Source organism: Adhaeribacter arboris (assembly GCF_003023845.1).
In the GTDB taxonomy this organism is placed as follows: Bacteria; Bacteroidota; Bacteroidia; order Cytophagales; family Hymenobacteraceae; genus Adhaeribacter; species Adhaeribacter arboris.
In genome coordinates, this window is the sequence record NZ_PYFT01000002.1 from 1 (window position 1) to 57,671 (window position 57,671).

57 protein-coding genes and 3 pseudogenes (1 of these 60 running past the window's edge) are annotated in these 57,671 nt (G+C 44.9%); 27 read left to right on the top strand and 33 right to left on the bottom strand.

The window, feature by feature from the left end; genetic code table 11:
• Positions 1-970 precede the first annotated feature (970 nt).
• The 4 genes from AHMF7605_RS30320 to AHMF7605_RS28460 form a co-directional block, all read right to left on the bottom strand.
• Positions 971-1,258, bottom strand: coding sequence for a hypothetical protein (locus tag AHMF7605_RS30320; protein WP_199200375.1), 288 nt, complete (start codon positions 1,256-1,258; stop codon positions 971-973).
• A gap of 79 nt (positions 1,259-1,337) precedes the next feature.
• The gene (locus AHMF7605_RS28455) at positions 1,338-1,841 is read right to left on the bottom strand and encodes a recombinase family protein (protein WP_317046585.1); all 504 of its coding nucleotides are present in this window, start codon (positions 1,839-1,841) and stop codon (positions 1,338-1,340) included.
• Positions 1,822-1,956, bottom strand: coding sequence for a hypothetical protein (locus AHMF7605_RS31025; RefSeq protein ID WP_317046586.1), 135 nt, complete (start codon positions 1,954-1,956; stop codon positions 1,822-1,824). The genes AHMF7605_RS28455 and AHMF7605_RS31025 overlap by 20 nt, the downstream gene beginning before the upstream one ends.
• Before the next feature lie 60 nt (positions 1,957-2,016).
• Positions 2,017-2,223: a hypothetical protein gene (locus tag AHMF7605_RS28460; RefSeq protein ID WP_106933663.1), complete on the bottom strand. Its 207-nt coding sequence runs from the start codon at positions 2,221-2,223 to the stop codon at positions 2,017-2,019.
• A 282-nt stretch (positions 2,224-2,505) separates the two neighbouring features.
• On the opposite strand from AHMF7605_RS28460, the gene AHMF7605_RS28465 reads away from it, so the two are divergent.
• The 9 genes and pseudogenes from AHMF7605_RS28465 (at position 2,506) to AHMF7605_RS31285 (ending at position 6,149) form a co-directional block, all read left to right on the top strand.
• Positions 2,506-3,144: a recombinase family protein gene (locus AHMF7605_RS28465; RefSeq protein WP_233219340.1), complete on the top strand. Its 639-nt coding sequence runs from the start codon at positions 2,506-2,508 to the stop codon at positions 3,142-3,144.
• A gap of 396 nt (positions 3,145-3,540) precedes the next feature.
• On the top strand, positions 3,541-3,759 hold the full coding sequence (locus tag AHMF7605_RS30325; protein ID WP_199200376.1) for a hypothetical protein: 219 nt from the start codon (positions 3,541-3,543) through the stop codon (positions 3,757-3,759).
• A gap of 39 nt (positions 3,760-3,798) precedes the next feature.
• Positions 3,799-3,897, top strand: a pseudogene (locus AHMF7605_RS31235) (type II toxin-antitoxin system HigB family toxin); the annotation flags it as partial.
• A gap of 170 nt (positions 3,898-4,067) precedes the next feature.
• Positions 4,068-4,325: a helix-turn-helix domain-containing protein gene (locus tag AHMF7605_RS28480; RefSeq protein WP_106933664.1), complete on the top strand. Its 258-nt coding sequence runs from the start codon at positions 4,068-4,070 to the stop codon at positions 4,323-4,325.
• A 258-nt stretch (positions 4,326-4,583) separates the two neighbouring features.
• Positions 4,584-4,778: a hypothetical protein gene (locus tag AHMF7605_RS29550; protein ID WP_146153697.1), complete on the top strand. Its 195-nt coding sequence runs from the start codon at positions 4,584-4,586 to the stop codon at positions 4,776-4,778.
• Positions 4,778-4,984, top strand: coding sequence for a transposase (locus AHMF7605_RS28485; RefSeq protein ID WP_106933665.1), 207 nt, complete (start codon positions 4,778-4,780; stop codon positions 4,982-4,984). The genes AHMF7605_RS29550 and AHMF7605_RS28485 overlap by 1 nt, the downstream gene beginning before the upstream one ends.
• Before the next feature lie 358 nt (positions 4,985-5,342).
• Positions 5,343-5,546: a hypothetical protein gene (locus AHMF7605_RS29555; RefSeq protein WP_146153698.1), complete on the top strand. Its 204-nt coding sequence runs from the start codon at positions 5,343-5,345 to the stop codon at positions 5,544-5,546.
• Positions 5,547-5,560: 14 nt separating this feature from the next.
• The gene (locus tag AHMF7605_RS28490; protein WP_158267655.1) at positions 5,561-5,845 is read left to right on the top strand and encodes a transposase; all 285 of its coding nucleotides are present in this window, start codon (positions 5,561-5,563) and stop codon (positions 5,843-5,845) included.
• The gene (locus AHMF7605_RS31285) at positions 5,745-6,149 is read left to right on the top strand and encodes a hypothetical protein (protein ID WP_449369334.1); all 405 of its coding nucleotides are present in this window, start codon (positions 5,745-5,747) and stop codon (positions 6,147-6,149) included. Before AHMF7605_RS28490 ends, AHMF7605_RS31285 begins: the two co-directional genes overlap by 101 nt.
• Positions 6,150-6,298: 149 nt before the next feature.
• Here AHMF7605_RS31285 and AHMF7605_RS28500 read toward each other — a convergent pair whose 3' ends face one another.
• The 5 genes and pseudogenes from AHMF7605_RS28500 to AHMF7605_RS28520 all read right to left on the bottom strand — a co-directional run bounded on the left by AHMF7605_RS28500 (position 6,299) and on the right by AHMF7605_RS28520 (position 12,146).
• The gene (locus tag AHMF7605_RS28500; RefSeq protein ID WP_106933667.1) at positions 6,299-6,580 is read right to left on the bottom strand and encodes a sensor histidine kinase; all 282 of its coding nucleotides are present in this window, start codon (positions 6,578-6,580) and stop codon (positions 6,299-6,301) included.
• Between the two features lie 101 nt (positions 6,581-6,681).
• Entirely contained in the window at positions 6,682-7,731 is a 1,050-nt protein-coding gene (locus tag AHMF7605_RS28505; RefSeq protein WP_146153699.1) for a PAS domain-containing protein, read from the bottom strand.
• Positions 7,668-7,889 (bottom strand): hypothetical protein, encoded by a 222-nt coding sequence (locus AHMF7605_RS28510; RefSeq protein ID WP_106933669.1) that lies wholly within the window; start codon positions 7,887-7,889, stop codon positions 7,668-7,670. Before AHMF7605_RS28510 ends, AHMF7605_RS28505 begins: the two co-directional genes overlap by 64 nt.
• A 102-nt stretch (positions 7,890-7,991) precedes the next feature.
• The gene (locus tag AHMF7605_RS28515; RefSeq protein ID WP_106933670.1) at positions 7,992-11,048 is read right to left on the bottom strand and encodes a CheR family methyltransferase; all 3,057 of its coding nucleotides are present in this window, start codon (positions 11,046-11,048) and stop codon (positions 7,992-7,994) included.
• Between the two features lie 73 nt (positions 11,049-11,121).
• A pseudogene (locus AHMF7605_RS28520) lies at positions 11,122-12,146 on the bottom strand (chemotaxis protein CheB).
• A gap of 296 nt (positions 12,147-12,442) precedes the next feature.
• On the opposite strand from AHMF7605_RS28520, the gene AHMF7605_RS28525 reads away from it, so the two are divergent.
• Complete coding sequence (locus AHMF7605_RS28525; RefSeq protein WP_146153700.1) at positions 12,443-12,652, top strand: hypothetical protein; 210 nt, start codon at positions 12,443-12,445, stop codon at positions 12,650-12,652.
• Positions 12,653-12,679: 27 nt separating this feature from the next.
• Here AHMF7605_RS28525 and AHMF7605_RS30030 read toward each other — a convergent pair whose 3' ends face one another.
• Entirely contained in the window at positions 12,680-12,841 is a 162-nt protein-coding gene (locus AHMF7605_RS30030) for a hypothetical protein (RefSeq protein ID WP_158267656.1), read from the bottom strand.
• A gap of 510 nt (positions 12,842-13,351) precedes the next feature.
• Between AHMF7605_RS30030 and AHMF7605_RS28535 the strand changes: the two genes are divergently transcribed.
• From AHMF7605_RS28535 to AHMF7605_RS28565, 6 genes are all read left to right on the top strand, one after another.
• On the top strand, positions 13,352-13,570 hold the full coding sequence (locus tag AHMF7605_RS28535; protein ID WP_106933673.1) for a hypothetical protein: 219 nt from the start codon (positions 13,352-13,354) through the stop codon (positions 13,568-13,570).
• A 60-nt stretch (positions 13,571-13,630) separates the two neighbouring features.
• A complete protein-coding gene (locus AHMF7605_RS28540) occupies positions 13,631-14,041 on the top strand; it encodes a BLUF domain-containing protein (protein WP_158267657.1) in 411 nt (136 codons plus the stop codon).
• A gap of 121 nt (positions 14,042-14,162) precedes the next feature.
• The gene (locus AHMF7605_RS28545) at positions 14,163-14,459 is read left to right on the top strand and encodes a hypothetical protein (RefSeq protein WP_106933675.1); all 297 of its coding nucleotides are present in this window, start codon (positions 14,163-14,165) and stop codon (positions 14,457-14,459) included.
• A gap of 20 nt (positions 14,460-14,479) precedes the next feature.
• Positions 14,480-14,965, top strand: coding sequence for a hypothetical protein (locus tag AHMF7605_RS28550; protein ID WP_106933676.1), 486 nt, complete (start codon positions 14,480-14,482; stop codon positions 14,963-14,965).
• 1,209 nt (positions 14,966-16,174) lie between these two features.
• On the top strand, positions 16,175-16,420 hold the full coding sequence (locus tag AHMF7605_RS28560; protein ID WP_106933678.1) for a hypothetical protein: 246 nt from the start codon (positions 16,175-16,177) through the stop codon (positions 16,418-16,420).
• A 24-nt stretch (positions 16,421-16,444) separates the two neighbouring features.
• Positions 16,445-16,711 carry a hypothetical protein gene (locus AHMF7605_RS28565; protein WP_106933679.1) on the top strand — a complete coding sequence of 89 codons (267 nt, stop codon included), beginning with the start codon at positions 16,445-16,447 and terminating at the stop codon, positions 16,709-16,711.
• A gap of 443 nt (positions 16,712-17,154) precedes the next feature.
• Here AHMF7605_RS28565 and AHMF7605_RS28570 read toward each other — a convergent pair whose 3' ends face one another.
• On the bottom strand, positions 17,155-17,508 hold the full coding sequence (locus AHMF7605_RS28570; protein WP_158267658.1) for an MliC family protein: 354 nt from the start codon (positions 17,506-17,508) through the stop codon (positions 17,155-17,157).
• 109 nt (positions 17,509-17,617) lie between these two features.
• Here AHMF7605_RS28570 and AHMF7605_RS28575 point away from each other — a divergent pair, with 109 nt between their 5' ends.
• The 7 genes from AHMF7605_RS28575 to AHMF7605_RS28605 all read left to right on the top strand — a co-directional run bounded on the left by AHMF7605_RS28575 (position 17,618) and on the right by AHMF7605_RS28605 (position 28,091).
• Positions 17,618-21,550 (top strand): hybrid sensor histidine kinase/response regulator transcription factor, encoded by a 3,933-nt coding sequence (locus AHMF7605_RS28575; protein WP_106933681.1) that lies wholly within the window; start codon positions 17,618-17,620, stop codon positions 21,548-21,550.
• 186 nt (positions 21,551-21,736) lie between these two features.
• Positions 21,737-24,385, top strand: a complete 2,649-nt coding sequence (locus AHMF7605_RS28580; RefSeq protein ID WP_158267659.1) for a T9SS type A sorting domain-containing protein — start codon at positions 21,737-21,739, stop codon at positions 24,383-24,385.
• A gap of 128 nt (positions 24,386-24,513) precedes the next feature.
• The gene (locus tag AHMF7605_RS28585; protein ID WP_106933683.1) at positions 24,514-25,770 is read left to right on the top strand and encodes a DUF418 domain-containing protein; all 1,257 of its coding nucleotides are present in this window, start codon (positions 24,514-24,516) and stop codon (positions 25,768-25,770) included.
• Between the two features lie 61 nt (positions 25,771-25,831).
• The gene (locus tag AHMF7605_RS28590; protein WP_106933684.1) at positions 25,832-26,029 is read left to right on the top strand and encodes a cupin domain-containing protein; all 198 of its coding nucleotides are present in this window, start codon (positions 25,832-25,834) and stop codon (positions 26,027-26,029) included.
• A gap of 110 nt (positions 26,030-26,139) precedes the next feature.
• A complete protein-coding gene (locus tag AHMF7605_RS28595; protein ID WP_146153701.1) occupies positions 26,140-26,607 on the top strand; it encodes a cupin domain-containing protein in 468 nt (155 codons plus the stop codon).
• Complete coding sequence (locus tag AHMF7605_RS28600) at positions 26,576-27,493, top strand: DUF2306 domain-containing protein (RefSeq protein ID WP_233219333.1); 918 nt, start codon at positions 26,576-26,578, stop codon at positions 27,491-27,493. The genes AHMF7605_RS28595 and AHMF7605_RS28600 overlap by 32 nt, the downstream gene beginning before the upstream one ends.
• 82 nt (positions 27,494-27,575) lie before the next feature.
• Positions 27,576-28,091, top strand: coding sequence for an SgcJ/EcaC family oxidoreductase (locus AHMF7605_RS28605; protein WP_106933686.1), 516 nt, complete (start codon positions 27,576-27,578; stop codon positions 28,089-28,091).
• An 86-nt stretch (positions 28,092-28,177) separates the two neighbouring features.
• Here AHMF7605_RS28605 and AHMF7605_RS28610 read toward each other — a convergent pair whose 3' ends face one another.
• The 6 genes and pseudogenes from AHMF7605_RS28610 to AHMF7605_RS28630 form a co-directional block, all read right to left on the bottom strand.
• Positions 28,178-29,011, bottom strand: coding sequence for an IS3 family transposase (locus AHMF7605_RS28610; RefSeq protein ID WP_106933687.1), 834 nt, complete (start codon positions 29,009-29,011; stop codon positions 28,178-28,180).
• 96 nt (positions 29,012-29,107) lie between these two features.
• Complete coding sequence (locus tag AHMF7605_RS30035; RefSeq protein WP_158267660.1) at positions 29,108-29,284, bottom strand: hypothetical protein; 177 nt, start codon at positions 29,282-29,284, stop codon at positions 29,108-29,110.
• On the bottom strand, positions 29,259-29,495 hold the full coding sequence (locus tag AHMF7605_RS28615; RefSeq protein ID WP_106933688.1) for a hypothetical protein: 237 nt from the start codon (positions 29,493-29,495) through the stop codon (positions 29,259-29,261). The genes AHMF7605_RS30035 and AHMF7605_RS28615 overlap by 26 nt, the downstream gene beginning before the upstream one ends.
• A 115-nt stretch (positions 29,496-29,610) precedes the next feature.
• Positions 29,611-30,723 carry a PDDEXK nuclease domain-containing protein gene (locus AHMF7605_RS28620; RefSeq protein ID WP_106933689.1) on the bottom strand — a complete coding sequence of 371 codons (1,113 nt, stop codon included), beginning with the start codon at positions 30,721-30,723 and terminating at the stop codon, positions 29,611-29,613.
• Positions 30,724-30,840: 117 nt separating this feature from the next.
• Positions 30,841-31,188: pseudogene (locus tag AHMF7605_RS28625) on the bottom strand (transposase); the annotation flags it as partial.
• Between the two features lie 93 nt (positions 31,189-31,281).
• Positions 31,282-31,461, bottom strand: coding sequence for a hypothetical protein (locus AHMF7605_RS28630; RefSeq protein WP_106933690.1), 180 nt, complete (start codon positions 31,459-31,461; stop codon positions 31,282-31,284).
• 282 nt (positions 31,462-31,743) lie between these two features.
• Between AHMF7605_RS28630 and AHMF7605_RS28635 the strand changes: the two genes are divergently transcribed.
• Positions 31,744-32,685 carry an IS3 family transposase gene (locus AHMF7605_RS28635; RefSeq protein ID WP_233219334.1) on the top strand — a complete coding sequence of 314 codons (942 nt, stop codon included), beginning with the start codon at positions 31,744-31,746 and terminating at the stop codon, positions 32,683-32,685.
• A 257-nt stretch (positions 32,686-32,942) separates the two neighbouring features.
• Here the strand turns inward: AHMF7605_RS28635 and AHMF7605_RS28640 are convergent, their stop codons facing one another.
• The 8 genes from AHMF7605_RS28640 to AHMF7605_RS28675 all read right to left on the bottom strand — a co-directional run bounded on the left by AHMF7605_RS28640 (position 32,943) and on the right by AHMF7605_RS28675 (position 49,690).
• On the bottom strand, positions 32,943-33,485 hold the full coding sequence (locus tag AHMF7605_RS28640; RefSeq protein WP_106933691.1) for a cupin domain-containing protein: 543 nt from the start codon (positions 33,483-33,485) through the stop codon (positions 32,943-32,945).
• A gap of 61 nt (positions 33,486-33,546) precedes the next feature.
• A complete protein-coding gene (locus AHMF7605_RS28645) occupies positions 33,547-34,803 on the bottom strand; it encodes a DUF418 domain-containing protein (protein WP_158267661.1) in 1,257 nt (418 codons plus the stop codon).
• Between the two features lie 143 nt (positions 34,804-34,946).
• Positions 34,947-38,189 (bottom strand): T9SS type A sorting domain-containing protein, encoded by a 3,243-nt coding sequence (locus AHMF7605_RS28650; RefSeq protein WP_158267662.1) that lies wholly within the window; start codon positions 38,187-38,189, stop codon positions 34,947-34,949.
• Positions 38,190-38,473: 284 nt separating this feature from the next.
• On the bottom strand, positions 38,474-39,349 hold the full coding sequence (locus AHMF7605_RS28655; protein WP_158267663.1) for a c-type cytochrome: 876 nt from the start codon (positions 39,347-39,349) through the stop codon (positions 38,474-38,476).
• A gap of 220 nt (positions 39,350-39,569) precedes the next feature.
• On the bottom strand, positions 39,570-40,451 hold the full coding sequence (locus AHMF7605_RS28660) for a hypothetical protein (protein ID WP_106933695.1): 882 nt from the start codon (positions 40,449-40,451) through the stop codon (positions 39,570-39,572).
• A 382-nt stretch (positions 40,452-40,833) separates the two neighbouring features.
• Positions 40,834-43,875, bottom strand: coding sequence for a T9SS type A sorting domain-containing protein (locus AHMF7605_RS28665; protein ID WP_106933696.1), 3,042 nt, complete (start codon positions 43,873-43,875; stop codon positions 40,834-40,836).
• Between the two features lie 132 nt (positions 43,876-44,007).
• A complete protein-coding gene (locus AHMF7605_RS28670; protein ID WP_106933697.1) occupies positions 44,008-47,940 on the bottom strand; it encodes a hybrid sensor histidine kinase/response regulator transcription factor in 3,933 nt (1,310 codons plus the stop codon).
• 217 nt (positions 47,941-48,157) lie between these two features.
• Complete coding sequence (locus AHMF7605_RS28675) at positions 48,158-49,690, bottom strand: IS1182 family transposase (RefSeq protein WP_106933698.1); 1,533 nt, start codon at positions 49,688-49,690, stop codon at positions 48,158-48,160.
• Between the two features lie 194 nt (positions 49,691-49,884).
• Between AHMF7605_RS28675 and AHMF7605_RS28680 the strand changes: the two genes are divergently transcribed.
• Positions 49,885-50,451, top strand: coding sequence for a recombinase family protein (locus AHMF7605_RS28680; protein ID WP_106933699.1), 567 nt, complete (start codon positions 49,885-49,887; stop codon positions 50,449-50,451).
• A 124-nt stretch (positions 50,452-50,575) separates the two neighbouring features.
• Positions 50,576-50,959, top strand: coding sequence for a hypothetical protein (locus AHMF7605_RS28685; protein ID WP_106933700.1), 384 nt, complete (start codon positions 50,576-50,578; stop codon positions 50,957-50,959).
• 83 nt (positions 50,960-51,042) lie between these two features.
• Here the strand turns inward: AHMF7605_RS28685 and AHMF7605_RS28690 are convergent, their stop codons facing one another.
• From AHMF7605_RS28690 to AHMF7605_RS28720, 8 genes are all read right to left on the bottom strand, one after another.
• Entirely contained in the window at positions 51,043-52,440 is a 1,398-nt protein-coding gene (locus tag AHMF7605_RS28690; RefSeq protein WP_106933701.1) for a hypothetical protein, read from the bottom strand.
• A 234-nt stretch (positions 52,441-52,674) separates the two neighbouring features.
• Positions 52,675-53,016 (bottom strand): hypothetical protein, encoded by a 342-nt coding sequence (locus tag AHMF7605_RS28695; protein WP_106933702.1) that lies wholly within the window; start codon positions 53,014-53,016, stop codon positions 52,675-52,677.
• Between the two features lie 105 nt (positions 53,017-53,121).
• Positions 53,122-53,334, bottom strand: a complete 213-nt coding sequence (locus tag AHMF7605_RS29560; protein ID WP_146153702.1) for a hypothetical protein — start codon at positions 53,332-53,334, stop codon at positions 53,122-53,124.
• A gap of 91 nt (positions 53,335-53,425) precedes the next feature.
• Complete coding sequence (locus tag AHMF7605_RS28700; RefSeq protein ID WP_106933703.1) at positions 53,426-54,115, bottom strand: hypothetical protein; 690 nt, start codon at positions 54,113-54,115, stop codon at positions 53,426-53,428.
• Between the two features lie 28 nt (positions 54,116-54,143).
• The gene (locus AHMF7605_RS28705) at positions 54,144-55,208 is read right to left on the bottom strand and encodes a ComEC/Rec2 family competence protein (protein ID WP_146153703.1); all 1,065 of its coding nucleotides are present in this window, start codon (positions 55,206-55,208) and stop codon (positions 54,144-54,146) included.
• A gap of 90 nt (positions 55,209-55,298) precedes the next feature.
• A complete protein-coding gene (locus AHMF7605_RS31240) occupies positions 55,299-55,511 on the bottom strand; it encodes a KTSC domain-containing protein (RefSeq protein ID WP_106933705.1) in 213 nt (70 codons plus the stop codon).
• Positions 55,512-55,585: 74 nt separating this feature from the next.
• The gene (locus AHMF7605_RS28715) at positions 55,586-56,692 is read right to left on the bottom strand and encodes a HigA family addiction module antitoxin (RefSeq protein WP_106933706.1); all 1,107 of its coding nucleotides are present in this window, start codon (positions 56,690-56,692) and stop codon (positions 55,586-55,588) included.
• 16 nt (positions 56,693-56,708) lie between these two features.
• On the bottom strand, positions 56,709-57,044 hold the full coding sequence (locus AHMF7605_RS28720) for a type II toxin-antitoxin system RelE/ParE family toxin (RefSeq protein WP_106933707.1): 336 nt from the start codon (positions 57,042-57,044) through the stop codon (positions 56,709-56,711).
• Between the two features lie 117 nt (positions 57,045-57,161).
• Between AHMF7605_RS28720 and AHMF7605_RS28725 the strand changes: the two genes are divergently transcribed.
• A protein-coding gene (locus tag AHMF7605_RS28725; protein ID WP_106933708.1) for a lysozyme inhibitor LprI family protein crosses the window boundary here: on the top strand, positions 57,162-57,671 show its 5' portion. Its footprint extends 465 nt past the window's final position; 510 of the gene's 975 nt are visible here — the first part of the coding sequence; its start codon is at positions 57,162-57,164; its stop codon lies off the right edge, out of view.

Below are 57,671 nucleotides of genomic sequence, written 5' to 3' on the forward strand. Positions count from 1 at the left end.
AGTGATTTTGTAGGAGTAGTATACCAATCGTATGACAAAGCTGGCAAATGGAAAGCTAAATTAGTCCGAGAATTGAAAACAGCAGGTTTCAAAATTCCCACTAAATTTTCTGATAGAATTTAAATACATATACCACTAGTTTAAGCTTCTAAGCACTGATAAGTATAAAGCTTTAAAGTATTTTACAAATCTACGACGTTCGTTATTGGTAGGTGAAATTGTTCTTGTCCCATAATCGCGAATGAATAAACGAGCTTTACAGAGGCAGGAAATTCTATGGTTTCTTTCAGCTAATAGACTGAGAGGCTTTAATATAAAGTAGTAGTAAAACTTGTATTTTTAATATACGTACACTACTTTTGTAATGCTCTGGTACCCGAACACCTAAGTTCCACTTAGGAAGCTGACGTAGGGATATCAGAGCTTATTTTTTTTATTCCCTTTAAACATAGTCTCATCTATTTCATAATCTCTACTTATAAATCTCCAATGCCTGTAGGGACCATTCCAGGTATCACTATCAGAATCTCTTCCTGTTGAAATCCCAATATTAAATCTGGGTTTAATTTGGCAGATGCGATGTAGATGTGTTTATATAATTTTTCCTTTGCAATAGTTCTTTTTCCTCTTCTATGTTTCCCGGAGGTATCTCTTTATGTTTATCATTTAAACGAAAAACCATTGCGCCCAATAAAATGTCCAGACATTGCATTATTACATTTCTTAGAATCAACTTCAGAGATATAATCTCTCTTAATTATGATATTTTTTTCTTTAAAAGAAGGCGTATCCTGAAGCTGATGTACATAATTCTTAAAAATATCACACTTCTCCTTAGTCTCTGGAAGAAGATCAAAATAAAGCCTTAAGTAGATTGGGCCATCTTTATCGTTGCAATATTGCAATCCAAAAGAATGTTTTATTAATTGATAATAGAGAATAAAGAATTCGTCTTCTTTGTGTTGATCTGTTAACCCAACTGGGAATAACCATTTTGGGTGAATAAGATCCGGATCTTGACTTTATTTTTTACAATAAGGTCAAAGAACTTATCCATTACGGCTAGGTATTTACTTAAATAATTTTCAGTGACTTTTTGCCATTTTAGCTCGTTGAAAAGATTATTCTCCTGGAACACCATCCTAAGAGTATGTTCAATATCTTCTTTATCTGGACCCTTAACTAAAGCAGCTCCATAAAAGTTTGAAAAATGCTTTCCTTTCTTATCTGATTCATCACAATAAATATGATACTCCATCTATAACTCTTGATTTCTACGCGCAGTTAAAACTATATAAAGATACTATTTCTTATTTATAGGCCAGTTATCTTATATATTAAAGCATGACTAATATTAAGATGGTTAAACTTTTTAAGCGTTCAAATATCCGTTGTACTTGAATTGCCTGAAATCTGCCACCACGACTAGCTCTGAAGCCAGCTTCATTAAGCTTTTCAGCAATAGCTACCCAATTTAGTCCCTGTGCCCGGTAGAGATTCACCATGGCAGCGGCCCGCTTGTTGTTTTCGTTAGTCACTGCTTTTTGTCGCATCACCTGAGCACCGGCTACCCGGTTCTGGTAGGTTAGGTTTTCCGGCTTACCTAATTTTACACCCTGAGCAATCTTAACTTGGAGAGCTGCTTTGGTCCGGCTACTGATGAGCTCCCGTTCGTGTTGGCTAACACCAAATATTCCAATAGTTAAAGTATTGGCATCCGGCATATCAGCACAGACAAAATCAACCCCGCTATCCTTCAAGGTAAAAATAAAAGAAGCGTTACGGCTAAGTCGATCCAGTTTGGCAATAACTAAAGTGTCTTTAATTTCCGGCCTGCTCAATGGCGGCGATCAGCTGAGGCCGGTTGTTCTTTTTCCCGCTCTCTACTTCGATGTATTCACTGGTAATCTTCTCTCCTTTCAGGAAAGCAGCAACAGCATACTGCTGAGCTTCCAAGCCCAATCCACTTGCCCTTGCTTAGCAGTACTAACCCGGTAATAGGCTATATATTTTTTATTACCCATAGTTTTCTGATTGCAAGTATTGAATTATCCCATCTAGCTTATAAAGCAGTTCCTGGGTAGTGATACTAATAACCCCTTGTTGCTTTTCTGCTTCCAACTTCCCGAGCAAACAATAATGAAGGTGTTTAATTTCTGCTAAATCCAGAGATGCATTAAATTTGATATCCTTGTCGCCTGGTTGGATGTAGTAGAAATTCATAAGATCCGGAATATATATAGGATAAAAGTACGCTATTTAACTCATTTTACAAATCATAAACGCTCGTTTATGATTTGTAAAACTAGTAATTTCTCCTTATTTTTAGTTCAAGATGGAGAAAAAGTATGTTGCTTATTACCGGGTAAGTACTGCCAAGCAAGGAGCCTCGGATTAGGCCTGGAGGCGCAACAATACGCCGTGGCTAGTTTTTGAAAGGACAAAAAGATTACCAGTGAATACGTCGAAGTAGAAAGTGGTAAGAAAAACAACCGGCCGCAACTGATCGCGGCCATTGAACAGGCCCGAAAAATTAAAGCTACTTTAGTTATTGCCAAACTGGATCGGCTCAGCCGGAACGCTTCTTTCATTTTTACTTTGAAGGATAGCGGGGTTGATTTCGTTTGTGCCGATATGCCCGATGCGAATACTTTAACGATTGGCATCTTCGCGGTACTGGCCCAGCACGAACGGGAGTTGATCAGCAGCCGAACCAAGGCCGCACTCCAAGCGAAGATTGCCCAGGGTGCCAAATTAGGGAAACCGGAAAACTTAACCTATCAGGATCGGGTTGCTGGCGCTCGGGCATTAAAAGAGAAAGCAAGTACGAACCATAATAATAAAAGAGCGGCCGCCATGATCGAGCTTTACCGTTCCAAAGGTTTGAGTTGGCTGGCCATTGCTGGTAAATTAAATGAAGCTGGCTTCCGAGCTAGCCGGGGTGGGAGTTTCAGGCGGTCCAGGTGCAAAGAATTTATCAACGTATATTACCATCTAGCCGGTCAAATAGCCGGTTGGTATATAAACAAGGAATCTAATGAAAAACCTAATTGTAATTATAAGTGCGCTTTTTATTGGCGCTACTACTTCTGGCCAAATACTAAAGCCGGTACATGGTCTTATGCCGGAAAAAACGGCAAATAAGGAAGGTATTATTTATATGAAAGCCATCATTGAGCCGGGATGGCATATCTATTCCCAACAGGTGGCAAAAGGAGGGCCGGTAAAAACTGGTTTTACTTTCAATCCTTCCAAAGCATATAAGTTGGTGGGTAGTCCCCAAGAACCAAAACCAGTCACTACGTTGAAAAAGTATTCAACATGCAAGTCAGCTATTTTTCTAACTCGGTTATATTCCAGCAAAAGGTTCAATTTACGAATTCTCCGGTAGTAGTTACAGGTAGTATCGAATACATGGCGTGCAACGACCAGAAATGTTTGACTCCGGAAGAGGTAGATTTAGTATCCCCCTTAAATAGGCTATTCTTCAAATTTTCACAACGCATGAAGTTATAAAGGATAAAGAATAGTGATATAAAGTTGTCAATTCGACAACTCGTTGTTATCTTTGTCGTATACGCCAGTAATACCATAGAAGCATCAATGAATGTTATTAGTTATCCAACCATTAAGGCCTACTTTGAACAACACGCTGCTGCTAAAGCTTATTTGTTAGATTGGTATTATACCACTAAAAAAGCCACTTGGAACAATGTAAATGAAATGCGGCAGATTTCCCTAGTGCAGAAATGGTGGTAGATAGCAAAGTTGTTTTCAATATAAAAGGCTAATGATTTTCGCCTAGTTGCTATTGTGTTTTTCCGAGTTAAAAGAGTTCAGGTAATATGGATTGGAACTCACGCGGAGTATGATAAAATAAAAATAAAAGACCTTTAAAAAAGGTTTTTAGAGTACTAAATTGACTTTACAACATCTTAACGCCCTTTTAGAGATGGAAACAAAATTAATTCACAACGAAGCGGAATATCAGGCAGCATTGAAAAGAATCCGGAACTGGAGAGCCGGAGAAAGGAAGCCCGGAAGATGAAGAAGCAGAAATTTTAACCATGCTGCTGGTTAAATTCGAAGAAGAAAATTATCCGGCAGAAGAACTTGATCCTATTGAGTACCTGAAAACCAGAATGGAAGTTTTAGGGTTAGCGCAAAACGACTTAGTGCCCTACTTTGGAAACAAAGGAAACGTTTCCAAGGTGTTAAACCGCAAACGCCCCTTAAGTCTGCAAAACATCAGAGCCTTAAAAAAAGGGCTAGGATTGTCTGCTGATGTTCTAATATCTGGTTCTGATTATGCGATGTCAGCCTAGTGTGACCTAAATTGATCTCCAAGCCTCTTAGAAATAAGGGGCTTTTTATTATTTATCTTTTTTAGATAAAGCCCCATTCTTCAAACTCATCTCATAAATAAAAAATTAACGATGATTTTTGAGATGGTCTTATGACACACAAATCCAACAAAAAAGACCTGGCAGAACCAAGCCTTTCTCTATATCATTTTTCCGTCGTGGCTGTTGCACAACTACCTGATTAATGGTAGCCGTTAAGAAGTTACCAATTAATCTTTGATGTTATGCAAGGCAGAAGGTATTTGCCGAGGAGAAGGGCTGCTCTTCTCCCTCTCGGCGCACGTGCCGGAACACACTTTACCGACGGTTGAAACAAGAGGTGGATCTGGATTTTCTCTACGAACTACCCAGCCCTATTTCGGGCGTTGTGGCCAACAGTCGATTGACCCGGTAGTTTCTTTAAGCTCTGCTTAGTGGTACCTGGAGAATATGTCTCGGACCGCCAGCTTATCGAACATTGCAGCCTGCGACTGGACCTGCTTTACTTTCTGGACTATCACTTAGACGAGCCCTTGCCCTGGCACTCCCCGGTGAGTCGTGCCCGTCAGCTCTATCCCGAGGCCCTGTTTGAATCGTTGTTTGATAAAGTTTTCGCTTGTGTGTCGAGAAAGGCATGGTAGTCGGTCGTAGGCAGGCCATCGACTCGCACCGGTCAAGGCTAATGCTTCCATGGACAGCCTGCTTCTAAAGCAACCGGCTGGGTCTGCGAAAATGTATGTGATCAGATAACATAGAGAATAGTTCAGCCGCCGAAGAGTCAAATAAAATAAAAACAGCAAACCAGAGCAATTTATTTCTGCTCCCGAGCATCAATTAAGAAAGCTGAAAAAGCACCAAGATCAGCTAAAAGAATCTCCTAAAGGTTTGGGAGGCAATTACGAGAAGGCCCGGCTGGTAAGTAATAAAACTCACTATAGTCCTACTGATGGGGATGCCGTATATCGGTCAAACAGGTAAGGCTAGAAAGCTCAATTATCATTGCAGTCTGGCGGTAGATACAGCCAAGGCGTCATCAGCCATGTGCAGGCCGACTTGGCGGATGGTAGAGATAGCCAGTATCTGCCCGCTATTACCTTAAATTGCACGGCGGTTATAGACAATGAGCTGCTTCTACAGGAGTTGTTGGCCGATAGTGGGTATTCTAATGGAAGCAACTACTCCTTTTTAGAGCAAAGAAGATAATCGGCTGGATACCCGTGTTTGGCCAGTACAAACCGGAAATTGAAGGCTTCCCTTACAATCAACAGCAGGACCAGTTCACCTGTCCGGCCGGTAAAATACTCTCCTTTAAAACCGTTGACACCAATGCGGAGGGAGGATTACTAAAAATCTACCGGGCTACCTACCAGGACTGCAAACAGTGTCCTTTGAAATCCTCTTGTGTTCCTAAAAGCCCATGCCGACAAATTACCCGCACCGCTTACGACCCAGAGTATCGGCGGGCACAGGCAAGGCAGCAAAGCAGAAAGGGAAGCGGATGAAGCGGCTTCGGCAAAGCACCGTGGAGCCCGTCTTCGGCAGCTTAATTCATTATTATGGGCTACGGCAAATAGGGGTGCGAGGCAAAGCCGGGCGCACAAGGTGATGTTACTGGCCGCTACTGCCTTCAACCTGAAAAAATATATGAAGTTCAAGCCAGTGAAAGTAGTAAGCCAAGCCCTTGCACTGGTTAAAGAGCAGCAAAATGTCTTTGCTAGCTATTTTATCGCTTTTACTACCCTCTTTACAACCAGGAAAGTACTCCCGGGTGCAATAAGTTCAGACCGTGAAATCAGTCAGGCTTAAAACAAAGTTGTGCAACAGCCACCGTCCTTTTACGAGACAAAGTTTGTCATGACTCATCCTGAAAAACGTCGACCTATGACCAAGATAGTCTGGACATACCCAAATAAATTCTATAAACTTAATTATACTGGTAATTGGAATTTGGACAGTTATCTGGGTACCTTTACCGCCGGCGGAGTGTTTATGGCAAAGGTACCATTCAATAGTTTTATCCGATCCTGAATAGTACGAAGCCCAATACCACTCTTTTTACCAGGTTCTGGGTTTATTCCTTTGCCATTATCGCGTACTTTCAGGATTAATTCGCCCTCTTCCTGCATTAGCAGAATATCAACACTAGTCGCCTCGGCGTGTTTGGTTACGTTGGTTAGCAATTCCTGGCAGATGCGGTACATAGCCAGTTCCAGGTAAGATTCCAGCGGGTATTCCATTTCCTCCGCATCGCAATTTACCTCGATTGAACTCTGTCTGTATTGTTTGCATAAATCCTCTACCGCTCTGGTCAAGCCGAAATCCTTTAGTACAATTGGCACTAACTCGTGCGATACCCTCCTGGTTTCCTGAATAGCTTCATCCAGTAGTTTTTGGTAATTTTTATTATATCGGATGACACGTGCGGAGCCACCTGGTCCAGATTCAGTTTCGTGGCGTACAACAGCTGACCTACCCCGTTGTGTAAAGATTCGGAAATCCGGCTACGCTCTTCTTCCTGAGCAGCCAGAATACCCAGCAACAAGGCTTTTTGCTGATTCAGCCGCATCTGCAGGTTTTCTTCTTCCAGGCGTTTTACTTCCGAAATATCCAGATCAATGCCTAATACTTTAAGGGGTTCTCCTTGTTCGTTGCGCAGCACCACGGCTTTAATCCGGAAGGTAAGTACCTGGCCGCTTACCCGCAGGCGCAGCGTTTCCTCTAAGGGTTCATGTTTTTCCCGCAAATGATTTACCACCCGCTGCGCAATAGGTTGATCTTCTTCTATTACGTATTCCAGGTAGGTTTCCGGGTTTACCGGGCTGCCTACTGGCAGATTAAACAAGCGGTACATGCCTTCACTCCAGCCAAAGGTGCCGGCCGCAACATCGTACTCCCAACTACCTATGCGCGCTACTTCTTCGGATTGCTGCAACAGCATTAAGCTTTGTAATCGTACCGCTTCGGCTTTCTTAAAGGGAGTAATATCCTTCGTAGTAAGGATGACCCCATTGTGATGCTTTACTAAGGTAAGATAAAACCAGTTATCCGGAAACGGCTCATAAGAATAGTATTGCTCCTGCTCATAAGCCACGCCGCTTTCCACCACTTGTACCATCCGGTCAAAAACACCGGATAAAACAATCCCGGGGCTTTGCTGGCGCACACTTTTGCCCACTACCTCGCCTAATTGCTCTATGGCCTGGCGATTGTTCATTCGCCAGGTAAAGTCTATGATGGTGCCGGTGACATCCCGAACAGCATCAAAGACCTGAATGACATCCAGCGAACTGTCCATGACGGATTGCAGGAATTGCCGGCCCTGAATTATCTCCAGCTCCGCTTTTCGTATCTGGGTAATATCCCGGGCAATAGCCAATACTGTTTCCACTTTACCAGCAGCATTTTTTCCGGCGAAATACGCGAATAAAAGTACCCCTCGCCGTCTGGGGTGGGTAAAGGATTAAAGTGTTCTACTGGTTTGCCGTCTTCAAATGCCTTCTGCAAGCTATCCATGTAAGGCAGGGCTATTTCCTCGGGCAGCCCCATGTCGCTAGGAGTTTTACCCAGTAAGTGCTCTATACTAAGGCCGGTTTTGCTCTCGTATTCGGGTTGGCAAATACCAGCTTGGAATCTTTATCCCATCGGTTATCACATCCGGGTATTTTCAACTAAAGTAAAATATTGGTCCCGGCTGGTTTTTAACTCTGCCGTGCGCTGCTGCACCTCGTCTTCCAGTTGGGTCCGGTACTTTTCTTCCGCCATGCGCAAGGCCTCTTCCACTTGCTTCTGCTCCGTCAGGTCCCGCATAATCTTTACGAAGCCAATGGTGTTATCCTGTTCATCCCGCAACGGCCGGGTAATACCCGAAGCCCAGAACCGGGAACCATCTTGGCGCCGGTGCCAGCGCTCATCCTCCGCCCGTCCTTCTTTCTCCGCCGTCTGTGTTTCCCATTCCGGCGCTTTGTTTTCGCGGTCTTCCGGTACAAAAATAAGGTCGCCTGATTTTCCTATAATCTCCGCTTCGGTATAACCCAGCAGTATTTGGGCCCCACTACTCCAACTAACTACCCGTCTCTGCGTATCGAGAGAAAGGATAGCGTAGTCCTTCGCACTCTCTATTATCAACCGTAAGCGTTGTTCCGACTGCAACAACGCTTTCTCGGCCTGTTTGCGGAGGGTTACATCAAAAAAGGTGATCACAATGCCGTTAATCCGGTCCTCAGTGGTACGGTAGGGTAATATCCGCATCATGAAAGCCCGTTGGTCCGTGGTGGTTACTTCCCGTTCCAGAAGGGTGAGCTTCTCCAGGACGGTTTCCACGTCCGCTAGTAAATGGTCATAATCCAGGCGGTGGGTAATATCCGAAATAGGTCGGCCGTAGTCCGAGGGGATTAAATTAAAAATTTGCCGCGCCGCTGGGGTGTATAACCTCGTGCAGAAAGCACGGTCCAGGAAAATGGTAGCGACTTCGGTCGAATTAATCAAATTTTGTAAATTGTTACTGGTAATAACGGTTTCCTCAATTTTTACCTTGAGTTCCTGGTTTACCGTGCGCAGCTCTTCGTTAATCGATTGCAATTCTTCCTTACTGGTTTCCAGCTCTTCCGCGGCCGAGCGCAACTCTTCGTTTATGGCCTGCAATTCCTCGTTCGAGGCTTTTAACTCCTCGGCCTGGTATTCGTACTGTTCCGCTGAAAGTCTTAACTGAGCTTTTATCTGGATCAGCTCTTCTTCCAGTTGCCGGGCGATGGGCTCCTCGACAGTTGTAATTACTTTTTCATTGCTTGTTTCCTGCTCCGGTTCATTTGATTCAAAAATTACCAGGACGAACCCTTTCGCCGGATCGCCTTCTTTGGTAACCGGTTTTACCTGAATGTTTACCGACTGGCGTTCCCCATGCTGACCCCAGACTATATTGCGAACTTCCAGGACGGTTTGGCGTTGTATGGCTTGGTAAAGGATCGAGCGAAGTTCCATGCGTAACTCGGGCCGGATTAGCTGGAGCAGGTTCTTAGTGGGCTCGCCGCCGGATAATTCCAGAAACCGGCCTACTTTCTCGGACATATGCAGGATCTCGTAATCTTCATTTACCACCAACGAGGGCGGTGCGTATTGCTCGAGCAGTTTCTGATGCAACTCCCCGAAAGAAATGCGGCCGGTTGGAGAGCTTTCCGGCTCCTTCGCCTTGCGGATCATTAATGGCGGGGGTATTAAGTTAGGAACCGATTCGGGCACGGGGTATTTGCGCAAGGCCACTTGCCGGGACCGGAAGATCCGATTCTCCCGGCTTACCGTAGCGTACAGATCGCTGGCGCCATCCACGGATTCGGCCGAACCCAGGAACAGGTAACCACCCGGTTTTAAAGCAAAATGAAACGTTTCCATGACCCGTTCCTGGGCCGTGCTATTCAAGTAAATCAGTACGTTGCGGCAGGTTACCAAGTCCAGGCGCGAAAAAGACGGATCTTTTAAAAAATTGTGCTGGGCAAAAAGAATCATTTCCCGGATCTCGCGGATGACGCGGTAGTGATCCCCTTCTTTGGTAAAAAAGCGCTTCAGCCGTTCGGCGGAAACATCGGCAGCATCGTTGAGCGTGTAAATACCTTCACGAGCGGTGCCAATAGCGGCCGCATCTAGGTCCGTGGCAAATATTTGTACTTTCGGCGCATCTACTACATCTAGGGTTCTTTCCGCCACCAGCATGGCCAACGAATAAGCTTCTTCCCCCGTGGCACAACCGGCTACCCATATTCTTATCTCGTCTTCCGATCTTTTATCTTGAAAGATGACCGGTAAAATATCTTGTTCCAGGGCGGCAAAAGGCTTTTTATCCCGGAAGAAATTAGTAACTGAAATTAAAAGGTCTTTTAGTAAAGCCTGGCTTTCCTCGATATTCTGCTGCAAAAAAGCGGCGTAACTCGGCAGGTCGGGCAGGTCTCGCACGTTAATGCGGCGTTCAATCCGGCGCAGCAAGGTTGCCCGCTTGTAATTAGAAAAGTCATGACCGGTGCGCAAGCGCAATTGGGCAAATATTTCGCGCAAAGCCTGTTGGTGTTGCTCCGGCCGCTGCTCCGCGACTAGGGCAATTTCCACGGTGCCCAGACTATCCCGGTAGGCCACGATGCGAGCCGGGATTTCGGCCACCGGCAGCACGTCATCAATCAGCTCAGTAGCAATGGCGTTGCGGGGCATTTCGTTAAATTCGGCCTCGCGGGGGTTTTGTACATAAGCCGCCCCGCCCCTTTCTTTTACCCGTTTTAAGCCCATGGAGCCGTTGGCTCCGGTGCCGGATAAAATAACACTCACCGCTCGGGGGCCGTGCGAATCAGCCAGGTTCCGGAAAAATATATCCACCGGCGCCCGCCTTTCTTCCAGGTGCAGGTTAACCGATGGCGCAATGAAGCCCTCTTCTATAATCAGGTGCTGATTGGGAGGCACCACGTAAATGTGATCCGGCTTAATTTCTACTTTTTCCCGAACCTGTGCCACCGGGATGGTGGTTACCGCCTGAAGTACCTCCGCCAGTTGGCTATCATGATCGGGGGAAAGGTGCAGAATAACCACATACGCCATCCGGGAATCTTCGGGCACGTGCGCAAAGAACTCTCGTAACGCTTGAACACCGCCCGCCGAAGCGCCTAAACCCACAATTAGAAAGTCGTGCGGCTTTTCGGTGAGAAAATCATAAAATTTATTTGATCCCATGATACCCTTTTTTTACTCCCACCCGGAAGGGAGGACTTAATCTTTTAAAATTAAATCTCTTGTTCTCTCAATATTATTCGCCACTCGTTTCTGCCGCTGCTTGTTGGCGGATACTATTGGTGGTTAATTGCTCGTGGTTAAAAACCGATTGCCGGACAATTTCGGCCCGGCTTTCGGCTTCTTTGGCTTTTTTAAAATACATGGCGGCCAGTTTTGGTTGGTTTTTTTCCGCATAGTGGTCGCCCAGGTTGTTGAGCAAAATGATACTTTCCTCTACTCCCCGGATAGCACTCCATAAAGTGTCTTCAATTTTTTCGGTAATAGTGGTTAAAAGGCTATCGGCCGAATACGCGTGCCCGGTGTGGCACCGATAGCGGGCTATATCCCCATCTTTAATGGTAAATAGTACTCCATGACATTCCGGACAGGCATAAGGCGAGGGCTGGCCTACATCCAAAATACCCTTTTCCAGGGCATGGTCCTGAGAGGCGATGCGCACTTCCATCGCCGTCTTTTTTTGCTCTTCCATCCTAATTTCTTTATCTCCTTCGGTTGTTTGGGCGATTAGTTTCACCAGCAGGGCAGCCATTTCGGCAATGGGCAAACAATAATCTACTTCCACAGCCGCTAAAGCATGTTTGGGCATAGAGGACACTTGTGCCTCGGCCGGTTCCTGCACGATAGCAATACCACCCCGGCTTTTTATCGTCCATAACCCAGCCGTACCATCATCTAAGGCGCCGGACAGAATAATACCAATCACCCGAGACCCGTAGATATAGGCGGCTGAACGAAATAAAGGGTCTACCGCCGGCCGAAAACGGTTTTCTTTCGGCCCTCGCGTTATCCGGACCACGCCCTTCTCCAGCAGCAGGTGCCGGTCGGGGGCGCTACATAAATCCGGTTATTAGCGATAGGTTCGTTATCAATGGCGTTGGTGGCCAACAACGTTTTTTGGCGGTTTATTACTTGTGGTAATATGCCCGTTACATCCGGCGACATATGCCAGACGATGAAGATAGCGGCCTCCAGATCGGCGGGCAACGCGGCCGTCAGTTGCTTAATGGCCTCAAAACCGCCCGCCGAGGCACCAATCACAATAATATTTCTTTTACCCAAAATCAGAATTTTATAACCAAGCGCTAAACAAAGTCATTATTTAGTTCTCCTTAGTTCTTGTTGGTAGTCCAGCAGATGGCCTATTAGTTTTACTAAGATAAATAAAAAAAGCTATTTAGGTCAAAAAGGACTATTTAAAAGTGAAAAGGTAGCTAAGCTAAACATTTTCAGAACGATAAGAAATTAAAAATACTGGTTTATACGTTCACTTTTAGGTGTTTATCGGGATAAGATTCAATGCAATTACTATTAAATTGCTAATAAAAATTTGGGTTATGGCGAGACTATTAGATTTTAATGCGGATAACCTGGTGGTTGAAAAATTAGATAAGCAGCAAGCTCAAGAGGCCCTTTTCTATCTGGATGTTTTGTTGGAACAGAGCGGAGAGCCTGAAAGCTCGATGAAGCTTTTAAACTTACAAACAAATATCTTACAGCGTCTCACAATTTTAGGCTCCGGGCAGGAAGACAGCAAACAGTTTTAAGAAGTAATGTCAAATAGAATAATTGATTTAACCCCGGGAGCTTTGACGGTCTATTTTATTTAAAGCCATTAACTTATTAATTAGATCTACTTTTAAGACGCAGTCTTGAATGACTTGATTAGTATCCGTTACGGCTGCCCGATGGTAGTCCAGGTAGAGTAGGGCGGCTTCTACCTGGATTCTGGTCATATTCTCGATGCTAATTCCTTGAAAATAACCTGGTTTGAATAGATCCATCACTCTCTAGCGTTCCTGTCCGCGTCTACAAGAATTAAAGTTACCAAGTTCCGCTTTCTCGTATTTTACCGTATTACTCGCTTACATTTACGTATTTACCTCTTTACTATAGTATTAATTCAGGAAATATAAGGCCTTTTTCTAGCTGGCTAATAGAAATAAAATAAGGGCAACCTATTCGCTAACAATTGTTTGTAAAACCAGTACTTATATTTAACCAGAATAAATACCGAGGCAAAAATAATAAAGAAGGAGATTAGTCTGAGGCAAGTGGAATCAAAAAACGCGATGTGGGAGTACTTAAATCTTTTCCCATCTTTCCGTATTTACCGCAATCACTTGATAGATATCGGGTTAACACGTAAAAACACGCGAATAACACGGAAATAACCGCTGTCCAAGAACTCTGCTTTTCGTTTACTTGTATGGCAAGGGTATGACTCCTGCTGAAAGAATAATCGGATGCTTTTTAAGCTAAACTTTGACCAGTACGTTCCGGTACAACACCAACGGACCGAGGCCTATTTCGCTTTCCTAGTCACGGAAAATCAGGACTTTGATGCGGCCGGCGACACGGAAATGTACCGCTGTTATCCGGTATTTGAGGATGGAAGAATAAATACCCAGCTTAGCTATAACTATCCGAAGAATGAACTACAAACGATTCTTTTGGTGCTCTAATAGCTTGCTGTTATCAGGTTTTATCGTGTTTCGTGTTTATTAATGCTAAGATCTCAGGTTATGCACCATATCATGTACATCAGTACGGCCCTGGTAATCGTCCAGGAAGCAGAACTCCAAGAAATGTTAATCCAATATCGCCGTAATAACCTAAGAGATGCCATCACGGGCCTGCTCTTGTACAGTGGGGAGCATTATGTCCAATTGATTGAAGGCGCCGAAGAAGATTTAAGAAGATTATTTGCCAAGATCAGTAAAGACTATCATCATACCAATCTCATCAAATTAGCCGACGGGGCTATTCGCCAGCGTTCGTTTGAGAACTGGAGTATGGGTTTCAGGAGCGTTAACGAACAGGGGCTCGCCAGCCTGCCGGGCTATCTAAATCCTACCCGCACCACCTTGCCCCACCAGCCGGAAGAATCACCGGTCCATGTGCTTCAACAATTCTTGCAGCAGGATTTGGCTTAGGGCCGCTATTAAGGGGACGGCCCGAGCCCATTTCCTACCATTTTAGAAAAGCTAACTTTGAGAGTAGCGGTTCCGGCGTTTAGTTCCCCGGGATGAGATAAAATAATAGATAGTCACTTATATGAAAGAAGTTCTGCAATATTATAACATCCGCTGGTATTGGATCCCGCTTGTTTTTACCCTATTTCTCTTAAATAGGCTAGCTCTGGCGAACTGGCCTATTCTTTCCTTGTCCCCGGTAAGTAACCAGTATCTAAGTAAGGGCGAGCTCGTTCTGGAAATCCTGCTCAAAGGTTCTTTGATGGGATGGCTGCTCTTCTTGCTGCCCAACCACTCTCCTATCTTGGTAAAAGAAAAATTAAGACGCGCTTGGCTGGCGGGTCTGGCCATTTGGTACATTTTGTTTGCGGATATTTAAACGAGGCTGATTCGGGGAAAATGAAAAAATTACGCTTGATTTATAAGCTGTTGACCGGCTTAGAGCAAGAACTACTAGGGGCCGCTCAGCAGTACAACCGGGTTAATCACCGCCTTTTTGCCGAAGCCTGTCACTTGTTAATATATCCCCGCTTTATATCCCAGGAAACAATTATCGCTAGTTACAAGGCCTCGTCTCCAGTAATACCCCAATTTACCATCCAGCTGACCGTTAATAGTTTAGAAGTAACCAGTTGTTTGATTGTGGATCCTTTATTGACGGCAGTTGTCCCGGCTATTATTGAAAGCTGGCCCCCCTTGGTCTTAACGCTGAATGTAACCCAAGATCTGGACGAGTACCAACAGCTCAATAGCCTTTACCAAAGAGTAAAGTATCATATCTGTCTCCATCACTTTACCAGGGAGACAGACCGCTTGGTAATTTTAAGTTTATCTCAGTTTCAGATTTTTACCTTATTACTTCGTAATGCTTTATTTACTGCTTGATAAACCCAAGCTTAGGTTACTATTCCCTACCGAATAGCTTTTACCAACCATCACCTTTTATCAGGCCGTCGTTTAGCAAGTTTGATAATCTATTTACCTGGTAGAGGTACCAGAACAAGGCGAAAATCAGCCAGCGGACCTGCTCCTGCGGCTAGTTCGTCCAAGTAAAACACTTACTATGTAGAAAGTGTTTGGGTACTTTTAAAGGAAAATCAAAATGACTGACACGGGTACCAGACCCTAGAATTCAACCAAGGGAACTAGCATTTTAATGGTCTTATCAGTACCCTCTTTTAACTTGGGACTTTAAGGCTTTGAGCTCCGTTTTAGCGGCTTTTAGTCGTTGCATGGCGGCTTTTTCTCGCTGCCTAGTCTCTTTAAGTTCAGATTCCCGTAAATCTACTATTTCGGCCTGAGACGAAATCCGTGGATCATTATATCCCTTCCCTCTAAAAAGGGATGAGCAGCTAATCATTAGCGGAAATATTAAAATAAATATCCCGGAGGTAAGTTTTACATAATTCAAATTTGTCATCTGTATTCTCAGTAAGGAGTAAAGTCACCAAACACCTAAATGCTTGGTTTCGGTATTACACTCAGTAAAGACTAGAAAAGTAAAGTATCTTTACTGATATAAGTTTACTCCTTTAAGGATGATTGCGTTGCGAAAGCCTCTGCTACCTATTAGTACTTTTCTATATACTTAATCTGAACTCGCGCGCTTTTTACCTTAATTATAACCCCTGTTATGATTTAGCGGACAATACCAGATAAAAACAAATTCCTTCTACCAGCATCCCTCCTATATTTACATCTAATCGGCCTATTCTGATAAGTTGTTTTATGATAAATGGCTTGGTACAATCTTAAAAAAACAGTCGTTTTTGAGGTACGTTGGTCAACGTATTGCCGGATTAGACAGGTCCCACCAGACGTTTTAACCAGTGATTCGCCCACCTATTTAATTCAGAACTTCACTAATCCCGAGCAAGCACTTACCTGGTTAACGGGGCAGCCCTTCCGTGCAGTAGGAAAACCTCTTGACTAAAGCAGAGGGGAGAAGAATTAAAAGCACCCGTTTTCTGAAAACTCATGGTATTAAGTTACTATATTTTTGCAAGAAATACGGATTTTAGGAGAATATAGACAACCAAATACCAATAGGGAGTAAGTATATAACAAGCACTTCAAGCTAGAAGGTAAATAGTTATGAGAACGCTCTTGCATTCGGTGGAACCCTTAACCTGGAATTTATTCCAGCCGCTGGAAACCTTAACCCAAAAGGAGTGTATTCATAACATCTTATTCCTCAAGTACCTGCTCCACAAAGAACCTAATGCCCGGGTCCGGCAGCGAATCCACTACGATCTGGATCAATTAACGGATCACCTGTTACACTTACTCGATCAAGCCGAGATGCCATTCGAGGGAGAAATCCGTCGGCCACTTTTTTGATTCTTTCCATTTGAACTGCTCGCCATGAACTTGGTTACTTTCCATCAAAAAAACATAGAGCAACGAGCTGATTTGGTAAGTCAGAAAGGAATTTACTTAGCTTCCCGGCAGGATGCTCTTTATAGCTATCATTTATTTTATGTCCAAAAATTATTTGTGGAAGTAACTCAAGAAATTCCGGGCAATGACTTAGTCCTGATCCGGGGCTTTATTAATGTTTTTAGCTTATCAGCTTACCTGGACTCAATCGATATTAGCGCTCTGTACCAGGATGGAGACGGACTTTTTTAGCGGCGCTTCGTTTCCGTAGGTGCGAGAAGGAAGGTCTTTTTAGAAATTTAATTTGCTTTCCAAAATGACTTCTTAATACTTGTTGAATGATCACAAAAGAGGCCACTGTACTGAGCAAAACTACTAACACCACCACCGATAAAGGGACTACTTGAAACAAGACCATACTCTAGCGTACGGGGTCCTATTATAAAAGTCACTGATAGTCAATAATTTATTTTTACGTTTTATTATCTAACGTGCCAAACCAAACACTATAAGATCAGGGAGAAAGAACAAGTATTGGCTTATAAGTTAATTTATGTAAAATGACTTAAATACAATCTCAGAAAAATGGTCGTTTCGCGAGATGTATTTTCAATTTAACCTACCTCAAACAACGTTAACCGTATTGTGTCGTCCTGAAAAATTTGATCATTTAATTACATTACATAGAAGGCGATCTACTTTTGCTTACCTGAATTTGCTGAGACTTTAAATATAGTTACTCCGTCTTTTTGCAGCGTAGAATTACCCTGCCAGTCGGTATAAGTGTACTGGTCATTGGTATATTTTATTCCCGAACCGGTGGGCTGTCCTACTAAGGTAATGGTTTCCCCTTGGTAGAGAATGACCATGGTATTAACGGCATTGTTAAAGGTATAAGGTAGCTCCTCCCCAGTAGCAGATTTTAGTACTCCTTTTATAACTTGCGATGGAGCGGCCTTCCCAGCTTGTTGTGGGGAAGGAGTCGTACAACCAGATAAATAGGTTAAAAATATAGCCAGGAAACTCACTTGACTTATTATCTTTTTCATATACAACTCATTTCCCAAACATCTAACAAAGTTAATCATATTTGCTTTTTTATTATTTCGGGTATAACTTATTCGCGCAATTATTAGTCTTAGAGTAAGCTATTAAGTTATGCGTCCGGAATTAAAATGGTTGCTGCTTTTACTGGGGCTAAACTTATGGGGACTATCCACTTGGGCGCAGTTGAGTAGTCTACCTCCGCCCGAATTAATTACCGACCGGCAAGGCTTACCCCAAGGCTTTGTGCCCGGCATCGTGCAAGACCCGCAAGGATTTATCTGGATGGCTACCCGCGATGGCCTGTGTCGCTATGATGGCAACCGGTTTAAAGTTTTCCGCCCAAAGTTGGACACAAGACCTTCCTCCTGGTTTTCTGATTTAAGATTCTTGCAACTGGATCCGCAAGGAAACATTTGGATTATTTCGGAGCAAGGTGGTATTGCCTTCTTTGATCCCCGCACCGAAGCCTTTACTGATTACTCTCCGCAAATTTTTGGTCAGCAACCCTTCGATGAATTAATAGTGCAACATGCGTACCCAGACCGGCAGAACCGGTTATGGCTGGCCTTTTACGGAAAGGGGTTAATTTGCTTTCATATCCGTACTAGGCAAGTGCAATGGTTTCGGCATCAACCGGAAAACCCAAACTCCCTGGCAAGCAACTGGGTACGCAATATACTGCAAGATACGCAGGGCACTATCTGGATAGCCACCAGTGCAGGGTTAGACCAATTTCAGGAGCAATCCGGGCGTTTTATTCATTATAAGCCGGAATCAGCTACGCCGCTAACGCTTCCGGAAACTGATCTTTATACCCTCTATCAGCGACCAACGGGCGAAATCCTGATCGGTTCGGCAAGTTTTATAACCAAATTTAATCCCAGTAGTGGCCAGGTACGGTCCTACCGCTTGCCTGCTGCTGGGGAGACTCAGTTTGGAATGCGCTTTGCGACCGATAGCAAAAGCGTAATATATTTTAGTCAGCATGACCGGTTATTTCGCTTTACCGACGATGCTGGTCCCCAGTTATTGACCCGATTGACCTTACAAACTGGGAATTGCGCGAGCCTGTTGATTGACCGTTCCGATGTTTTATGGCTAGGTACTGATGGATCGGGCGTACGAAAGTATGACCTGCGGGCAGATGGCTTCCAAACAGCCCGCTACCAGGTTAATTTTCAGACGGATTTATTGACCCAGTGGTTGGGCGTTCCCAGCTCGCTGGTAGTACCGAACGTGCAACATAATAATCCCTATCAATTCCGGTACACCTATGATAAGATGGGATCTCTCTGGATAAACGTTGGCAGTTCTGATTTCTATCATATTAATCTAAACACCCGACAAACCGAAAAAATAAATTTTCCAGTTTCCTTTAAGGAAGCCATCAGTCCAATGGCCACCGATGGCAAAGGGGAGGTCTGGTTGCTACATGAGTACCAACTCTGGAACTATGATCCTGGACAGCAGCAGTGGGTTCTCTCACCCTATCGTCTAGATAAGAAGAGCACCTACGAGATTCTCCAGATGGTGGTGGATGAACAGGCCTTCTGGTTAGCCAGCAGATCCCGCGGGTTATTCCGGCTCGATCGCCAAACGGGACAATTGCATCAGTATGCCTACGAGCCGGATAACCTCACCAGCTTGAGTAATAATGCTTTGTTTTGTTTATCCCAAGATCCTACCGATGCTAATCGCTTATGGATCGGCACCTTTGGCAGTGGCTTATGTGCTTTTGATAAACGCTCTGGTCAGTGCCGACGGATTACCGAGCAGGATGGCTTACCCAATAACGTCATTTATTCGGCTTTGCCCGATGAGCAGGGATATCTATGGCTGGGAACCAATAAAGGGCTTTGCCGCCTGAACCGGAAAACTTTTCAAATGCAGGTCTATACCACCGAAGATGGACTACTGACCAATGAATTTAACCGGTTTCACTACCTGCAGTTGCCTGCTACCGGCCAGATTATCATGGCCGGAGTAGAAGGATTCACGGTTTTCCAACCCTCCCAGTTGCAAGATGATAGCTTTAAACCCAAAGTAGAGCTAACCGAATTACAAATAAACAACCGGGTGGTGGAACCAAGAAAAGATTCCCTCCTGAATCGTCCTATTCATGCGTTGAAGGAGCTTATCTTACCCTATAATCAGAATTTTATCACGGCTAGTTTTGCGGCTTTGCAATATAACCGTCCCGGTAAAAACCAATATCGTTACCAACTAATAGGAATTGATAATGGGTGGGTGAAAAGCCGTGAGCCACAGGCCGTTTATACCGCTTTGCCACCGGGTGAATATTCATTACGGGTAAATGCTTCCAACACTTCCGGACATTGGAGCCCCTACGTACGCCAACTGGCTGTTATCATCAACCCGCCCTGGTGGCGCACCTGGTGGGCCTATCTCTTATACGGATTTTTGGTTAGTGGCATGATCTGGTACGGCTTTCGATTGTACATTAACCGCTTGCGCTTGCAGCAGGCCATTACCTTGCGGCAACAGGAAGCCCGGCAATTACGCGCCCTGGATGAGCTGAAGTCCCGCTTTTTCACCAATATCACCCACGATTTCCGGACCCCTTTAACGCTGATTCTCTCGCCCATACCGGGCTTATTGCAGTACCTGGCCGGAACGCCGTACCAAAAAACACTGGCAACGATGGAGCGGAATGCCGGGCAGTTACTGGGGTTAATCAACCAGGTGCTGGACTTTTCTAAACTGGATGCCCAAATGCTCACGGTGCAGGAGTCACGGGGTAACCTGACCGAATTTGTAGCGCAAACGGTGCAGATATTCCAAGAAGAAGCCAACGCTAAATCTATTGGATTAATCTACCAAAGCGAGGCCACGGGAGATTACTGGTTTGATGCCGGCAAATTAGAGCGCATTCTCTCCAATTTAGTGGCCAATGCTTTAAAGTTTACTCCCACTGATGGACAAATAACGGTTTCCCTCCAAGTGACCGATAGGGTACTTTTAACGGTGGCGGATACGGGTAGGGGGATACCAGCAGAAAAGCTCCCGTCTATATTTGAGCGGTTTTTCCAGGTAAACGGCGATCAAGCGGATAATTCCTCTAAAGGCACGGGAATTGGACTATCCTTAGTGAAAGAACTAGTGGAGCTCCAGCGCGGGCAGATTACCGTGGAAAGTGAGCCCGGAAAAGGAACGGAGTTCCGGGTTTGGCTGCCGCTCCAACCGGCAGCGGAATCAGTACCCGAAAAGGAGGGCGTACTCTTGCCCTCCGACAATGGGCTTACCGCTGTCGTCCAAGCTAGTAACGAGGAACCGCCGCTCATTTTACTGGTAGAAGACAATCCGGAGCTAGCCGATTTTATCCAAGACAGCCTGCCCCAACAGTACCGCATTAGTCGGACTACGAACGGAGCGGAAGGACTCGAGCAAGCCTTCGCCGAGTTACCCGATGTGGTAATCAGTGACGTGATGATGCCGGTGATGGATGGCTATACTTTCTGTCACCAACTCAAGACCGATGAACGCACCAGTCATATTCCGGTTATTCTGCTGACGGCGAAAGCGGCTTTAGACAGCCGCCTGGAAGGACTAACCCATGGGGCCGACGATTACCTGACCAAGCCCTTCCACGTGCCGGAGCTAAACTTACGCATTCATAACCTGCTCGAACGGCAGCGCCGCTACCGGCAATACCTGCAGCAAGAATTAATTCTTCCCACCAATACATCAGATAGCTCCCCTGCTCCTCTGGATCCTTTTCTGGCGAAACTCTACCGGGTAATAGAAGCCAGGCTGGACGATACTTCTTTGGGGGTAGAACAATTGGCCGAGCAACTCCACCTGAGTCGGTCACACCTACACCGCAAGCTCAAAGTGCTGGTGGGATTGCCCCCGGGGGATGTTATCCGCAACTACCGCCTTCAGCGGGCTACCCATTATTTGCGGGAAGGACTGAACAGTTCCGAAACGGCTTATCGGGTAGGATTCGACAGCCCACCTTATTTTGCTAAATGCTTCCGGGAAGTTTACCAAATGAGCCCCGGTGAATTTGCCCGCCGAAGCTAAAAATCCACTCAAAAAAGCACTAAAATCTACTCCGTGCAACCTCCGTTACCACATTGGTGACGTGGGTTACTGCCTTTTTATGCCCCAGCTGCAACCTTTGTAGCGTTCCTTTTTTCATCTTTAAAACCAATTTGTATGTGCCTTTTTTTACAACCGAATGCTTCCTGTGTAATAAAAGCGACAGGAATGAAGCCTCAATCTTTCCGACAACCAATGCTTCCCTCCGGCCCTACTTGGCCGCGCCTGGCTCAGCCCAGGCTATTGTTGCTGCTCTTATTCCTCTGCCTACCGCTCACCAGTCTATGGGCCCAGCCCGCGATTGCCTGGGATAAAACCTTCGGCGGCAGTAGTAGTGATAATCTTCGATCCCTGCAGCATACCCGTGATGGGGGATATATTCTGGGTGGCAGGTCCAGGTCCGAAATGGGTGGCGATAAAACCGAAGCGGGCATAGGCGACATGGATTACTGGGTGGTGAAGTTAAAGGCCGATGGCACTAAAGAATGGGATAAAACCATTGGCAGCAGTGGATTTGATGATCTTCGATCCCTGCAGCAGACGAGTGACGGCGGCTATATTCTGGGCGGTATTTCCTTTTCCGGGCCTAGCGGCGATAAAACCGAAGTTTCGAAAGGTAACTATGATTACTGGGTGGTGAAGCTAAAGGCCGATGGCACCATTGCCTGGGATAAAACCATTGGCGGCAGTGGATTTGATGATTTTCGATCCCTGCAACAGACGAGTGACGGCGGCTATATTCTGGGCGGCAGTTCCGATTCCGAGCCTAGCGGCGATAAAACCCAAGCTTCGAAAGGCTCCGCAGATTACTGGGTGGTGAAGTTAAAGGCCGATGGCACTAAAGAATGGGATAAAACCATTGGCAGCAGTGGATTTGATGATTTTCGATCCCTGCAGCAGACGAGTGACGGCGGCTATATTCTGGGCGGTATTTCCTTTTCCAGGCCTAGCGGCGATAAAACCGAAGTTTCGAAAGGTAACTATGATTACTGGGTGGTGAAGCTAAAGGCCGATGGCACCATTGCCTGGGATAAAACCATCGGCGGCAGTGGATTTGATGGATTAGAATCTCTACAACAGACGAGTGATGGCGGCTATATTCTGGGCGGCAGGTCCTCTTCCGAGGCTAGTGGCGATAAAACCGAAGTTTCGAAAGGTAACTATGATTACTGGGTGGTGAAGCTAAAAGCCGATGGCACTAAAGAATGGGATAAAACCATTGGCAGCAGTGGATTTGATGATTTTCGATCCCTGCAACAGACGAGTGACGGCGGCTATATTCTGGGCGGCAGTTCCGATTCCGAGCCTAGCGGCGATAAAACCCAAGCTTCGAAAGGTAACTATGATTACTGGGTAGTGAAGCTAAAAGCCGATGGCACCAAAGAATGGGATAAAACCATCGGCGGCAGTGATGAAGATATTTTATTTGACCTGCAGCAGACGAGTGACGGCGGCTATATTCTGGGCGGCAGTTCCTCTTCCGAGGCTAGTGGCGATAAAACCCAAGCTTCGAAAGGCAGCGAGGATTACTGGGTAGTAAAGCTGACGAGCAAAACTCCGGCCCTTACCAGCATCAGTGCGGTTTCTACCATTGGCGGCCAAGTCACGCTCACCGGCCAGAATCTGAGCGCTGTTACTGCTGTAAAGGTAGGTAACAGCACTTACTCCAATTTAGAAATTAATAGCGCCGGTACCCAAATCCGCTTTAACTTACCCACCGGCTGTGGCCAAAACCTGAAAGTAGTGGCCCTGGCCGGCACCGTGGAAAGCAACGCGCTTTCTTTCTCGTACACCAACCAAACCCCAGAACTAAGTGCCATCATCGTCTCCGCCAATCCACTGGCCACCAACTCAACCCTCACGGCCAACACCACGGTAAAAGACGAGAATCTAAGCTCGGCCGTTTGGAACTGGGGCGATGGAAGTACTTCTCCGGCTACTCTTAAAAGTAGCACCATCAGCGGCAGCCATAAATATACCAAAGCCGGCACCTATTCGCCTGTTCTTACCGTCACCGATGCCTGTGGTCAAATTACTTCGGCTACGTACGAGTACGTAGTGGTTTACGAGTCGGGGGCAATCACCGGTGCCGGGGGCTTTACCTCACCCAAACAGGCTTATAAAGCGGATACTAAGCTCACCGGAGCCGCCGTATTTGGCTTGTTTGCCCGCTTTAAGAAAGGCACTAGTACGCCGGAAGGCAGTACCTTGTTTGCCTTTAAAGCCGGTAAAGTAAAACTAGCTTTTTGCAGTACTGTTTACGAAACCCTCACCATTTCGGGTACCAAAGCGCGCTACACGGGTAAAGGTAAAATCAATGGCCAAGGCAATTACGGCTTCTTAGTTTCATTGATTGATGGCCGTCCGGATAAGTTCCGCATCAAAATCTGGAATAAAGACAAAAAGAACCAGGTAGTCTACGATAACAACCTGAGCAACACGGCGGATGCGGCGGACCCAGTTACAACCATTGTAGGCTTTATTATGATTCAAACCAGCAAAGCTGCCGTGGCCCGGATGAGCTTGCCCGGCGTAGAAGTAACCCCAGAAGAGAAAACCGCACCTACTTTCCGCAACTACCCCAATCCGTTCTCGGAGAAGACTACCCTGGAGTTTACGTTTGATGAAGATGAGGAATATACTTTAGCAATCTATGATCTAGCGGGCAAGTTGGTAAGCCAACTGCCAAATGGCAAGGCTGAGGCGGGTAAGTTAAACCAGGTAGAATGGCCAGCCGCTCAGCACCCCACCGGCGTGTACCTGGCCCGGCTGAGTACGGGTAAAGCGGTGCAACATCTGAAGTTAGTGATTCAGTAAAGAATACCAGGCCGTAGGCAAAACCGCGCTACGGCCCGCTTTATTTTTTCAGTTGCTATTTACCTCTCATAAACAGAATGGAAGGATGCTGTTCGGTACAGTATCCTTCTTCATAAATACTAAAAAGCATGACACCCTCTATTTTGCAGACGACATCCCGTATCCAAGTACTGGATTTTATCCGCGGCTTTGCTCTCTTGGGAATTCTGGCCATCAATATTCAAACCTACTCCTTGTTTGCCTTTCTGCGGCCCGAACAGGTGTATGCATTTGGCTTAGACCAACCCGAAACCTATGCCCCCACCCAGTTTTTCATTCACCTTTTTTTTAAAGGGCAATTCTATACCCTCTACAGTTTCTTGTTTGGCCTGGGGTTTTACCTGATGGGGCAAAAGAATCAGCAGGCGGGCCGGGATGCCAACCGCTTATTTAAACGCCGCTTGTGGGGGCTGCTCTTACTGGGAGTGATACACGCTTTTATCTTTTGGTTTGGCGATATTCTGCATAAGTACGCTTTGCTGGGTTTTACCCTAATCTACTTTAACCAGAAATCGGTATTTACCCTTCTAAAATGGGTGATGGGACTAGCCCTTTTGGTTATTCTTTGCCAAACGGTAAATACATTGTTTTTTCCTGCTACTCCCCAGCAACTAGCCCGAAATCAACAAGAATTTGACGCCGTGATTAGCCAGGTAATTACAACTTGGCAACATGGTTCTCTGTTGCAAGTAATGAGCCTGCAAAAGTTAGGCGTACTGATGCTGCATTTAAAAGCCGTCCAGCAGGGCCTGGCCTCTTATGCCCACTACCTGATCATGTTCTTGCTTGGGCTCATGGCGGGTAAACTACACCTGTTTCAGCACCTGGCTCGCTTTAAGCTTTCTTTACTGCGAATAGCTTTACTAGTGTTTCCTTTGGCCGTAGTGCTTAAAGCTCTTTCCGGCTTGCCTCTCTTCGGGATCCATTTACTCCCGTCCCACCAGCTCGCTGCTGAAAAGCTACTTTTCTCCCTGGCCGAATTTATTGGTACGCCTTTGCTGACCCTCGTCCTTTTAATGGAACTCACGCTTTGCTGGCCGCACCTACCTGCCCGGTTCGTGGGCTGGATAGCGAATACGGGGCGGATGGGACTGACCAATTACCTGCTGCAAACCCTGCTTTGTATGGTTCTTTTTTACGGGTACGCGGGGGGGCTTGCCGGGAAGGTAACGTTACTTGAAACTTTAGGCATTGTGCTGCTGCTTTATGGGTTTCAGGTGGGGTATAGTAACGTGTGGTTGCGATACCATTCCATGGGACCAATGGAAAAGCTTTGGCGGCGCTGGACCTACGGTCAGCTACAAGCGACCAAAATCAAACGGGTTAAAGCTCCGGCGGCTAGATAGTAGCATTCCGCAACACTTTTCAGTAATTTTATTTTCCTATAATAAATTTTCCTATAATAAGATGAGACGAATCATTGTCAACCCCTGCCTGAAAGAATCCATCATTTTTGTGCAAACCGCCGCGGAAACCAATGGGGCGGTTACGGAACTCATTATTACTTTACAACCGGGTGGCGGCAATCCTTTACATTATCATACCTCCTATACCGAGACCTTTACGGCTTTAGAAGGAGAGTTAGGGTTAGAGTTCAAAAACTAGTGGCGGCCCGGGCTAAAAAGAAAAGCATAGAACAACAATTTAATTACCCAATATTGCTCCTAATACATAAAGCTTCTTTTAACCCGGTAGTTAAATCAAAGTCAGATTTCATGATAGATAATAATCAACCCATACTAGTAAACGCCGGAGAAGGGAAGGAAATAAGAGTAGGTCGTTCTAAACTCTTTCTTAAGTTATTTAGTCAGGATACGGCTAATAAATTCTCTATAACCGAGTATGAATTACCCTCTGGCTTTCCGGGTCCGCCAGCGCATAAGCACCGAGTATTTGAACATGCCTGGTACGTATTAGAAGGAGAGTTAACCGTTCAGGTAGGGGATAAATTATTGGTTTTAACCACCGGCAGCTTTATTTTTATTCCTAAGAGACTCGTGCATGCTTTTGCCAATTCCAGTGAGGCACTGGTAAAAATATTGGTGATTGATACGCCAGGAGGCTTTGAAAACTATTACGATGATTTGCAAGCCGCTTTTGGGCAGGGACAAGCCATGGATCACGAAAAGATGAGAAAAATTCAGCTTCAGTATGATACCTATCCGCCGGATTATGTATTTTAAAGAAAGAATGATTAATGAAGCTGTTATGAGCAATGTAATAAGTAAACCCCACCTGCCCTCCGCTAATCAGCAACCGTTAACTAAGCTCAGCATAGTGACTTTGCGTTGGTCGGCCTTCTTGCTGGTGACTACGGTCTGGATCAGTGCCGCTCTGTTTGGTTTATATATTCTGGCTTTTTACGCGGCGGCGCTCTACGAAGGCGACACCAACCGGTGGAACGAAGTTTTGCCGGGCTTGTATGAGCAAGGTTCCGTCACCACAACTTCCGGGATTGGCCTGCATTTCGCTACCGGAGGTATTATTCTCTTGCTGGGCAGTATTCAGCTAGTAGACAATATCCGGCTTCGTTTTCCCACCTGGCACCGGTGGATTGGCCGGATATATGTCATTTCTTCTTTGCTGGCTGCCCTAGGTGGGTTGCTATTTATTCTCCTGAAAGGCACTATTGGTGGCTTGGTAATGGACCTGGGCTTTGGCTTGTACGGCGTATTGATGTTGGTAGCAGCCATAGAAACCTACCGGCATGCCGTAGCCCTACGCTTCGAAAAACATCGGGCCTGGGCTTTACGCTTGTATGCGCTGGCGATTGGTTCGTGGTTATACCGCATGGACTATGGTTTCTGGCTACTGTTGACCGACGGCTTGGGGCATACCCAGCAGTTCACCGGCGTCTTTGACCAGATCATGTTCTTCTTTTTCTACTTGCCCAATCTCCTGGTGGTGGAAGCTTTTATCCGCGCCCGTGATTACCAAGCTTCTTCGACGGTGAAGTTGGCGGCTTCTTTTGTTTTGCTGTTGGCCACTACTTTTCTACTAGTGGGTACCTATTATTTTACCTTGTATTATTGGGGTCCAGCAATCGTAAAGTGGCTACCCCTCTCTTAATAGAAAGCATGTCCCATTTACCAAAAAGATCCCGCACCTTCTTAGCGTATTTTCCTGGAAAATAAATCATCTACCTTCTCTTATGAAAGTAAATTACGTTCTAATTGCTCTGATTTTGGCCCTAACGCTGCCCGCCGCCATCACCGAAGCCCAAGTTAATTCTTCAGATAAGGATACTATTCAAAGTATTATCCAGCAAGAAACAGAAGACTGGAACAAGGGCGATGCGAAAGGCTATTCCCGGTGTTTTGCCTCGGATGGCACTTTTACCAATATTCTGGGCATGTTCTTTACCGGGAAAGAAGAATTTGAGAAAAGGCACCAGCAAATATTTGCCGGTATCTTTCGGGGAACAGCGATGAAACAAAATATTATTTCGCTCAAGTTTGTTCGTCCGGATGTAGCCCTAGTAGAAACGCTTACCTGGACTTCCGGATTCTCCAAAGCTGGTCTTCCACCCGGCATGCATCCGGATACAAAAGGACGTCTACGGACTCGTTTATTACAGGTGATGGTAAAAGAGAAAGGCCGGTGGAAAGTTGTTAGCTATCACAATGTGGAGGTAAACCCGGAAGTACTTCTACCAGAGCCGCAATGAATCGGATAAAATCTTTAGAAAGTAGCTGTTTCAGTTTAGCCTTTATACCAATTAGAGCAGGTCGGTTCCTGAAATAGCTTTACAGGTTAGATGGTTAAAGTTCTATTTACATTATTGCTTAACTGGTTTGTATTGATAAGGTTTCTCCTTTCCTGTTTTCGCCAACGTTTTTTAAGTGGACCTTCCTGCTGGTGTGCCTGAGCAGGAGTTAAGTAATCACAGGAAGCAGGAGGGCGCAGCTGGTTATAAGCCAGGATAGACTTAGTGATTGCTGCCTTGGCTAAGTCAAAGGAGATAAAAGCCCGGCAGTTAAATTCATCTTTAAGGATGCCGTTTATTCTTTCGGCTATAGCATTTTCCCCGGGGTCTCCTTGATTGGTCATACTGATGCGGATCTCCTTGGAACAAAGTAACTCAATATATTCTTGGCAGCAGTACTGGATACCCCGGTCCGAATGATGAATCAAGCTTTCTTTTCCCTTGGGTAAAGTCTTAACTGCCATTTGTAGAGCCGCCAATGGTCCTTTCGTCTGTAAGGTGGTATCCAGGGCCCAACCCATGATTTTATGAGAATAAGCATCCGTGATCAAACTTAAATAGCTAAAATCACGCCCCGTTCTGATGTAGGTGATATCACTTACCCATAGCTGATTAGGTTGGGTCGCCGTGAATTCTTTCACTAGGTTCACATACTTGTAAAATGGATGCTGCGAGTTAGTTGTTTTTGCCCGTTTGCGTCGCTTAGAACGCAGTAAATGATGCTCCCGCAGCAAGTCATACAGCTTGTCCCGCCCCAGTTTTATTTGATGCTCGGCCAAGAAGTCACTTAGCAAATGATGCAGTTTTCCCGTGCCTACGCCGGGTAATTGCTCCCGCATCTTTATTACTTCTTTGACAATAGCCAGCTGATTTATTTCCACTTTTTCTTGCTGCCACCGCTGCTCATAGTAGGCTTGCCGGGATTTTCTCTCGCAGTCCGCACAGTTTCCCTAAACCTATTAAGGGATGCTGGGTGTTTAACTCCTGGACCGCTTGGAACCATACTTTTTTCTAATGTCTATCTTTAGCTGCTTTTCAGCCACCGAAATCATACTCTGTAAGGCGGTATTCTGCAGCTTTAATTGCGTTACTTGAGCTTCGGCTTCTTGTAATTGTCGCTTTAACTGTTCAACGGTTGTTTGGGATGGTGCCATCAGAAATGCTGATTTTGGTCGATAATACTCCGGGCAGCCGCGTTTTAAAGTACCAGCGATTCCATTTTTGTAAAACGGAACCTGAAACCTGATGCTTTTGAATGGATTGTCGAAGGGAAAGCATGCCCGAACGAATTTCTTCGACCATGATTCTTTTCTCTTTAGACGAGTAAGCTTCTTTTACGTTTCCTTTTAATTCACTTTTATTCATAGCTTTATACTCTTGGTGTAAAGCTATTTCAGGAGTTTACCGCAAGGCCTCATAACCAAGAATATGTAAAATAGAAATTTTGGTTTAGGTTATTTTCAGTTTTAAATTTAAAAAATTAATTATTGTTATCTTTGCTATTAAGTCTTCTTTCCAACTCTTCTTCTATCTCCTCAATAGTAGGTAGTTCACCTTTTAATTCCTCTGGAACAGCATGAGTCAGCTGATATTCCGCAACTCCTAGTGGCGCTGTTATATTCTTTAATGAGTATTCTACGACCACCTTATTAGGAGTTTTGCAGAGTAATATACCTATACTTGGATTATCGCTTGGATGCCTCATTTGCGCATCCACAGCGTTTAAATAGAAATTCAGTTTTCCGGCAAATTCCGGCTGAAAGTCTTTCATTTTTAATTCTACCACTACATGGCAACGTAGCTTAGTATGGTAGAGCAGGATGTCTAAATAATATGTATCCCCATTGACATGGACCTGGTACTGCCTGCCCATGTACGCAAAGCCTTGGCCTAACTCTAGCAGAAAGTTGGTAACTTGGTCAGCCAGCGCGTTTTCCAGATCCCTTTCCCTTGCCTGTGGTCCTAAAGTAAGAAAATCAAAATTATATGGATTTTTTAGCGTTTCTATAGCAAGGTCAGCTTGAGGCTTCGGAAGCGTTAAAGCAAAATTATTTTGCGCTTTACCCTGTCGTTGATAGAGCTTACTATCCATTTGGTGCAACAGTACGACACGGGACCAATTATAGCGAATTGTCTCACTCACGTAAAAAAGCGCTTCTTTCACATCGGCGCACTTTGTAATAATCTCGCGGTTATGTCCCCATGGAATTAGTCCCACAAGCTGTGGCACTAATTCTTGCTCATCGTCCAAATTTACAACAGAAGGTAATTGTCCCACAAGCTGTGGGACTAATTCTTGCTCTTGACTATAAAACAGGTACCACTTGCGGATATAAAATAAGTTAGTTCTAGAAAAGCCCTTCATTTTGGGAAACGCTATACTCAAGTCTTTGGATAACTGCTCAATTAAGTTATCGCCCCAATTAGCCTCCTGTTGCTTCTCTACTATCTCCTTTCCCAATTGCCAATATACTAGGATTAGCTCTGTATTTACTCTAACTGCTGCTTTCAGTTGAGAAACTTGTATTCGTTTCTCCAGTTGTGCTATCCAAGAGTGGTAAGCTTCTCTTTGGTTTAACTCAATTTCGTTCATGCCTAATATTACATCATTACTCTTGAAATTTACCGGAAGAAATCTTTTTACTAAAACTTTACTCTCTATTTATTTAAAAATTTAAGATTTTCAGATTGTCAAGCTTTATAAACGCAGGCCATAAAGATGGATGATCTTCTCTTCCAGTTCGGCCGTGACAATGAGCTGGCGCTTAGGCAGAACTACTGGTTCAAAACTGCCTGAGCGGCCCCGGCTGCTCTCCAACTCAAACTCGCCCGACAAGCTTTTGACCTTCTTGCTGGTTTTGCCATTTTTGCGGTTGGACTTGCCGGCGGCTTTTTCCTCCTGCAGGTGGGCTTCCAACTCGCCGGCCATAGCAGCCTCTAAAAAATGCTTAAGCAACGGAGCAAAGATACCCTGGTCTCCATTCAGCGGCTTACCCGCATATAATCCTTGGATGGCTTCCTGTTTGAAGCGCTCAAAGTCAAATTCTTCTTGTTCCATTGTAGACTGTGAAGTTAAAGTAGTTATTTTTTCCCCTTTTCTTTAACTTGACACAGTTCGTTTTACAGTCTCTTCCAGTCTGATTCAGCTTTTTTAGAAAGGAGTATTATTCAAGCTCTTTTCAAAATCATCACATAATTGGTTAACAATGTCTTGAGTTTCTCTTATGAAAAACTCACCTAAATCTTTATTTCTTCGGATAAATTTTCGGTAAATTTTTGCGAAATCTTCGAATATTTCATCATCATCAAAGGCTGAACCATCATCCTGCATTTTAGCTATTACCCTAATACCGGCTTCATCGGTTTTAACATAGGCAAAGAACTTTTTAATTTTAGCCTCAAAATCCTTAATAAGTTCTTCAATAGCTTCTTCTTCCTGATTTCGCTTTTCGATTACTTTAAGAATATCAAACTTATATTTTTTATCTCCTAAACCATTTGAGCCAGCATTTACGCCTGGTTTACTTTTTACTTTTTCTTTGTATTCGGTTGGAGCAATAATACCTATTTTATTATCGGTTATTAATAGCTTTCTACTCTTGGTGTAAAGCTATTGCAGGAGTTAAACACGCAGCATCCCTTACTAGGTTTAGGGAAACTGTGCGGATTGTTTGGCAAATCCCGGCAAGCCTACTATGAGCAGCTTTGGCAGCAAGATAAAAAGCAGGTAAAGCAAATGGCTCTTGTGAAAGAAGTAATAAAGTTGCGGGCGCAATTACCCGGTGTGGGTACCGAGAAACTACATCATCTATTGACTAACTTCTTAGCTGAGCATGAGATAAAACTGGGGCGAGATAAGCTGTATGACCTGCTGCGAGAGCATCATTTACTGCGTTCTAAACGGCGCAAACGAGCCAAGACCACGAACTCCCAGCACTCTTTTTATAAATACGTCAATCTGGTGAAAGAATTCACGGCGACCCAACCGAATCAGGTATGGGTAAGTGATATCACCTACATTAGAACAGGTCGTGATTTTAGTTATTTAAGTTTAATCACGGATGCTTATTCGCATAAAATCATGGGTTGGGCCTTGGATACCACCTTACAGACGAAAGGACCATTGGCGGCTCTACAAATGGCGATTAAGACTTTACCTAAGGGAAAAGAAAGCTTGATTCATCATTCGGACCGGGGTATCCAGTACTGCTGCAAAGAATATATTGAGTTACTTTGTTCCAAGGAGATCCGCATCAGTATGACCAATCAAGGAGACCCCGGGGAAAATGCTATAGCCGAAAGAATAAACGGCATCCTTAAAGATGAATTTAACTGCCGGGCTTTTATCTCCTTTGACTTAGCCAAGGCAGCAATCACTAAGTCCATCCTGGCTTATAACCAACTGCGTCCTCCTGCTTCTTGTGATTACTTAACCCCTAACCAAGCCCACCGAAAGGAAGGAACACTGAAAAAGCGCTGGCGAAAATACAAAAGAAAAAATCCCATTAACCAGGAGTTGCTAATCGAGAAATTAAATAGAATTTTTACCGTTTAACCTGTAAAGCTATTTCAGAAATCTACCTTCGACGAAGTGGTTTTTTATAGCTTTACTCATTAGGCTTGCTCCAATGGGTACAATGGCTAGACGAAAGTAACAGCCTTTTCCCTCCAGAGTTTATCTGCTTCATTGAAGTACGGGTACAGGTAATCCCGAATTTATCTCCACCTTATGCTAGGGAATAAATTCCACTCACCAGTTTGTTTTACCAGCACCAGTAATAAACGGGTTCTCAAACGTTCTTAGGCCTTGCCTTAGGAGCAATACTTGTCTAGTAGTTGTTGTTCTACTCCTTTCTTCTTCGCCCAAACCGCGATCAGCTTTAAAAGAGGAGTAGTGAAGGACATTATACCCGGTAGCCGCATATCGCTCAGGATACCGCAAATAGCTAAATGGGTAAAATTTTTAGGAACATTTCTGGTAGAGTACAAGCCATCTGAAGCTAGTCCGGCTAAAATTCTCAAGGTATTTTCAAAGCCGGTATGGCCGGGATACACTTCGTTGCGGAAACGGATTTCGGTGTTACCCGGATTAAAGAACCGATGCACTTGCCCAATTTTAACTACATAAGCTTCCCCGGGTTTTAAGATGAAGCGTTGGTGATTTTTGAACTCTAAGCCTAGCTCTCCTTCTAAAGCCGTAAAGGTCTCGGTATAGGAAGTATGATAATGTAAAGGATTGCCGCCACCCGGCTGTAAAGTAATAATGAGTTCCGTAACTGCCCCATTGGTTTCCGCGGCGGTTTGCACAAAAATGATGGATTCTTTCAGGCAGGGGTTGACAATGATTCGTCTCATCTTATTATAGGAAAATTTATTATAGGAAAATAAAATTACTTATAAGTGTTGCGAAATGCTACTATCTAGCCGCCGGAGCTTTAACCCGTTTGATTTTGGCCGCTTCTTCCTGACCGTAGGTCCAGCGCCGCCAAAGCTTTTCCATTGGTCCCATGGAATGGTATCGCAACCACACGTTGCTATACACTACCTGAAGCCCATAAATCAGCAGCACGAGGCCCAAAGCTTCTAGCAGCGTTACCTTCCCGGCAAGTCCCCCCGCGTACCCGTAGAAAAGAGCCATGCAAAGCAGGGTTTGCAGCAGGTAATTGGTCAGCCCCATCCGCCCCGTACTCGCTATCCAGCCCACGAACCGGGCAGGTAGGTGCGGCCAGCAAAGCGTGAGTTCCATTAAAAGGACGAGGGTCAGCAGGGGAGTACCAATAAATTCGGCCAGGGAGAAAAGCAGCTTTTCAGCAGCGAGCTGGTGGGGCGGGAGCAAATGGATCCCGAAGAGCGGTAAGCCGGAAAGAGCTTTAAGCACTACGGCCAAAGGAAACACTAGTAAGGCGATGCGCAAGAAAGAAAGCTTAAAGCGATCTATATGTTGAAACAGGTGCAATTTACCCGCTATAAGCCCGAGCAGAAACATAATCAAATAATGAGCATAAGAGGCCAAGCCCTGCTGGACGGCTTTTAAATGCAGCATCACCACGCCTAAGGCTTGCATACTCATCACTTGCAGCAATGAACCCTGCTGCCAGATCTGCAACACTTGTCTAATCACGGCGTCAAACTCTTGTTGATTTTGGGCTAGTTGCTGGGGAGTAGCAGGAAAGAATACTGTATTTACCGTTTGGCAAAGAATAACCAAAAGGACTAGACCAATGATCCATCTTAGAAGGGTTGCTACCGATTGGCGGTTAAAGTAGATTAAAGTAAAGCCCAGCAAGGCGTACTTATGCAGCACATCGCCAAACCAGAAAATAAAAGCGTGGATGAGCCCTAGCAAAAGCAGTCCCCACAAGCGGCGTTTAAACAGCCGGTTGGCATCCCATCCCGCCTGCTGATTCTTTTGCTCCATGAGGTAAAATCCCAAGCCGAAGAGAAAACTGTAAAGGGTGTAGAATTGCCCTTTAAAGAAAAGATGCAGGAAAAACTGCGTGGGAGCATAGGTGGTGGGTTGGTCTAAACTAAGCGCATACACCTGCTCGGGCCGCAGAAAGGCAAACAAGGCATAGGTTTGGATATTAATAACTAGAATGCCAAAAAGCGCAAAGCCGCGGATAAAATCCAGTACTTGGATACGGGTGGTTGTCGGCAAGATAGAAGAGGCCATGAGTTTAGTTTTTTTAAAGAAGGTTACAGACCGGCATTCCAGAAAAGTCCGCTGATCGGTCCGGTAACCTCCCCTATGGTAGATAAATGGTAACGACAAAGGATAAAGTTGGCCGGAGGCAACTTGCCTTCGGCCAAGCTTCCTTACTGGATAACCAGCTTGAGATAACGGATACCTTGGCGCGAACTTAATCGAGCCAGGTAGACGCCCGTGGGGTATGGACCAGCTTTCCATTCAACCTGCACTGGTTCACCGGCTTTAGCTTTGCCACCAGGTAACTGGCTCACCAATTTTCCGGCTAGATCGTAGATGGCTACAGTATATTCTTCATCTTGCTCAAAAGTAAACTCTAAGGTAGTCTGGTTAGAAAAAGGATTGGGATAATTGCGGAAAGCAGGAGAGAATTCCTTTTCAAGCGCTGCTTCTACGCCCGGTAAACTCATCCGGGCGACAGCGGCCTTACTGGTTTGAACCAGAATAAAACCGGTAATAACGGTAGTAGGGTCCGCGGCATCGGCGGTACTATTTAGATTGTTATCGTACACCACGGTATTGCTTTTCTCCTTGTTCCAGATCTTGATGCGGAACTTATCGGGTCGGCCATCCAGGAGGGAAACTAAGAAGCCGTAGTTCCCCTGACCGTTTATCTTACCTTTACCCGTGTAGCGGGCTTTGCCCGAGGAAATGGTTAAGCTTTCGTAAAGAGTGCTGGCGAAAGCCATTTTCACTTTCCCGGCTTTAAAGGCGAACAAGGTGCTGCCTTCCGGCGTGTTAGTCCCTTTTTTGTAGCGGGCGTACAAGCCAAATACGGCAGGGCCCATCAACTTAGAATCAGCTTTATAAGCCTGTTTGGGCGAAGTAAAGCCCCCAGCCCCGGTGATACAACCCGTACTGGCTTCATAAACTACCACGTATTCGTACGTTGCTTGGGTGGTTTGCCCACAAGCATCGGTAACGGTGAGTACGGGCGAATAGGTACCGGGCTTGGTATACTTATGGCTGCCTTGCAGGGTATTACCGCTGGTAGTAGCTGGCGAAGTAGAGCCGTCGCCCCAGTTCCAGGTGGCGCTATTAACGGTGCTGCCCGAGAAAGGAACACTTAAGCTAAAACTGGTATTCAAGGGGACCGGAGCCGTAGGGGCCGAAAACGTACCTAAAACTAAAGCCGGTTTCACCGTTAGATTGGTTTTCTGAGAAGTAACCGAGCCACACGTATTAGTTACCTTTACCAAATAGTCTGCGGCATCTGTGGTGCTAACCGAAGCTATAGTATAGGTGGCCGAAGTAGCATCCGGAATATTAGTACCGTTCTTCTGCCACTGGTAACTTAACTGGTCGCCGGTGGCTTCTACGGTAAAGCTAACAAATTCCCCGGAGCAGGTAAGCGCGGCTACCGGTTGGGTGGTAATAATAGGCCTAACACTAACGGTTAAGCTTACCACCTCAGAAGTTACCTGGCCACATTCCCCCGTTATCGCCACGCGGTAGTTACCCGCCTGCGCCGCGCTAACCGAGCTAAGGTGGTAGCTGGCCTGGGTGGCGTCAGCAATATCTTCCCCGTTCTTTTGCCATTGGTACCGCAGGTTACTGCCAGTAGCCGTAACACTAAAACTAGCCGCATCCTCTGTACATTTGGTTACGGGCACGGGTTGAGAAGTAATGATAAGAGCAGGAGTAACGGTGAGCGTAGCTACATTCGAGGTAACAGGGTTACATTCATTCAGAACCAACGCTCTAAACTGATAATTGCCACTCATGGCTACTGTAGTGTTAGAAATGGATACACTACTAGCCCCACTCTTAACCTCTCTCCAGGAAGCTCCCCGGTCGGTACTCATCTGCCACTTTATATTGGATTCCGACGTACCGGTTACAACTACGGAAAAAATGGCCGTGGTACCGGCGCAAACTGTGGCACTGACTGGTTGATCGATAATAACCGGAACCGCGTTAATCATTAATGTAGCCGCCTCGGAACTAGTAGTACCACAATCGCCGGTGATTTTTACGCGATAGCTGCCCGCCTGCGCCGCACTGACGGAGCTAAGCTGATAACTAGCATTGGTAGCATTGGGAATGTCAGCCTCGTCTTTTTGCCACTGGTACCGTAGGTTGCTACCCGTAGCCGTAACGCTGAACACAGCCGCTTGGCCAACGCATTTTGTTATAGCGACAGGTTGCGCCGAAATAGCGGGAACGGTATTCACCGTTAAATTAGCGGCAGTAGAAGAAACGGAGGAGGTGCCTCGGGTGACTACTACCGAATAAGTACCGGCATGGGCTGGGCTTACCGCCTCTAGGGAGTAAGTATTACTGGTAGCGTTGGGAATGGGAGTTTCCCCTTTTTTCCATTGATAAGAAAGGCCAGTGCCGCTAGCCTCCACCCGGAAAGTAGCCTTTTCTCCGGTACAAACAGCTACGTCTTTGGGCTGAGTTGTAATGGTAACCGGCGCGCAGGCCGCCTCTATCTCGGCTTTGCTGTTGCAGTTCGTGGCGTTGCGCTGGATAACCGTCTTTCCTTTCGTCGCCCGAATAATGGATAAAAGCTGGCAGCATTGCGTAAGTTTGCTATTGTCTTCGATGAAGGTACTTTGGCCGATAGAGGTAAGATTTTTTAGTGCTTCTACGCTGCTTAACTCTTCGTTGCTACCGATAACCACGCCTGTTTTAACGGAGGTAAGGTTTTCCAGGCCCGTTAAACTGCTCAGGGCCGAGTTGTAGGTAATGGAGAGATCCTCTCCTACGGAAGTAAGACTCTTCAAACCAGCCAGACTACTTAAAACAGGGTTAAATTGAATCTGGAGTTGACCGCCGATGGAAGCCAGGTTTTCCAAGCCCGCCAGATTGCGCAAGTTCGAGTTGCTTTTAACGTAGAGATTACCCACGGCGGTGAGTTTTTCCAGATTCGTTAAACTGCTCAATTCCGCGTTGTCTTCAATGTGTAGATGTCCCGCGCGGGTAAGATTTTCCAGACCAGCCAAGCTTCTTAACTTAGGATTGTTGCTAATATAGAACGGCCCGCCCACCGAGGTAAGTTTTTCCAAACCCACTAAACTGCTTAAATTATCGTTGTAGGAAAGATAGAAACCTCCTCCTACCTTCGTTAATTTAGCTAACGGCTTAAGGTCCGTTATATCGGATGTAACGTAAATGTAAAGAGAACCAGTTACTTCGGTATAGTTAAAATTATTTAGATCTGCCTGATTTTGAATCCAAAGCTCATCGCCCTGATAAACCTGGGCCTGGCTTAGTCTGGAACTAAGCAGCAATAGGATAATCAGCGGCCAAGAGTAGAAACAATAGCGCAACTTCTGCGCTGTTACCGGTTGCCAACGCGGTGTTGTAACAGCATTTTTCCCTTGCGGGAAGTTGAATAGTAAAGACATTTTCATCAGATTATTTTAAGGTTAAGGATGGAAGAAGGATTGTCGCAAAGGTTGCAGTAAAGGCAGAAAAAGGTTGTAACTCACGTTACCAATGTGATAAATGAGGTTACTTGGGGTTAGTTTTTAGACCTTTCTTAGGGAATTATTTGCTTTGGCGGGCAAAATTCCCCGGCTCACCTGGTAGACTTGCCCATTAGCAATCAAATGATTAAGGTATTTTCAACACCAGTATGGACGGGTATGCCACGTTGCGGAATGGCTGGCTTCTACTTAGTCTCGCGGCTTTACTTTAAAGTTCGCAAGTACAAGTAAATGGCCTCTAATTCTGGCTCCTGGTAGGAAGTAGCGTAGGCTTTCCAGGGCATAAAATCCGAGAGTTGCCGGCCCTCCGGGGTTTGGCCGGTCCGTATGGTTTGCCGAAACTCGCCCCAGGACCAATGCTTTAGGTTCCCGGTCCGGGTGAGGTCGGCAATAACCGGTTCGCCTTTTTGGCGTCCTGGTCCCCCTTTAAAATCAGTTCCATGACAGCCCGAACAGGTGATGGCCAGATAAGCCCCGTAAGTAGCACTCACCTGAGGTTTAACCTCTTCCGCGTAGGTGGCTTGATGATCCACCAGTTCGGCGGGAAACATGGGAAATTTGCCCAAAAAGGTTAAAACCCGGCCCAGCGGTTTGAATGCTTTGGTCGGATGCACTTTATCGACCGGGGGCAGTTGCTGCAAATAGCTGATCAAGGCAGCTAATTCTTGGTTGGAAAGGGGCGTGCTCACGTGCTGTACCGGCATAAACCACAGCGATTTACCGTCCTGACCGACACCGTGCCGCAATGCCCGGACCCAATCCTGGTCGGTATACTGCAAGCCGCCTTTTCCTGGGGTTAAGTTAGAGGCATACAAACGCCCCAGGGGGTTATCCTTGCCGCCAAAAACCTGGCCACTAAAATCATTACCGTGGCAGTCTTTACAATCCCGAATGTCAGCCACATGCCGGCCGAGTTCATAAGAAGCCGCATCCTCGGGGATGCGTAAAGTTTGGGGAGCTAGCGCGTAGACTTGGTTCGCTCTTCGTTGGGTCTGGTAGTACGCGAAGGCGTAGAAAAAAAGCAGCAGCACCAGCAAACTGCCCAGAATACCTGCTGTCCGGAATACTAGTTTTTTCAATCGGCTATTTGGCATAAATTTCTAAGATTAGTGAGGCAGGGAAGTTTACCGGTCGGACTTCTAATTAAACTAAGTAATGGAAGGAAAACGGTTCGGGCTCAACTCGACGGTTGAAGGTTGCTAGATATGGTGAGGGTGAAATCAGGTAGAGAAGACCAAGGGAATGGCAGCAAAATTCCGGTTTCATTCCCTTAGTCTTTAACTAAGTCCCCTTATGCTTTTAGTGAATATTAGCGGAGTACGGCAGAAGAAACTCTTTTTTCTGCCGTACATTGTCAATTAGCCGGTAGATTAACTTTTGATAATCCACCAGTTCCAAGGGGGAGACGAGTTGCGCCGCTTGGGTCAGCGCCTCGATGGCTTCGTCCATGAGGGTTACGGCCAGTTCGGAGGCATAGAGCATTTTATGTAAATCCTCATAGCTGTAGTCCTGCACCTGGATGTCCATTGGCAAAAGATATTCTTGCAATCGCCAGTACGCATAGTTATTTATTTGTAAGTGGAGATCCTCGGTTAAGCCCATTACTTCATTGGGCAGGTTATACCCCTTACAAAACCATTGCAGGGAATCCAAGATGGTACGATAGGCTGAGGGATGCTTTTTCCCAGTTAGCGAGAATAAGGCATTCACCGGACAATACAGCATGGCATACTTATGCGCCAGCAATTCCTGGTAAGCTTGCTCGGTTAGCGGCTCATCAATGTTCTTACTAAGGGTAAGCTCCTGAAAATGTTTGGTGAGTAGGCCGTAATACTCCCGCCAAAAGTCATCCTGGAAGGGGAATAACTGACTCAGCATTCGCTGGCTTTCCAGGAGAAAGAGTTGCCCCTGATAGGCCTGGTTCGTCCGCTTCTCACCGGCTACTTGCAGATCCCATACATTGTCTAAATGATAAATTCCTTTGGCTCCCAGGTAAACGGCGGCATTCAGTAGTAATTCCTGGGCGGGAGAAAGCCCCGGAAAAGCGGGCGTAAAAACGGAGGCGAAACCCAGAAACAGATCCTGGTTAGAAGCAAAGGAATCCAGACTAAAGAAGTGGGCCCGCAAGGTTTCCGGAAAGGGAACTTCCTGCAGGAAAGCGAGTAAGGCGGCCTGTTTCATAGGTAGCTTTTTTCTTTCAGGCGTGGATTTTGATTCTGGTTAAACGCAACACCCCCAGCAGACTTGTAAAGAGGGTTGCATGGCGAGATACCTTTTAAGGGCAAGGCCTTCCTCAATGTGGTTTAAGGAAAGATGGGCGGCGGCCGTCAGCAAGGCGGCGGCCGTGAGCAAGTTGTCTTTTTGGTGGCTGGAGTTTTTTCGGGTGACATTTTCATTTTGTTTAACTTATTTTATTTGATCTTGCCTACTCTAGTAAAGGTTTTCGGCTTCCCCTTTTATTCTTTTCTATTTTTAGTAGGATCCTGACGGTTGCGGCAGAAGCTTGCCGCAAATGGTAGCCAGTACCAGGAAATAAACTTTAAATTAGTAAGAATAAGCCCGCTTACTTTACTACCAGCTTGAGATGCTGCACGGCTTTACCCGCGCTCAACCGGGCCAGGTACACGCCGGTAGGGTAAGGAGCGGCTTGCCATTCTACCTGCACTTTTTCTCCCGCTTGGGCTTTACCGCCCGGTAACTGGCTAACTAGTCTGCCGGACAAATCATAAATGGCTAAAGTATATTCCTGCTCTTCATGGAAGCTAAATTCCAAAGTGGTTCTATCCGCGAAAGGATTGGGGTAGTTGCGGAAAGTAGGAGAGAGTTGCTCTGCTGGAGCTACTTCTACGCCGGGCAAGCTCATCCGGGCTACTGCCGCTTTGCTGGTCTGAATCAGAATAAACCCCGTAATAGCGGTAGTAGGATCGGCTGTTTCGGCGGTACTCGTTAGGTTATTATCGTAAACCACCTGGTTGTTTTTGTCCTTGTTCCAGATCTTAATGCGGAACTTGTCGGGCCGGCCATCCAAGAGCGATACCAGGAAACCGTAATTGCCCGTGCCATTAATCTTGCCTTTCCCGGTGTAGCGCGCTTTGGTGCCCGAAATGGTGAGGGTTTCGTAACTAGTACTGGTGAACGCCATCTTTGCTTTGCCGGCTTTAAAGGCGAATAAAGTACTGCCTTCGGGCAGGCTGGTGCCAGTCTTGTAGCGGGCATACAAACCAAATACGGCGGTGCCGGTGAGCTTGGTATCGGCTTTATAGGCTTGTTTGGGCGAGGTAAAACCACCCGCACCGGTAATAGCGCCTGACTCGTAAACCACCACGTATTCATACGTAGCCGCAGTAATTTGACCACAAGCATCAGTGACGGTAAGGGTAGGAGAATAGGTGCCGGCTTTAGTATACTTATGGCTACCGCTGATGTTGCTATTGTTAAAAGTAGCCGCAGAAGTAGTGCCATCGCCCCAATTCCAGACGGCGCTGCTCACCATGCTGCCGGAGTAGCTGATACTTAGGCTGACACTGGTATTTATGGCAACCGGAGCAGTAGGTGCCGCAAACGCGCCTAAAACTAAGGCGGGTTTCACCGTTAAAGTAGCCGCCTCGGAGGTAACCGCCGTATACCGGCCAGTTACTACTACCGAGTATTCACCGGCATCTTCCGGCTTTACCGCTTCCAGGGAGTAATTCGGAATAGTGGCCCCCGCAATAGCGGTGCCGTTCTTTTGCCATTGGTAAGTAAGGTCGGCACCCATCGCCTCTACCCTAAAAACAGCTTTTACTCCGGGGCACACCGTAGTCGCTTGGGGTGGAGTAGTAATAATGATTCGGTCGCAGGTAGCTTTTATTTCGGCTTCGCTGCTGCAGTTGGTGGCATTGTCGCGGATAGAGACATATTGAGCCACTTTAATTGCCGGCAGCAACAGGCAACATTGGGAGAGTTGCGGGTTACTAAAAATAGAAAGATCCCTCAAGGAGGTCAGTTGTTCCAGGCTGGCTAGGCTAATTAAACTCTTATTACTAAAAATAGAAAGCGTTCCTCCCACGGTAGTAAGTTTTTCTAATCCGGCCAAGTGGCTCAAATTCCCATTATTATAAATTCTGAATTCTCGGCCCACGGAGGTCAGGTTTTCGAGCCCTGTTAGGTTGGATAATTGAGAATTACTAGTGATGTAGAGATCTACTTCCACAGAAGTGAGATCCTCGAGCCCCACTAAGCTGGTTAAAGACTTGTTATTATTAATAGTGAGCTTTTTTAAAGAAGTTAGTTTCCCCAGCCCCGTTAAGCTGGTGATGGTACAATTACTAATCTCCAGTTCTCCTACCGAGGTTAAGCTCTCCTGCCCCGCTAGAGTAGTCACACGGGGATTAAACTCTAAGTCAAACTTCCCTCCCACAGAAATAAGATTCTTCAGCCCTTTTAGGTCCTGCAACACATAGTTGGAATTGATGGTGAGATTTTTCTCTACCGAGGTAAGATTCTCCAGCCCCGCCAGGCTGCTTAAGGCATGATTATACCCGATATAGAGAGAACCCACCTTACTTAGCCTAGTCAGCGGTTGCAGGTTAATAATATCTGACTGCCCAATAATATTGAGGGTACCCGTTACTTCGGTATACTTAAAGGCATCTACTTCGGCCTGGGTAGATAACGTAATATCACCCTGGTAGACCTTTGGGCAGGCGGCTTCTATTTCGGCTGCGCTGTTGCAGGTGGGGGCATTGTTGGCAATAATAACATCGCCCGCGGCGCCCTCGATCAAGGCCGGCAGGATGCAACATTGAGAAAGCCGGGGATTATTCTGGATATCAATATCCCATTTTACGGTGAGTTTTTCTAATCCGGCCAAGCTAACCAATTCTGTATTTCTTTCGATTTGGAGATACCGCACTGCGGTAAGATTTTCCAGGCCTTTCAGACTAGTAAAACGGGAATTACTAATTTTAAGAAGATGCCTTACTGTTTTAAGATTATTCAGGCTCGACAAGTTGTTTAAATTAGTATTTCCATTGATGGTGAGATACGCCGCCTCGGTAAGATTTTCCAATCCCGCCAGACTGACTAACCCGGAATTACCCTGGATACTAAGATCAGATTCTGCCGTGGTTAGATTGTCCAGTCCTTTCAAATTAGTCAACCGAGGGTTGTTTTCAATCTTAACCGTCCCTAGCGGAGTAAGCTTTTCCAGGCCTACTAAGCTGGTTAAGCTGGAATTATTCACAATGGCGAGCATCGACCCTAAGGAGCTAAGGTTCTCCAAACCCGCCAGGCTGCTCAACTGAGCGCAATTTTGAATGTTAAGATAGCCGCCTACCTTGGTTAGGCTGGCCAGAGGCTGGAGATTCGTAATGTCGGAACCCGTGATGTAGATACCGCCAGTCACTTCCGTATACTGGAAAGCATCCACGTCTGCCTGGGTATACAAATTGAGATTACCGGAGTAGATTTGGGCTTGTAACAGCCCGGGGCTAAGCAGCAGGCTCGCCAGCAGCCAAATAGATAAGCAATGAGCTAGCTTTTGTCTTAAGGTAGGTAATAACTTTGTTTGCATAGCCGCTATAATTTCCCTAGGCTCGGTGGGTAATGGTAAAAACATTTTCATGAGGGTTAGTTTTAGTGAGGAAAAAGAACCTCACAAAGGTTGCCGGAGAGGCATAAAAAGGCTATAACTCACGTTACCAATGTTATAACGGAAGTTACCTGCGGAGTTTTTTAGTCCTTTTTTAGAGAATTTTTAACTTTGACGGGTAAATTCCCCGGGGCTCACCTGGTACACTTCCCGGAAACATTTGCCAAAGTAAGCTGGGCTGTCGAAGCCCACCCGGTAAGCGGTTTCGGAACTATTCAGACCTTCTCGCAAGTATTGCGTGGCCCGCTGGAGGCGGTAATTGCGGATGACGTCGCTGGCCGGCAGGCCCACCAGCGCTTTGAGTTTGCGGTGCAGGTGCACCCGGCTTACATTCAGTTCCTCGGCTAGTTGTTCTACCCCCAAAGTGGTATCGTCCAGTCTGGCTTCTACCACCCGGTAGAGTTTATCCAGAAATGGATCTAGGGGAGTGGGTGCCGCGGTAGCAGGGGGCGTACTAGCGGGACGAACTAACTCTTGCTGCAAATATTCCCGGTAGCGGCGTTGCCGCTCGAGTAAATTATGCAGGCGTAAATTTAATTCCTGAACGTGGAAGGGTTTGGTCAGGTAATCGTCGGCTCCCCGGGTAAGTCCTTCCAGGCGGCTGTCTAAAGCGGCTCTTGCCGTTAACAGAATAACCGGAATGTGGCTGGTGCGTTCATCGGTTTTGAGTTGGTGGCAGAAAGTATAGCCATCCATCACCGGCATCATCACGTCACTAATCACCGCGTCCGGTAACTCGGCCAAGGCTTGCTCTAGTCCTTCGGCTCCGTTGGTAGCCCGGCAAACGCGGTAGTGGGGGGGCAGGCTGTCGGCAATGAAATCGGCCAGCTCCGGATTGTCTTCTACCAGCAAAATGAGCGGCAGTTCCTCGCTATTGGCTTGGGCAGCAGGAAGCTCGTTGTTGGCTGGCAAGGGTCCGCTCCAGTTTTCGGATATTGTTTCCGCCAGTTGGAGCGGCAGCCACACTCGAAATAGGGTTCCCTTTCCAAGCTCACTTTCCACGGTGATTTGTCCGCCTTGAAGTTCCACTAATTCTTTTACCAGCGCCAGACCAATGCCCGTACCGCCGAAAGCGCTATTTACTTGATCGCCGTTAACTTGAAAAAACCGGTCAAAAATATAAGGGAGCTTTTCCTTCGGAATACCCGTCCCTGTATCTGCAACCGTTACTAATATTCCTTCAGTAACGTCTAACAAAACCGTTATTTGGCCACCCGCGGGCGTAAACTTTACCGCATTGGCCACTAAATTGGAGAGGATCCGTTCTAATTTGCCGGCATCAAACCAATATTCTCCCGTTACCTCGCTTTGGTAGATTAGCTCGATCGATTTCGCGGCGGCTTCTTGTTGGAATAACTGCACGGTTTGGCCGACTTTGTCGGCCAGATTGCCTCGGGTCTCCTGTACGGTGAGCATTTGGGCATCCAATTTAGAAAAGTCCAGCACCTGGTTGATTAATCCCAGTAACTGCACGGCATTTCGCTGAATCAAAGTTAGTTTTTGCCGGAAAGGTGTACCGGCCGGATCCTGTAGTAAGCCTTCCAGGGGCGAGAGGATCAGGGTTAAAGGCGTGCGGAAATCGTGGGTGATGTTGGTAAAAAAGCGGGACTTCAGCTCGTCGAGGGCACGTAATTGCCGGGCTTCCTGTTGTCTTAACACTACCGCTTGTTGCAAGCGCAAGCGGTTGACGTACAACCGGAAACCGTACCAAATCATGCCACTCAACAGAAAGCCGTATAAAAGATAAGCCCACCAAGTACGCCACCAGGGCGGAGTGATAATAATGGTTAGTTGGCGTACGTACGGGCTCCAATGCCCGGAAGTGTTGGAGGCATTTACTCGTAGCGTATAGTCGCCGGGAGGTAAAGCGGTATAAACCGCCTGGGGTTGCTGGCTTTCCACCCATCCCTCGTCAATACCCACCAGTTGGTAGCGATACTGGTTTTTACCCGGACGGTTATATTGCAAGGCCGCAAAACTAACCGTCACAAAGTTCCGGTTATAGGGTAAGACCAGTTTCTGTACCGCGTGAATAGGTTGAGCCAGCAGCAAATCCTTTCTTGGGTCCACTACCCGGTTATTGATTTGCAATTCGGTGAGCTCTACTTGGGGTTGAAACAAATCATCCTGGAGCCGAGCGGGTTGAAAAACAGTAAATCCTTCTACCCCCGCCATGATCATCTGCCCGGTGGTAGGCAGCTGCAGGTAGTGAAACCGGTTAAATTCATTGGCGAGCAGTCCGTCTTCGGTCGTATAGACTTGCGTTTGGAAGGTTTTCCGGTTCAGCCGACAAAGCCCTTTATTGGTGCCCAGCCATAAGTATCCTTGCTCATCCGGTAAGGCGGAATAAATGACGTTATTGGGTAGTCCCTCCTGTTCGGTGATGCGCCGGCATTGACCAGTTCTTTTATCGAAGGCACACAAGCCGCTACCAAAGGTACCAATCCATAAACGATTCGCATCAACCGGATCTTGGGACAAGCAGAACAGAGCATTGTTACTCAAGCTAGTGAACTGCCCGGGTTGATGCGTATATTGCCGTAATTGTCTAGTTCGCCGGTCGAGCCGGATTAACCCTCGAGCCCGGGTTGCTAACCAAAAAGCCTGCTCATCGACTACCATCTGGAGAATCTCGAAGCTACTTTCCGGATCGAGTTGATAAGCAGAAAGCATCCATTGCTGCTGGGCTGCATCAAACCGCCAGAACTGGTAAGCGTGCAGTACCCAAACCTGACCTTTTTCATCCGTGGCGAGAGGGCTAATGCTTTTCTCGAAGGAAATCGGAAAATTAACCTTTCTAACCGCTTGGCTAACCGGATTAATATGATAGAAGGTGGAACTGCCGACGTTGATCCAGAGGGTCCCTCGTCCATCGTACGTATACCGAAAATGGTAGGGGTTATTTGTTTGCACGTACGGCAAGACCAGGGAGGCGGGAACTCCTAGCCGCTGAGTTAGTAAATCCGTCTGAAAATTTTCCTGGTAAGGAGTAGTTTGGAAGCCATCTGCCCGCAGATCGTACTTGCGTACCCCTGAGCCGTCGGTGCCCAGCCACAAGACATCGGAGCGATCAATAAAAAGGCTGGCGCAACGCCCGGTTTTAGGAGTCAGTTGGGCGAGTAATACCGGACCTAATTCATTTTGGAAGCGAAATAATCGTTCTCGTTGGGCAAAGTACACGACTCCCCGGCTATCCTGAGTGAAGTTCATCCCGTACCAAGACTGCCGATCAGCGGGTAAGCGGTAGGCCCGCACCTGGCCCGTACGCGGATGGAGTTGGGTAACAAACCGGGCCGAACCAACTAGGATTTCGCCCGTTGGTGATTGAAACAAGGTATACAGATCGTTTTCCGGCAGGCCAGGCGAAGCTGGAGAACCGGAACCATAATGGATAAAATGTCCGGTAGGCTCCTCAAGCCGGTCTAATCCAGTAGCGGTGGCCACCCAAATAGTGCCTTCCGTATCTTGCAAAACCTGACGGACTTGATTACTAGCCAGCGAGTGGACTTGATTCGGTTGATGCAGAAACCTTTGGATACTCCCGGTTCGAATGTTAAAACAAATTAATCCCTGGCCATTAAATGCCAGCCATAACCGATTCTGCCGATCCGGGTAGGCCTGTTGAAACTGTAATTCATCGAGGGGTTGCTGGCCAAAGATTTTTTGGGAATAGCCTGTAAAGACTTCGGTCTGGGGATTAAACAAGGCAATATCGCCTTGCTCGGAAATGATCCAGATCCGTCCCTGGTGATCGAGCTGCAAGCTTCTCAGATCAGAAAACGACAAAGCCGGTTTTTGGTCCAGTTCGGGGCGAAAGACTTTAAAGCGATTACCATCGTAACGGCACAAACCATCGCGGGTAGCCAGCCAAATGAAGCCTTGTTGATCTTGCACGATGCCTGGCACAAAGCCTTGGGGTAAACCTTGGCGATCGGTAATTAATTCCGGTGTCGGTAGATTGCTCCATTGTGCCCGGGTAGAGAACCCGAATAGGTTTAACATTAACCAAAGCAGCAACCATTTTAACTTCGGGCGCATATAGGAGCAGCTTACTTAGTACTAGAAGTTTGCTTATAAGTTATAGCCGAAATAACGAAAAAGCAAATGAGTTAAAGGAGCGGATATTATAGCGTCATGTCCTAACATAGATTGACAGAATTCATCTCACGAAACGACCGTGGCTGTTGCACAACTCCCTTTTGAGCCGCGTCCTATTTCCCTATCTGAACTCAATGCTGCTCCTAATAGTGCTCTCTTAGTGGAAAAACAGCTTAGTAAAAGCAAAAGAATAGCTGCTAAAAGCAGATTCTTGATTCTTTTGAAGTGCCAAAGCTTGGCTGATCGCTTTCACCGGTTTAAACTTCAGATATTTCTTCAAGTTAAAAGCAGTGGTGGCCAGCAGCATCACCTTGTGAGCCCCGGCTTTACCCCGCACTCCTATTTTCCGGAGACCATAGTAATGAATTAAGCTGCCGAAGACCGGCTCTACCGTGCTTTGTCGAACTCGCTTCATCCGTTTACCTTTTCTACTTTGCTGTCTTTCTAATGCTCGTCGATATTCCGAATCGTATGCAGTACGGGTGATTTGGCGGCATTGGCTTTTGGGAACGCAAGAAGATTTGAGCGGGCAATGTTTACAGTCCTGGTAGGTAGCCCGGTAGATTTTTAGCAAACCTCCCTCCGCATTGGTGTCATAGGTCTTAAAGGCGAGTATCTTCCCGGTCGGACAGGTGAAATAGTCAGCTTGTTGGTCATAAGGAAAACCTTCTATCTCGGACTTGTACTGGCCAAATACGGGTATCCAGCCCGTTATCTTTCTTTGCTCTAAAAAGGCGTAGTTGCTACCGTTAGAATAGCCACCATCCGCTAGCAGTTCCTTTAGACGTAGTTCATTATCTAGTAGCCGTCGCTGCAATCTCAGCGTGATAGCCGGCAAATATTGGCTGTCCCGCCCATCAGCCAAATCCGCTTGAACATGGCTGATAACGCCTTTGGCTGTATCCACCGCCAGGCTGCAATAATAGTTAAGTTGTCTGGCTTTGCCCGGTTTGACCGATATGCGGGCATCCGGATCGGTGGAACTGTAGTGCGTTTTATTGCTGACCAGGCGGGCCTTCTCGTGCTTACCGCCTAAGCCTTTGGGAGATGCTTTCAGCTGATCTTGGTGCTTTTCCAGTTTTCTTAACTGGTACTCCGGAGCCGAGAGGAACTGTTCTGGCTTTCCCTCTTTATTCTGGTTGGACTTCTTTACTACCGCTTCATTCTCGAGGATAACCTTCGTTAAGTGCTTTTTCACCGACTCGGGTGATTGTTTTAAAAGCAGGCTATCCATCGAAGCATTGGCCTTAATGGGGGCGGAGTCAATCGCCTGCCGATGACCGGCTACCATGCCTTTCTCGACACATAAGCGAAAGACTCTATCAAACAGTAGCTCAAACAACTTCTCCGGGTAAAGCTGCCGAGTACGAGAAACCGTGGAGTGCCAGGGCAAGGGCTCATCTATTTGGTAGTCTAAAAAGTAAAGCAGATCTAGTCGGAGGCTACAGTGCTCGATCAGTTGGCGGTCGGAAACAATATTCTCCAGGTAACCCACCAAGCAGAGCTTAAAGAAGACTACCGGATCGATCGACTGCTGACCACATCGTCCGTAGTAAGGTTGGGTAAGCTCGTAGAGAAAATCCAAATTCAACTGCTGTTTCAAGCGGCGATAGAAGTTGTGTTCTGGTACATGTGCCGAGAGCGAAAAAAGCAACGCCTTTTCATCTTCCAAAACCTTTCTGCCTTGCATAACCTTAAAAAATAGTCCTATCCTTCTTCAACGATTAACTTCAATCAAGGGGTTGTGCAACAGCCACGACCGTTTTCTGAGATAAAAATAGAGCCTCCGAAATGAGGCTTTTTTCAGCTAAAAACCATCTCAAATGACCATCTCACCAATCAAAATGAATTTGGTATATTTGAGATGGCATTCGTGAGACAAATATGAAAATAGGTTACGCCCGGGTCAGCACCCAGGACCAAAAATTAGAATTGCAGTTAGACGCTCTGACTAAGCAAGGCTGTGAGTTGGTCTTTCAGGAAAAGAAGTCTGGCAAGAACAAAGAACGGCCGGAGCTGGAGAAGCTGCTGGGTCAACTCCGATCCGGAGATACTGTAATGGTGTGGAAGCTGGATCGACTGGGTAGATCCTTACGGGACTTGATTGACTTGGTAGCGGAGTTCCAGAGAAGGGGAGTAGACTTTGTGAGTTTACAAGATGGCATCAACACCGCTACTTCCACTGGTCGTTTTACTTTTAATATTTTTGCTTCTCTAGCTGAGTTTGAACGCGAGATTATCAAGGAAAGAACCAAGGCCGGCTTAATAGCTGCTAGAGCTCGCGGCCGGGCAGGAGGGAGGCCTAAAGGCCTATCTCCGGAAGCCATGGAAAAAGCCAAGTCGGCCAAAGTTCTTTTTGAATCGGGTAAAAGAGCGGAGGAAATAGCCAAGATTCTCGGTATTTCTCGAGCTACTTGCTACCGTTATTTAGAAGCGGCTAACTCCAAATAGAGGAAGTCTTTTACTTTATATTATGGAATTAATCACATGAGGGCATCTTTACAACAAGTAAGAGCCTTTATTTAAAAAGGATAACGGTTAAGCTAACTGCAGCGCTTTTTAATCAACGATATCAATGAAGCTTTTAAAATATGTTCTTCTTCTTTTAACCATACTTTTTCATAACGGATTAAAGGCGCAACAAAACGATTTAGCTGATTTTCTGACACGATTTCAGGTTTTTTCGGCAGCTCATTCCCCCCAAATTAAATGGTCCATGCCTTCCGTCAATACAGGAAGTAACTTAGCTCCCATGCCTAATGCCATTGATGTGCGGGAAAGTTACATGATAGACCCTGGTACAGGATTCCGGTTCTTTCCTCATCAAGGTAAAATCTACGATCCCAAAACAGGTTACCAGATGAGCTATGATCCGGAAGCAAAGTATGAGGTGGATCTTAGAAAAGGTAAAATATACTCTAGTAAAGCCGAAATAAAGGTGGAAAAACTAAGAAACTAGAAAGCTTCTCTTTTAAATTGTGGTTAAAAACATTTGTGGAGTATCTAGGTCGAAATTATAGCTATAGTTTGGCTATTAGACTTCTACGATAGTATTTTAACCCAAGGGACTAGTTCGTCACCTTCTCCATACCATTTGGACCCAGAACATCTATTATAATATTTATTATCAAATTTAAGAATATATAAAAGAGAGAGTTCGATATACCATAATCCTAATTGTAAGGCTTCACTTTTTACGGTACCAGGCATCTTTGCTAGCATTTCCCTTTTATTCTCCTGAGAATGAATAATAGCATTTCGGGTTTGAACAAATAAATCTGGAGCATCCACAATCTTCCCTTTAGAAGTTAATATTGTTGTATTTGATTGATGAAAGGCTTTTGGTATTTCATAACCTATATGCAAGTCTGATATTAAAAGTCGAATTTTATTGGCCGCAGACAGGTTTTCGCTATCCTTACCAATAATTAACTTTCGCTTTTCTATAATATACCAATTATACATTAGCTCTAAGGTAGCTTGTGCCATAACTAGTGAGCCAGCAAAGAACGAGTTGTTTGAATTTGCTTCCGTGTACCAATGAATAGCATTTTTAATAAAATCCTTGTCTACTTCATTTATCCAAATCTTCCATAAGTTTTGCCATAATTCATTAAACCCTTGCGTGGAATGGATATGCTGCGGCCAACTGATTACAGTTTTATATTGAGCAACGGAATAAGGGGTATAATCTGTCCAGATGATCTCATCTTCATAAGTACCCTGTAAAAAAAGAGTAGAGCATTTTCGACCATTTATAAAGCTTAATAAATTTGAAAAGCACCGGAAAACATTTCCGATTTCATCAAAATGGATAGCAGCTCCTTTTTTCTTGATTAACTCCCCAGAATACAGGATAAGATACCCACCTTGAGCTTTAAGAGAATCACATAATTTTTTGTAATCAGGATGTTGGTCAATTATTATTATATATTCATCGTTTTCGAACAGTGTTCGGCTATTATTTGATTTTCGCTCAGTTCTAGTACTTTTTTTTGTTGGTTGCCCATTTAGCTCTCTTAGATTAGGTATTGCAAATCTTACCTTAGTAACCGGAATGCATTTGTCTCCTAAAATGGGTTGAGTAGCCATCACCCCTTCTACCGTTAAGGAACTAGAACGAAGAGTTCTGCTTATAAAACATTCCCCGAATATTAGGCCATCAATGATAAGCTCCCATGGCCCTTCCGTGGAAATTAATATTTCGATTGCTTCAGAGGATATATAAGGTATGTTGCCTTGAAACTTCACCCCAGAATGGGGGAACCAACCAAACCAGATTTTACCATCTACACAAATTTCATATCTGATCTCATTTACTTCTTGAACTATCTGAAAGCTTCCTTCGAAAATAGGAATGAGGGCATTAGGCTCATCCATTGTAACAGGACTAGACGTTATTTCAGGTAAATTGTCAAAAAAATCTTCGAACAGGTTCATGTATTTGGCGGTGACAAAGTATTGTTAGGGTGATAAATCTTATTGCCTTAAGGCGCAAAAACGTTCCTTCCAGCTTTTTCATAAACCGGAAAAGGCAGATCAAATATTAAAAATTTAGAGGACTAAAATTTCTTTTTATCGATAGAACAGGTACTTAAGAAGCCGCAATCATTTGGGCCGGTGCAATGGGTAAGTCTTGGTTCTCTGCCCGCTGCAAAAATTGAATCTGCTGTTTTATCTTTCTAGTACCTGGTGGATGTCTACCCCCGTAATCTGCTGCACCCCTTGCATGAGGGGACCCAAGTCTACCTTTTGGCGAATAAAATCCCGCACTCGGTAGAGTTCGAGTTGGCCTAAGTCGGTGCTTTCCGGATGCTTGATAAAGAGCTCTAAATCGAATTGATGGAGTACGTACCCTGGCTGCCGGCGAACAATGGGCAAAACAACACAAACAGTGTTATAAAGAATATACGGTTCCTGGAACTGCTGCTGGAGGTAGGTAGCCTCGTGGATGATGGGCCAGATTTCTGTATCATCATAAAACTGCTCGATATAAGGCGTAATTTGTTCGGGCATGGAATCGTAAATTTTGGCGTAAGTAAAGATAGCAGTTTATTTACTTACCCGACCTCCTTTAACTAATGTAAATAGTGGTATAATCGAATATTTAAAAATATTGATTTAATTGCAAATTGAAACAATATCATGTAGTACTGTATACATGTTACATATTTCACATTTGCCTTGAAATGGATTTTTAATTAAATCTTCCTTTATTGCAGGCCATCCTTTTTCAGTATAATCATTTCTTTTAGCAAACAACCACAAACGAATAGTATTACACCTTCTACACCTACTTTCATACCAAAGCCATTCATCTTTATCAATATCCATACGTTATTTGTTCAAATATCAACCTTATAAAAATCAGTTTTTAGCTCATGGAAAATGCAATACCATGGAAAATAAGAAACGTTATGAAGAGTTATTGACTCATATATTCCTCGTAAAGTCTATATGCATACAATTTCCCTAGATAGCTAATCACCCATTTACTAGATAAAAGAATTAAACTGTAAATAGCGCACATAATAATTGAAAGTATCCAGGGAAGATTGTTTGGTTCTATATAATAAAATACAAATAAATTAATTAAAGATAAAATTAACCCAATTACAGAGCCACCTACTAGGTTTCTCCAAAAGCCATATTGAATATTATGCTTTAAAAGGAGGTAGCCATGTTTTACTTTATTTCTTATGTAACTAACTGCTTCAATAATTCTTCTCCTAGCCTCTATTTCATCTAACTGTTCTTCGTTCTCCGAAGATAGTACAACAGAAAATTCTTTTTTTAATTTACTTCTTATAGCAGCTTTGTATTTAGACGAAAAATTTCTGGTAGAATAAAGTAGAAAATTGGTGGTCGGCATATGTAAGGAGTCCTTAAAGTAAAGATTCTCAAACATAGCTTTAGCAATAAGCCTTGCAACGCTCACAACAAAATACATGAAAACCAATGGTAATGAAATCAGAGTTATGGCTCGTACAGATCCAACAAAATCCAACCAACCAGTTACTTCTTTATTTAAGTAAAAAACCTGAAGAACAAAAAAGGGAAAAAGAATTAATATTGCAGGATAGATTTTGGCTTTCCTTTCGTATTCATCAAACATATTAAAAGATTTAATTAAAAGTATACTGCTATTCTTCGTAGCTAGTCATGAAAGATGCTTGATCAGCAGGACCCCATCCATTCCTAGCGGAAACATTATGCCTAAAACAAATGGAGTTCCCTTGTGTAACACACACTTTGGTATTACGCCTAATTAATGCATTTATTACACGTTGTGATGGGTGTTTAGGTGCTCCATCTTTAGCAGCTGAGATAAATGCAACATCAGATTTTACAAGATTCAAGATATTCGAATTTACATTTTTTTTACTGCCATGATGAGGAATCTGTATGAAATTAAGATTGTTTAGATGAACTCCAATCAAGGAGGCATAACTATTAGCTTTCTCTAATGCAGGCACCCCAGCATCACCTGTAAATAAGAACTTTTGATTATCCAATTGTAATAACAAAATTGCACTTGAATTATTTTCAGCACTGGTGTCATCTCCAGGTAACTTTTCATCAGATAAGTCAAAGGCTTCTGTAATAGTCTGAATCGCCTTCTTAAAAAAATTTAGTGTTTTACTAGCAACAGAATCAGGAGTACTTCTAAAATCAGGAATTAAAGATTGATAATACTCTTTATTTGGTCCAAGCACTGTTATAATGCCATCTTCAGACTTCAAACCAGCAAAAGGCTCAATAATTACAATCCCTTTCTCAAGAGCTAATTCTTCTACCTGATGAGCAGCATCAAGAGCAACTCGAATTTGTCTCTCAAGACTATTATTAGTCATTCTTCCGTCTGAAAAGTGCCTTCTAATGTCAGCTGAGTGGTTCCAAGGCTGATGCATCCATAATTGCCGGACGGTTAAGCTTTCTAAAATCTCCGTTAATCCGGAACAATGATCCATATCTGGATGTGTCATTATCACTAAATCAACAACATTAGTATGATAGAATTTCTTAATATGTTCAATTAGGGCTAATCCACTTTCTTTTGTGCCTCCATCTATAATTATTACCTTTTGCTGAGATCTATCTCCGCTTACAATATCGCCATATCTTATTGCTATCGTATCAGCTGAACGGCTACCTTCCCCTACTGGAAGAAAATCAATTTCTATTCCTAAACTCGTGGTATTTATCATTTTATTCAAAATATATAATGCCTTATATTCTTCTGTTGCATGACTCACTAACCTAAATAAATATAAATTAAGTAGGGTGAGTCAACAGTATCAGCGAATACGTCGGTAACGATAACGGTCTTTTATAAAGTAACTGAAGTATTGTCCATGTGATCCCGCATTCATTAATGCTTGGTAAACGGATAAGGGTACATTAAAATACTGGTAGATGCTGCCATTACGGAATTGAATCTCCAAAATGGATATACCATCATTATAACCTACTGTATACAAATTAGATGATGAAACAAAAATTCTTTCCATAGAACATCTTTGTTAGTAATTATTAAAGAGGTCAAATAGCACTTACTTATGAGTTCTTACACTTTGTTCTAACCTTACTCAAATGAAATTTTTCGAAAAAGCCCGTGGGTCCAACCTTCACTATGATGTAAGAGACCTTGGTTAGCTAAACGTCCTATAATTAAGGCTGGAAGTGTCGTATACTTGCGAGCAAACGCTTTAATCTTTTCTACAGTAAGAGGGAATTCAGCCATAATCTCCTGTTCTTGTTTAGGAGTTAATGTCCATTTTTTAGAAAATTCATCAGCTTCTTTTTCTTTCTCTAGTCCTTCATCTGTGTACTCCAGTCCTTCAATGAATACATCTTTTTTACCATGCAGCAATATGTGGCCAGCTTCATGAAAAAAGGTAAACCAAAAAATATCATTGCGCTTATAACGATTAGAAAGTTGTACTAATGGAGAATCATTTATCCAGCGGGTAGAACCGCAAGCAGGCGAATTGGGTAAGCAGGGTGTATGAACCACTTTAACACCAGCCTTAAGGCAAATATTTTGTAATTGGTTAAAGAAGGTATCTTGTTCATTAGCCATTAATTCTTTTATTGTCTCCAAAGCATTTCTAAAGCTTTTGGTGTCGTAACAAGGTGCTTTTATTTCAGCTGCTTGTAATTCACCTTGCCGCAACCAAGCAGCAACAGCATAAGGATTCTTTTTTTTAGCAGCCGATAAGCGGAAAGCAGTTGCATAAGTGCTTTGGTGATAATAATTATCAAAAGCCTTTTTATCCGATACTGAAAAAAAAGTAAGAATACTGTTTACTTTATCTACCACGCCATCAGTAAAACTAATCCAACCTAATTCTTTCATCTCTTTCAATGGAAACTGAAGCACCCAATCCTTCACCTCTAACATCTCACGAGCCTCTCTAATTTCGGCTAGTTCAAGTTGATAATTCCTTTCTCGCTCTAGCCAAAAAGCTGCTGGTACACCTAATACACGTTCAAGTTGCAAGGCTGTTTCTGGAGTTATGCTAGCTTTACCCTTTAATATTTCATTAATTGTTTTAAGAGGTCTTCCCATCCGTAAAGCTAATTCTGGTTGATTGATACCTTTAGCCTCCATCGTTTCACTTAATGTTTCTCCAGGAGGAGAAATTAGAAATTCAGCTGCTTCGATATCTTCTATGGTCTTATATCTCATTTTATTTATGCTGTTTTTAATGATAATCTTCGCCTATTGCAAGAATGGTAATATCTGTGATTTCTGCCCAATTTATTCCGCCATCTTCTTTTTGGGGTACAGGATTATGATTAGGTTCAAAAATGATTCGATGGTTAGCTGAAATATCTACTGCAAATTCACCTTTTCTATTTCCGCTAAGTTCATGGCAGTTAGCTCTAGGTAACGTTCGCATTACTTCTAGTGTACTAGCTGCTTTTAGTTCCTCAATTCTTTGATTTACAAGTTTAGCCCTAGTTCCATAATTCTTCAATATGTCTTTAGGGGAGGTTACCGTTTTAGAAAGCTTATTATTCTTATAACTGATGTTCATGCAAATAACGAAAATAAAAATAAAAAAGTTTAACCTTTTGGGTTAAATATTTTATACGGATATTAGCCAAAAATAAAGTATATTTTTTAAATATTTTTAAATTATGCTGAATACTACATGCAAACTCGAAAGAAGATAAAAATAGTAGTGACCTCTTTAGCTGTTGTTCTTGCGGCTACTCATATACTATTTCCAAAAATTAGCATTGATCTAATCACGGTATTCCTTTTAGCATTAGCAATTGTTCCCTGGCTGGAGTCACTTTTTAAATCGGTAGAACTGCCTGGAGGGTTAAAGCTTGAGTTTCAAGATTTGCAAAAAATTGAAACAGATGCAAAAAAGATTGGATTACTTAAAGAAGATGTCGGGAATCAAGATATTGACGTTGAGGTTCATGATAGAAAGTTATTTGTTGAGATTGCTGAACAAAACCAAGATTTAGCCTTACTAAGCCTTAGAATTGAAATTGAAAAGAGCTTAAGAGGAATTGCTGAAAAATATGGAATTGCGACCAGTAGGTTTTCTATAATTAACTTACTTAAAGAGCTAGCCAGCCGTGGAATAATTACCCAAGATGAAAATAGTGTACTTAAAAATATGGTTAAGACGCTAAACCAAGCAGCTCAT

Coding starts and splice junctions, on each gene's coding strand:
- AHMF7605_RS28665 (WP_106933696.1), bottom strand. CDS start 43,875: ATGAAAATGTTTTTACCATTACCCACCGAGCCTAGGGAAATTATAGCG.
- AHMF7605_RS28590 (WP_106933684.1), top strand. CDS start 25,832: ATGAGACGAATCATTGTCAACCCCTGCCTGAAAGAATCCATCATTTTT.
- AHMF7605_RS29560 (WP_146153702.1), bottom strand. CDS start 53,334: ATGGATATTGATAAAGATGAATGGCTTTGGTATGAAAGTAGGTGTAGA.
- AHMF7605_RS28700 (WP_106933703.1), bottom strand. CDS start 54,115: ATGTTTGATGAATACGAAAGGAAAGCCAAAATCTATCCTGCAATATTA.
- AHMF7605_RS28650 (WP_158267662.1), bottom strand. CDS start 38,189: ATGTCTTTACTATTCAACTTCCCGCAAGGGAAAAATGCTGTTACAACA.
- AHMF7605_RS28615 (WP_106933688.1), bottom strand. CDS start 29,495: ATGAATAAAAGTGAATTAAAAGGAAACGTAAAAGAAGCTTACTCGTCT.
- AHMF7605_RS28675 (WP_106933698.1), bottom strand. CDS start 49,690: ATGCAAGGCAGAAAGGTTTTGGAAGATGAAAAGGCGTTGCTTTTTTCG.
- AHMF7605_RS28640 (WP_106933691.1), bottom strand. CDS start 33,485: ATGAGACGAATCATTGTCAACCCCTGCCTGAAAGAATCCATCATTTTT.
- AHMF7605_RS28605 (WP_106933686.1), top strand. CDS start 27,576: ATGAAAGTAAATTACGTTCTAATTGCTCTGATTTTGGCCCTAACGCTG.
- AHMF7605_RS31240 (WP_106933705.1), bottom strand. CDS start 55,511: ATGGAAAGAATTTTTGTTTCATCATCTAATTTGTATACAGTAGGTTAT.
- AHMF7605_RS28500 (WP_106933667.1), bottom strand. CDS start 6,580: ATGGAATACCCGCTGGAATCTTACCTGGAACTGGCTATGTACCGCATC.
- AHMF7605_RS28645 (WP_158267661.1), bottom strand. CDS start 34,803: ATGGCCTCTTCTATCTTGCCGACAACCACCCGTATCCAAGTACTGGAT.
- AHMF7605_RS28510 (WP_106933669.1), bottom strand. CDS start 7,889: ATGGGGCTGCCCGAGGAAATAGCCCTGCCTTACATGGATAGCTTGCAG.
- AHMF7605_RS28620 (WP_106933689.1), bottom strand. CDS start 30,723: ATGAACGAAATTGAGTTAAACCAAAGAGAAGCTTACCACTCTTGGATA.
- AHMF7605_RS30320 (WP_199200375.1), bottom strand. CDS start 1,258: ATGGAGTATCATATTTATTGTGATGAATCAGATAAGAAAGGAAAGCAT.
- AHMF7605_RS28480 (WP_106933664.1), top strand. CDS start 4,068: ATGCTGCTGGTTAAATTCGAAGAAGAAAATTATCCGGCAGAAGAACTT.
- AHMF7605_RS28685 (WP_106933700.1), top strand. CDS start 50,576: ATGAAGCTTTTAAAATATGTTCTTCTTCTTTTAACCATACTTTTTCAT.
- AHMF7605_RS28540 (WP_158267657.1), top strand. CDS start 13,631: ATGCACCATATCATGTACATCAGTACGGCCCTGGTAATCGTCCAGGAA.
- AHMF7605_RS28680 (WP_106933699.1), top strand. CDS start 49,885: ATGAAAATAGGTTACGCCCGGGTCAGCACCCAGGACCAAAAATTAGAA.
- AHMF7605_RS28525 (WP_146153700.1), top strand. CDS start 12,443: ATGGCGAGACTATTAGATTTTAATGCGGATAACCTGGTGGTTGAAAAA.
- AHMF7605_RS28565 (WP_106933679.1), top strand. CDS start 16,445: ATGAACTTGGTTACTTTCCATCAAAAAAACATAGAGCAACGAGCTGAT.
- AHMF7605_RS28580 (WP_158267659.1), top strand. CDS start 21,737: ATGAAGCCTCAATCTTTCCGACAACCAATGCTTCCCTCCGGCCCTACT.
- AHMF7605_RS28600 (WP_233219333.1), top strand. CDS start 26,576: ATGATACCTATCCGCCGGATTATGTATTTTAAAGAAAGAATGATTAAT.
- AHMF7605_RS30030 (WP_158267656.1), bottom strand. CDS start 12,841: ATGACCAGAATCCAGGTAGAAGCCGCCCTACTCTACCTGGACTACCAT.
- AHMF7605_RS28705 (WP_146153703.1), bottom strand. CDS start 55,208: ATGATAAATACCACGAGTTTAGGAATAGAAATTGATTTTCTTCCAGTA.
- AHMF7605_RS28560 (WP_106933678.1), top strand. CDS start 16,175: ATGAGAACGCTCTTGCATTCGGTGGAACCCTTAACCTGGAATTTATTC.
- AHMF7605_RS28570 (WP_158267658.1), bottom strand. CDS start 17,508: ATGAAAAAGATAATAAGTCAAGTGAGTTTCCTGGCTATATTTTTAACC.
- AHMF7605_RS28575 (WP_106933681.1), top strand. CDS start 17,618: ATGCGTCCGGAATTAAAATGGTTGCTGCTTTTACTGGGGCTAAACTTA.
- AHMF7605_RS30035 (WP_158267660.1), bottom strand. CDS start 29,284: ATGGCACCATCCCAAACAACCGTTGAACAGTTAAAGCGACAATTACAA.
- AHMF7605_RS29550 (WP_146153697.1), top strand. CDS start 4,584: ATGTTATGCAAGGCAGAAGGTATTTGCCGAGGAGAAGGGCTGCTCTTC.
- AHMF7605_RS28585 (WP_106933683.1), top strand. CDS start 24,514: ATGACACCCTCTATTTTGCAGACGACATCCCGTATCCAAGTACTGGAT.
- AHMF7605_RS28670 (WP_106933697.1), bottom strand. CDS start 47,940: ATGCGCCCGAAGTTAAAATGGTTGCTGCTTTGGTTAATGTTAAACCTA.
- AHMF7605_RS28695 (WP_106933702.1), bottom strand. CDS start 53,016: ATGCCCGAACAAATTACGCCTTATATCGAGCAGTTTTATGATGATACA.
- AHMF7605_RS28460 (WP_106933663.1), bottom strand. CDS start 2,223: ATGAATTTCTACTACATCCAACCAGGCGACAAGGATATCAAATTTAAT.
- AHMF7605_RS28630 (WP_106933690.1), bottom strand. CDS start 31,461: ATGCAGGATGATGGTTCAGCCTTTGATGATGATGAAATATTCGAAGAT.
- AHMF7605_RS28660 (WP_106933695.1), bottom strand. CDS start 40,451: ATGAAACAGGCCGCCTTACTCGCTTTCCTGCAGGAAGTTCCCTTTCCG.
- AHMF7605_RS28545 (WP_106933675.1), top strand. CDS start 14,163: ATGAAAGAAGTTCTGCAATATTATAACATCCGCTGGTATTGGATCCCG.
- AHMF7605_RS28715 (WP_106933706.1), bottom strand. CDS start 56,692: ATGAGATATAAGACCATAGAAGATATCGAAGCAGCTGAATTTCTAATT.
- AHMF7605_RS28535 (WP_106933673.1), top strand. CDS start 13,352: ATGCTTTTTAAGCTAAACTTTGACCAGTACGTTCCGGTACAACACCAA.
- AHMF7605_RS28550 (WP_106933676.1), top strand. CDS start 14,480: ATGAAAAAATTACGCTTGATTTATAAGCTGTTGACCGGCTTAGAGCAA.
- AHMF7605_RS28720 (WP_106933707.1), bottom strand. CDS start 57,044: ATGAACATCAGTTATAAGAATAATAAGCTTTCTAAAACGGTAACCTCC.
- AHMF7605_RS28515 (WP_106933670.1), bottom strand. CDS start 11,048: ATGGGATCAAATAAATTTTATGATTTTCTCACCGAAAAGCCGCACGAC.
- AHMF7605_RS28595 (WP_146153701.1), top strand. CDS start 26,140: ATGATAGATAATAATCAACCCATACTAGTAAACGCCGGAGAAGGGAAG.
- AHMF7605_RS28690 (WP_106933701.1), bottom strand. CDS start 52,440: ATGAACCTGTTCGAAGATTTTTTTGACAATTTACCTGAAATAACGTCT.